The organism is Burkholderia metallica (assembly GCF_001718555.1).
GTDB classification, from domain to species: Bacteria; Pseudomonadota; Gammaproteobacteria; order Burkholderiales; family Burkholderiaceae; genus Burkholderia; species Burkholderia metallica.
Genome location: NZ_CP013401.1, coordinates 855555 through 913225, shown reverse-complemented (window position 1 = coordinate 913225; position 57671 = coordinate 855555). Strand labels below are relative to the sequence as shown.

At 66.8% G+C, this 57671-nt stretch carries 50 protein-coding genes (2 of these 50 cut by a window edge); 15 read left to right on the top strand and 35 right to left on the bottom strand.

Annotation, left to right across the window (positions count from 1 at the left end; genetic code table 11):
- From WJ16_RS04070 to rfbB, 13 genes are all read right to left on the bottom strand, one after another.
- Positions 1 to 3776, bottom strand: the 5' portion of a protein-coding gene (locus tag WJ16_RS04070) for an FkbM family methyltransferase (protein ID WP_069255954.1). Its footprint begins 1159 nt before the window's first position; the window shows 3776 of its 4935 coding nt (coding positions 1–3776); it begins with the start codon at positions 3774 to 3776; its stop codon lies beyond the left edge, outside the window.
- Between the two features lie 6 nt (positions 3777 to 3782).
- A complete protein-coding gene (locus tag WJ16_RS34635) occupies positions 3783 to 3920 on the bottom strand; it encodes a hypothetical protein (RefSeq protein WP_157126715.1) in 138 nt (45 codons plus the stop codon).
- Complete coding sequence (locus WJ16_RS04065; RefSeq protein ID WP_069255953.1) at positions 3917 to 4807, bottom strand: NAD-dependent epimerase/dehydratase family protein; 891 nt, start codon at positions 4805 to 4807, stop codon at positions 3917 to 3919. The genes WJ16_RS34635 and WJ16_RS04065 overlap by 4 nt, the downstream gene beginning before the upstream one ends.
- Before the next feature lie 4 nt (positions 4808 to 4811).
- On the bottom strand, positions 4812 to 5846 hold the full coding sequence (gmd, locus tag WJ16_RS04060; protein WP_027810772.1) for a GDP-mannose 4,6-dehydratase: 1035 nt from the start codon (positions 5844 to 5846) through the stop codon (positions 4812 to 4814).
- A gap of 110 nt (positions 5847 to 5956) precedes the next feature.
- Entirely contained in the window at positions 5957 to 7399 is a 1443-nt protein-coding gene (locus WJ16_RS04055; RefSeq protein WP_069255952.1) for a mannose-1-phosphate guanylyltransferase/mannose-6-phosphate isomerase, read from the bottom strand.
- Positions 7400 to 7497: 98 nt separating this feature from the next.
- Positions 7498 to 9375 carry a glycosyltransferase family 2 protein gene (locus WJ16_RS04050; protein WP_069255951.1) on the bottom strand — a complete coding sequence of 626 codons (1878 nt, stop codon included), beginning with the start codon at positions 9373 to 9375 and terminating at the stop codon, positions 7498 to 7500.
- A gap of 42 nt (positions 9376 to 9417) precedes the next feature.
- A complete protein-coding gene (locus tag WJ16_RS04045) occupies positions 9418 to 10170 on the bottom strand; it encodes an ABC transporter ATP-binding protein (RefSeq protein ID WP_069255950.1) in 753 nt (250 codons plus the stop codon).
- Between the two features lie 10 nt (positions 10171 to 10180).
- A complete protein-coding gene (locus WJ16_RS04040; protein ID WP_069255949.1) occupies positions 10181 to 10963 on the bottom strand; it encodes an ABC transporter permease in 783 nt (260 codons plus the stop codon).
- A gap of 43 nt (positions 10964 to 11006) precedes the next feature.
- Complete coding sequence (locus tag WJ16_RS04035; RefSeq protein ID WP_069255948.1) at positions 11007 to 11867, bottom strand: glycosyltransferase family 2 protein; 861 nt, start codon at positions 11865 to 11867, stop codon at positions 11007 to 11009.
- 40 nt (positions 11868 to 11907) lie between these two features.
- Positions 11908 to 12807, bottom strand: coding sequence for a dTDP-4-dehydrorhamnose reductase (rfbD, locus tag WJ16_RS04030; protein ID WP_069255947.1), 900 nt, complete (start codon positions 12805 to 12807; stop codon positions 11908 to 11910).
- Positions 12800 to 13351 carry a dTDP-4-dehydrorhamnose 3,5-epimerase gene (rfbC, locus tag WJ16_RS04025; protein ID WP_060312845.1) on the bottom strand — a complete coding sequence of 184 codons (552 nt, stop codon included), beginning with the start codon at positions 13349 to 13351 and terminating at the stop codon, positions 12800 to 12802. The genes rfbD and rfbC overlap by 8 nt, the downstream gene beginning before the upstream one ends.
- On the bottom strand, positions 13336 to 14229 hold the full coding sequence (gene rfbA / locus WJ16_RS04020; RefSeq protein WP_069255946.1) for a glucose-1-phosphate thymidylyltransferase RfbA: 894 nt from the start codon (positions 14227 to 14229) through the stop codon (positions 13336 to 13338). Before rfbA ends, rfbC begins: the two co-directional genes overlap by 16 nt.
- Positions 14230 to 14240: 11 nt before the next feature.
- Positions 14241 to 15302, bottom strand: coding sequence for a dTDP-glucose 4,6-dehydratase (gene rfbB, locus WJ16_RS04015; RefSeq protein ID WP_069255945.1), 1062 nt, complete (start codon positions 15300 to 15302; stop codon positions 14241 to 14243).
- 338 nt (positions 15303 to 15640) lie between these two features.
- Here rfbB and WJ16_RS04010 point away from each other — a divergent pair, with 338 nt between their 5' ends.
- Positions 15641 to 16480 carry a symmetrical bis(5'-nucleosyl)-tetraphosphatase gene (locus WJ16_RS04010; protein ID WP_069255944.1) on the top strand — a complete coding sequence of 280 codons (840 nt, stop codon included), beginning with the start codon at positions 15641 to 15643 and terminating at the stop codon, positions 16478 to 16480.
- 32 nt (positions 16481 to 16512) lie between these two features.
- Here the strand turns inward: WJ16_RS04010 and WJ16_RS04005 are convergent, their stop codons facing one another.
- The 8 genes from WJ16_RS04005 to WJ16_RS03970 all read right to left on the bottom strand — a co-directional run bounded on the left by WJ16_RS04005 (position 16513) and on the right by WJ16_RS03970 (position 23103).
- Positions 16513 to 17370, bottom strand: a complete 858-nt coding sequence (locus tag WJ16_RS04005) for a lysophospholipid acyltransferase family protein (RefSeq protein WP_069255943.1) — start codon at positions 17368 to 17370, stop codon at positions 16513 to 16515.
- 19 nt (positions 17371 to 17389) lie between these two features.
- Entirely contained in the window at positions 17390 to 18667 is a 1278-nt protein-coding gene (locus WJ16_RS04000; RefSeq protein WP_069255942.1) for a dihydroorotase, read from the bottom strand.
- Between the two features lie 52 nt (positions 18668 to 18719).
- The gene (locus WJ16_RS03995) at positions 18720 to 19751 is read right to left on the bottom strand and encodes an aspartate carbamoyltransferase catalytic subunit (RefSeq protein WP_006476735.1); all 1032 of its coding nucleotides are present in this window, start codon (positions 19749 to 19751) and stop codon (positions 18720 to 18722) included.
- A gap of 73 nt (positions 19752 to 19824) precedes the next feature.
- On the bottom strand, positions 19825 to 20337 hold the full coding sequence (gene pyrR, locus WJ16_RS03990) for a bifunctional pyr operon transcriptional regulator/uracil phosphoribosyltransferase PyrR (protein ID WP_069255941.1): 513 nt from the start codon (positions 20335 to 20337) through the stop codon (positions 19825 to 19827).
- Positions 20324 to 20773 (bottom strand): Holliday junction resolvase RuvX, encoded by a 450-nt coding sequence (ruvX, locus tag WJ16_RS03985; RefSeq protein WP_069255940.1) that lies wholly within the window; start codon positions 20771 to 20773, stop codon positions 20324 to 20326. Before ruvX ends, pyrR begins: the two co-directional genes overlap by 14 nt.
- Positions 20770 to 21348 (bottom strand): YqgE/AlgH family protein, encoded by a 579-nt coding sequence (locus WJ16_RS03980; RefSeq protein ID WP_011351143.1) that lies wholly within the window; start codon positions 21346 to 21348, stop codon positions 20770 to 20772. The genes ruvX and WJ16_RS03980 overlap by 4 nt, the downstream gene beginning before the upstream one ends.
- A 182-nt stretch (positions 21349 to 21530) precedes the next feature.
- The gene (locus tag WJ16_RS03975) at positions 21531 to 22832 is read right to left on the bottom strand and encodes a hypothetical protein (protein ID WP_069255939.1); all 1302 of its coding nucleotides are present in this window, start codon (positions 22830 to 22832) and stop codon (positions 21531 to 21533) included.
- Between the two features lie 100 nt (positions 22833 to 22932).
- The gene (locus WJ16_RS03970; RefSeq protein WP_004186709.1) at positions 22933 to 23103 is read right to left on the bottom strand and encodes a rubredoxin; all 171 of its coding nucleotides are present in this window, start codon (positions 23101 to 23103) and stop codon (positions 22933 to 22935) included.
- Between the two features lie 253 nt (positions 23104 to 23356).
- On the opposite strand from WJ16_RS03970, the gene WJ16_RS03965 reads away from it, so the two are divergent.
- Positions 23357 to 24223, top strand: coding sequence for a hydroxymethylpyrimidine/phosphomethylpyrimidine kinase (locus tag WJ16_RS03965; RefSeq protein ID WP_069255938.1), 867 nt, complete (start codon positions 23357 to 23359; stop codon positions 24221 to 24223).
- A 186-nt stretch (positions 24224 to 24409) separates the two neighbouring features.
- Here the strand turns inward: WJ16_RS03965 and groL are convergent, their stop codons facing one another.
- The gene (groL, locus tag WJ16_RS03960) at positions 24410 to 26050 is read right to left on the bottom strand and encodes a chaperonin GroEL (protein WP_069255937.1); all 1641 of its coding nucleotides are present in this window, start codon (positions 26048 to 26050) and stop codon (positions 24410 to 24412) included.
- Between the two features lie 44 nt (positions 26051 to 26094).
- Positions 26095 to 26388 carry a co-chaperone GroES gene (gene groES / locus WJ16_RS03955; RefSeq protein ID WP_039361157.1) on the bottom strand — a complete coding sequence of 98 codons (294 nt, stop codon included), beginning with the start codon at positions 26386 to 26388 and terminating at the stop codon, positions 26095 to 26097.
- A gap of 678 nt (positions 26389 to 27066) precedes the next feature.
- Here groES and WJ16_RS03950 point away from each other — a divergent pair.
- From WJ16_RS03950 to WJ16_RS03925, 6 genes are all read left to right on the top strand, one after another.
- A complete protein-coding gene (locus WJ16_RS03950; protein ID WP_069255936.1) occupies positions 27067 to 28533 on the top strand; it encodes a carbohydrate porin in 1467 nt (488 codons plus the stop codon).
- Positions 28534 to 28597: 64 nt separating this feature from the next.
- Complete coding sequence (locus WJ16_RS03945) at positions 28598 to 29731, top strand: NHL repeat-containing protein (protein ID WP_069255935.1); 1134 nt, start codon at positions 28598 to 28600, stop codon at positions 29729 to 29731.
- Positions 29732 to 29742: 11 nt separating this feature from the next.
- On the top strand, positions 29743 to 31050 hold the full coding sequence (gene efeB, locus WJ16_RS03940; protein WP_069255934.1) for an iron uptake transporter deferrochelatase/peroxidase subunit: 1308 nt from the start codon (positions 29743 to 29745) through the stop codon (positions 31048 to 31050).
- Positions 31051 to 31115: 65 nt separating this feature from the next.
- Positions 31116 to 32150, top strand: a complete 1035-nt coding sequence (locus WJ16_RS03935; RefSeq protein WP_069255933.1) for an iron ABC transporter substrate-binding protein — start codon at positions 31116 to 31118, stop codon at positions 32148 to 32150.
- 2 nt (positions 32151 to 32152) lie between these two features.
- Entirely contained in the window at positions 32153 to 33751 is a 1599-nt protein-coding gene (locus tag WJ16_RS03930) for an ABC transporter permease (RefSeq protein WP_069255932.1), read from the top strand.
- A gap of 28 nt (positions 33752 to 33779) precedes the next feature.
- Positions 33780 to 34829, top strand: coding sequence for an ABC transporter ATP-binding protein (locus tag WJ16_RS03925; RefSeq protein WP_069255931.1), 1050 nt, complete (start codon positions 33780 to 33782; stop codon positions 34827 to 34829).
- A gap of 59 nt (positions 34830 to 34888) precedes the next feature.
- Here WJ16_RS03925 and WJ16_RS03920 read toward each other — a convergent pair whose 3' ends face one another.
- The 9 genes from WJ16_RS03920 to WJ16_RS03880 form a co-directional block, all read right to left on the bottom strand.
- Positions 34889 to 35404, bottom strand: a complete 516-nt coding sequence (locus tag WJ16_RS03920) for an SRPBCC family protein (protein WP_069255930.1) — start codon at positions 35402 to 35404, stop codon at positions 34889 to 34891.
- Positions 35405 to 35448: 44 nt separating this feature from the next.
- Positions 35449 to 36081: a LolA family protein gene (locus tag WJ16_RS03915; protein ID WP_069255929.1), complete on the bottom strand. Its 633-nt coding sequence runs from the start codon at positions 36079 to 36081 to the stop codon at positions 35449 to 35451.
- On the bottom strand, positions 36078 to 36509 hold the full coding sequence (locus WJ16_RS03910; RefSeq protein ID WP_236858177.1) for a cupredoxin domain-containing protein: 432 nt from the start codon (positions 36507 to 36509) through the stop codon (positions 36078 to 36080). The genes WJ16_RS03915 and WJ16_RS03910 overlap by 4 nt, the downstream gene beginning before the upstream one ends.
- 28 nt (positions 36510 to 36537) lie before the next feature.
- Positions 36538 to 37320 carry an anti-sigma factor family protein gene (locus WJ16_RS03905; RefSeq protein ID WP_069255928.1) on the bottom strand — a complete coding sequence of 261 codons (783 nt, stop codon included), beginning with the start codon at positions 37318 to 37320 and terminating at the stop codon, positions 36538 to 36540.
- A complete protein-coding gene (locus WJ16_RS03900) occupies positions 37317 to 37832 on the bottom strand; it encodes a sigma-70 family RNA polymerase sigma factor (protein ID WP_069255927.1) in 516 nt (171 codons plus the stop codon). The genes WJ16_RS03905 and WJ16_RS03900 overlap by 4 nt, the downstream gene beginning before the upstream one ends.
- 26 nt (positions 37833 to 37858) lie before the next feature.
- On the bottom strand, positions 37859 to 38218 hold the full coding sequence (locus WJ16_RS03895) for a COG4315 family predicted lipoprotein (RefSeq protein ID WP_069255926.1): 360 nt from the start codon (positions 38216 to 38218) through the stop codon (positions 37859 to 37861).
- A gap of 292 nt (positions 38219 to 38510) precedes the next feature.
- Complete coding sequence (locus tag WJ16_RS03890) at positions 38511 to 41690, bottom strand: beta strand repeat-containing protein (RefSeq protein ID WP_069255925.1); 3180 nt, start codon at positions 41688 to 41690, stop codon at positions 38511 to 38513.
- A 496-nt stretch (positions 41691 to 42186) separates the two neighbouring features.
- On the bottom strand, positions 42187 to 43431 hold the full coding sequence (locus tag WJ16_RS03885) for an NAD(P)/FAD-dependent oxidoreductase (RefSeq protein ID WP_069255924.1): 1245 nt from the start codon (positions 43429 to 43431) through the stop codon (positions 42187 to 42189).
- 67 nt (positions 43432 to 43498) lie between these two features.
- Positions 43499 to 44278, bottom strand: a complete 780-nt coding sequence (locus WJ16_RS03880) for an ABC transporter substrate-binding protein (protein ID WP_069255923.1) — start codon at positions 44276 to 44278, stop codon at positions 43499 to 43501.
- A gap of 380 nt (positions 44279 to 44658) precedes the next feature.
- Here WJ16_RS03880 and WJ16_RS03875 point away from each other — a divergent pair, with 380 nt between their 5' ends.
- From WJ16_RS03875 to WJ16_RS03855, 5 genes are all read left to right on the top strand, one after another.
- Entirely contained in the window at positions 44659 to 45621 is a 963-nt protein-coding gene (locus WJ16_RS03875) for an ornithine cyclodeaminase family protein (RefSeq protein WP_069255922.1), read from the top strand.
- Complete coding sequence (locus tag WJ16_RS03870) at positions 45618 to 46412, top strand: helix-turn-helix transcriptional regulator (RefSeq protein WP_069255921.1); 795 nt, start codon at positions 45618 to 45620, stop codon at positions 46410 to 46412. Before WJ16_RS03875 ends, WJ16_RS03870 begins: the two co-directional genes overlap by 4 nt.
- A gap of 238 nt (positions 46413 to 46650) precedes the next feature.
- Positions 46651 to 47382, top strand: coding sequence for a DsbA family oxidoreductase (locus WJ16_RS03865; protein WP_069255920.1), 732 nt, complete (start codon positions 46651 to 46653; stop codon positions 47380 to 47382).
- Positions 47383 to 47522: 140 nt separating this feature from the next.
- The gene (locus WJ16_RS03860) at positions 47523 to 48962 is read left to right on the top strand and encodes a DHA2 family efflux MFS transporter permease subunit (RefSeq protein ID WP_069255919.1); all 1440 of its coding nucleotides are present in this window, start codon (positions 47523 to 47525) and stop codon (positions 48960 to 48962) included.
- Positions 48963 to 49286: 324 nt separating this feature from the next.
- A complete protein-coding gene (locus tag WJ16_RS03855) occupies positions 49287 to 50075 on the top strand; it encodes a sulfite exporter TauE/SafE family protein (RefSeq protein WP_069257949.1) in 789 nt (262 codons plus the stop codon).
- A 331-nt stretch (positions 50076 to 50406) separates the two neighbouring features.
- Here WJ16_RS03855 and WJ16_RS03850 read toward each other — a convergent pair whose 3' ends face one another.
- From WJ16_RS03850 to WJ16_RS03840, 3 genes are all read right to left on the bottom strand, one after another.
- Positions 50407 to 52242, bottom strand: a complete 1836-nt coding sequence (locus WJ16_RS03850; RefSeq protein ID WP_069255918.1) for a S10 family peptidase — start codon at positions 52240 to 52242, stop codon at positions 50407 to 50409.
- A gap of 613 nt (positions 52243 to 52855) precedes the next feature.
- The gene (locus WJ16_RS03845; RefSeq protein WP_069255917.1) at positions 52856 to 54946 is read right to left on the bottom strand and encodes a D-(-)-3-hydroxybutyrate oligomer hydrolase; all 2091 of its coding nucleotides are present in this window, start codon (positions 54944 to 54946) and stop codon (positions 52856 to 52858) included.
- A gap of 136 nt (positions 54947 to 55082) precedes the next feature.
- On the bottom strand, positions 55083 to 55448 hold the full coding sequence (locus WJ16_RS03840; RefSeq protein WP_069255916.1) for a BON domain-containing protein: 366 nt from the start codon (positions 55446 to 55448) through the stop codon (positions 55083 to 55085).
- Positions 55449 to 55887: 439 nt separating this feature from the next.
- Between WJ16_RS03840 and WJ16_RS03835 the strand changes: the two genes are divergently transcribed.
- Positions 55888 to 57318: a TAXI family TRAP transporter solute-binding subunit gene (locus WJ16_RS03835; protein ID WP_069255915.1), complete on the top strand. Its 1431-nt coding sequence runs from the start codon at positions 55888 to 55890 to the stop codon at positions 57316 to 57318.
- A 94-nt stretch (positions 57319 to 57412) separates the two neighbouring features.
- Positions 57413 to 57671: the start of a 2-hydroxychromene-2-carboxylate isomerase gene (locus tag WJ16_RS03830; RefSeq protein ID WP_069255914.1), read on the top strand. Its footprint extends 380 nt past the window's final position; the window shows 259 of its 639 coding nt (coding positions 1–259); the start codon lies at positions 57413 to 57415; its stop codon lies off the right edge, out of view.

The following is a 57671-nucleotide window of genomic DNA, read 5'->3' as shown; positions in this document are numbered from 1 at the left end:
TCGCACCACGAACGGACGTCGTGCGGCAACGCGGCTTCGTCCGTTCGCAACCATTCGACTAGCGCACGCGCCTCGGCTGCATTACGCAACACCGACGGGAAGCGATCGCGCCAGTCTTCACGGGCGTTGTATGCCGTTCGAATCTGCTCGGCAGGCGACAAGTCGATCGGCCAGGTGTCCGGCACCCCCCACGACTCGTGAACCCGGTATGTTGCGGCAAACCAGGCAGCAAATGCGGCACGTCCGAAAATCGTCAACCCGTCCGGATGGAGTCGTTGCCATGCCGGTGTAAAGCGATAAGCTTCCACGAGCTCACGAGCCGGCGCTTCGGACGCTTGCCAGAAGAGCCACCAGATTTGCTCAAGTTGCAGGTCCGCTTCGACACGCCCATGCTGGATGAACCATTCGAACAGATCTGCTTGCCCGGCTGGCGTCAACCCGTGCGGCATGAGTTCGCGGACATCCTGACGGAACATGAAGATCTGTCGCGCCGGCGCACCAAAATCCTGTTCGAACAATTGGCCGATCGCCGCGACGCCGGCCTCCGTCAGGCCGAGGTCGCGCCCGCCGCCTGTGAGCAGCCATTGTGCAAACGCGCCGTTAGGTCCAGCCGAAAGCGCCTGCGGGAACCGCACGCGAAGATCGGCCCGGCGTCGCAACAGATCCAGACACCAGCGCGCGGCGCTCCAGATATCGGAAATCTTGTGGACCGGCTGCGGGGGCCACACAACTTCGTCTCGCACCAATCCTGCGACTTCCATGCAAATGCCTTCGTCGTCGAGACGAAGCTCCCTCGCCGACAACGGAAGCGAACCGGTTTCTCGAAGCTGTCGATCGAGTTCCGCACGAACGCCGACGCCTCCCTGCAAACGCAGGGCCGGAATGGCGCAATGCCCGTCCAGTTCGGGGTGAAGATACGGATCCTCGTCGATGCCCAAATGACGGATGTCGTCGGCCAGGCGACGGATATCCTCGACCGGATTGCTGTTCCCTCTCGTCGCCCCTTCGTGATGCACGAGACAGGCATATGGCGTATAGGCCGTACGATAGCCGGCACGCCAGATCCGCATGCACAGCGCAACGTCGCTCATCGCGATCAGATACGATTCGTCAAACCCGCCAACCTCTTCGAAGGCGCTCCTGCGCACCATCTGACAGGCGCCCATGATGGCAAGCCAGTTTCGCGGATGATCCGGCGAGCCGAATACATCCCATTCGATGCCGCCGCCGCTCCGGTACATCAATGCGGCGAGATGAATGCCGATCGACACGCCTGCATGCTGCAATTCCAGGGACGGGTAGATCAACTTCGTACCCACGACACCTACGCCCGGACGCATCGCAAATCGGACGAGTTCCTGCAGCCAGTCGCTCTTGATGATCTCGATGTCGTTGTTCAGGAACAGCAGAAACTCGCCACGCGCTCTCACCGCTCCGAAGTTGCATGCGGCCGAATAATTGAACTTGTTCCGGAAATGAACGATTCGAACCTGCGGTTCGGATTTCAGCTGCTCGTAGAAAGCGAGCGTCTCGGGATCATCCGATCCCGTATCGACGATGACGACTTCCTTGTTCGGATAGTCGGTTGCATGCAGCAGGCCTTCCAGGCACATCCGGAGCAGCTCCGGCTTATTCTTGGTGGGAATGACGATCGAAACCAGCGGCGCGCGCTCGATCTGCCAGGTGGCATGCTGGGTGCCGTTCGGTTGGGTTTCAACGGTCACCGCGTTGCTGACGCCGTGACGCTCCCAATATCGCTGAATGACCGCGCGATGATCACCGGCCTCATTCGTGTCGGGTGCAGGCCGCTCTTGGCTCGCCCCCGGCTTGCGATGGCACAGTACCTTTGGAACACGAATGATGTTCTGCGCATGATCGCTGACGCGCAGATTGAGATCCCATTCGACGGCAGTCGCGGCAGTGATGTCCACCCCTCCCGCCTGCGTCACCAACGCGCGGCGAAGCAACGTCAACCGTCCGAAGTAGTTGAACGCGTAGAGAAGATCAGGTGACCAGGATGGTTTGAAATACGGTCGCTCGCGGGTTTGCGACGCCGACTGCACGTCCTCGTCGCCGTAGACGATGTCTGCCCGCGGCGACTTCGCGAGTACGGAAACAATGTCGCTCAGCGCACCAGGCGCCAGAATATCCCCACTATCGAGAACCGCGACGAACTTGCCCTTGGCGCGATCGAAGCCCATGGCAAGGTTCGCCGGCCGCCCTGTTGCCACACCAGACGCGACAACAGCGACCACGCGCGAATCGGCGCTCGTCCACTCCTCGACGAGTTTCAGCATCGCCGCATCGGCGCCAGAGTGAACAACGATGGCTTCCCAGTTTCGATACGATTGCGCGCGAATCGAACCGACCGTTCTCGACACGCTCTCGATCGATTCGACATCGGCAAGCAAAAAGCTCACGAGCGGCCCGTCGACCTTGATCTGGACATCAGGGCTCGACCGCGTTTCGACCGCGCGAATCCAGTCCGCGTACCGACCCGACGACGCTGCACCGGGAACGCCGATGTCTTCCAGCACTTCGACCTGATCGCTCACGGCCTGCTGCTCGCGAAGCAGGGTTGCGCGCCGCTGCCGCAGAAACTCGAGCCGCGCCGGCATCCGCCACGGCGTAACCAGCCACCATGCGGCCTTGGCTACCTGACGTGCGCGCCCCCGCGCAGCGGGAGGCATCATCGCCCCGATCCGGCGTGCCGGAGATGTCGCGCGCCAGAACATCGATTGCGTAACAGCCTGATACTGCTGCTCGACCAATTCGGCACGGTGACTGGCTTGTTGTGCCATCACATCCCGGCCAGAAAGCGCCGAACGCAATTCAGCGATCTGGTTCTCTGCATCCTTGTTGCGACGCTTGTGGTCATACTCCGTCTCCGCCCGCCGACGTTCCATCGCCTCTGCCTGACGCATCAACTCCTTGTTCAGGCGTTCAAGCTCCTGATACTTTGCCTCATGCTCTTCAAGTACTTTTTGTACCTCCGTCCGCCGCACGGACTCTACGGCATCGCGTTCCCGTTGCTCCGCGGCGACCACCTGAGCGGACAAGGTCTCGACCTGCGCAGCCAACTCAGCCGTCCTCGCGGATACGAAATCGTCAAAAACGTTGGGTGGATACTTGAACGCGTCGATGAGCTCGGACCGCTCGCCGGCGACATAGAATCGGTTGAGGCCGTCCGAATAGACATGCACGTAGCCCGCCCCCAGAAGAATGCTCTCCCACTCCTGATGGGATTCCTTCTGCGTCAGCGGCAGCGTTGCTTCCACCACGACGATCCACGGGCGGTTGCGTTTCCAGTCGTTGCCGGCCAGCACCGCGCGCTCGGCCCCTTCGACATCGACTTTCAGAAAATGTACCTCTCGCCCTGCACTGACGTGCTCTCGCCAGATGTTGTCGAGGGTCGTCAGGACGACATCCTGAACGTTCTCGCTCCACCCGGCTGCGACATGTCCGTCGGCGATCTTGCCGTCAAGCGTCGACAAGCCCGTGTCTTGAAACAAATGGATACGGCTCGTGCCCGTGCTTTCACCCACCGCGACCCGAAGATTGATGTCGCGAGGACGCCGGCTTTCAAGCTCGGCAAAATAGACCGGATTGGGTTCGACATTGATACCGCTCCACCCCATCTCACTGAATGCTCGAGTCACCGAATGCTCGTCGGGAGACCATGCGCCGACGTCGATGTAAAAGCCGGCCATCACATGCTGCAGCGCGCGATGCAGCATGACGTCTTCGAGATTTTGCGCGTAGGAAACAAGAGGCATAAATTTTCACTTACCTAGGCTATGAGAATTCGAGTCGGCATCGACGAAAACATCAGCACCGCCCCGATTTCCTGCATTTCTGGCCATGACCGCGCCGTGCATGCCGGCCGCGCCGAACACGCCGTCAACAGTCAGTTCGCTCATGGACGTTCGAGCATCCATGCAAGCGTATTGCGAAGCGGTATCGCGTGAGTCGAACCGATCGCATGTTCAAGCGCCCCACAATTTCCGACGAGTTTGTGGACCTCGTTCGCGCGCACGAACTGCGGGTTCACCGCCACTTCCAGTTCGTGCCCGGATAGTTCCTGCATCGTCGCCAAGACGTCCTGCAGCGAATACCCGACACCTGAGCAGACGTTGAACGTGCGTCCTGCGAAGTCGGCTTCGATCAACTTCCGATACGCGGCGACCACCATGCGCACATCCGAGAAATCCCGCACGACATTCAGATTTCCCAACTCGATACGCGCCGCGCGCGCGCTGAAGTGCCGAACGATCTTTGGCAGCAGGAATCGCTCATCCTGACCGACGCCCGTGTAATTGAACGGCCGCACAATGACGATCGGAAGTTTGTCCTGCCACATGCGCGCGACCATTTCCATCGCCAGCTTGCTGATTGCGTAATCGTTTGCGGGTGCCGGCGCAGTGGATTCGTCGATGATTTCGCGATCGGAATTGCCATAGACGTTCGCACTGCTTGCCAACAACACGGCTCGCGGCTGACACGCGGCGCGGGTCAGCGCATCAAGCAGGTTGCGCGTCCCGACCACGTTAGTCTGATAAATCGCGCCGACATCGCCGTGCTGAACGAACGCAATGGCCGCCAGATGCACGACGGCATCCGGCTTCTCGTCGGCCAGCACGCGAACCAGCGCGTCGGTATCAAGCAGATCGCACACGTGCGTTCGCCACGGTGCAGCGGCAACCGGCTTGTGAACGATCCCGCAAACTTCGTGCCCCGAGCGGATCAACTCCTCCGCCATATAGCGGCCGGTAAATCCGTCCAGGCCCGTAACGAAAACTTTTGCCATGGCCTTAAAACGAGAAGCCCGCTTCGTTGCGACGAATGTCCGCCTCGACCATCATCTGGCAAAGCTGCTCGAGCGTCGTCTTCGGCACCCAACCGAGTTCCTTGCTCGCCTTCTCGGGGTTGCCGATGAGCAGATCGACTTCGGCAGGCCGGTAGAATTTCGGGCTGACCTTGACCACGGCCTTGCCGGTTCGGGTATCAACGCCCGTCTCGTTCTCGCCCGCGCCTTGCCACGCGAGTTCGATGCCTGCCGCCTGGGCTGCCATCGACACGAAATCCCGCACCGTCTCGGTCCGGTTCGTCGCGAGCACGTAGGTATCGGGGCGTTCCGCCTGCAGCATGCGCCACATGCCTTCGACGTATTCCTTCGCATAGCCCCAGTCACGCTTGGCGTCGAGGTTGCCGAGTTCCAGCACGTCGAGCTTGCCGAGACGGATCTTCGCCAGGCTGTCCGTAATCTTCCGCGTCACGAATTCGCGGCCGCGCAGCGGCGATTCGTGGTTGAACAGGATGCCGCTGCAGCCGAAGATGTTGTAGCTCTCGCGATAGTTGATCGTCATCCAGTGCGCGTAAAGCTTTGCAACGCCGTACGGACTGCGCGGATAGAAAGGCGTGCTTTCAACCTGCGGTACGGCCTGTACTTTGCCGAACATTTCCGATGTGCTGGCCTGGTAGAAGCGGATCGCAGGATTGACCGTGCGAATCGCCTCGAGCAGGTTGAGCGCGCCGATGCCGGTAATCTCGGCGGTGGTTGCCGGCTGATCGAACGACACGCCAACAAAACTTTGGGCAGCCAGGTTGTAGACCTCCGTCGCCTGCGTCGTCTGAAGCAGGCGAATGCTTGCGCCAAGATCAGTCAGGTCGTATTCGACGAGGTGAAGATTAGGATGATTGCTGACGCCGAGCTCGTCGATTCGCCAGAAGTTCACCGAGCTGGTGCGTCGATAGGTGCCGTAGACGGTGTAGCCCTTCTCGAGAAGCAACTCCGCAAGATACGCACCGTCTTGCCCGGTAATGCCAGTGATGATTGCAACAGTCATGTTCTTTCCAGTTTGTTCAGCGTGTTGAAACCCCGGCCAAAATCGTCGATCGCGGTCACGCCATGCGAGCGGCCGACGTGACGTAAATCCAGGCCGGATTCCAATCGTGGTTACTTGCCCGTCGATGCGACAACATCCCGCCCATAGTTGTCGTCGAGACGCACGATGTCGTCTTCACCGAGATACGAGCCCGATTGAACCTCGATCAGCTCGAGCGGAATCTTCCCCGGGTTCTGCAAACGATGTGTCACGCCCAGCGGAATATAGGTCGACTGATTCTCGCTTAGCAAAATGACCTGGTCGCCGTTGAAAACCCGCGCGGTACCGCGGACGACGACCCAGTGCTCGGCCCGATGATGGTGCATCTGAAGGCTGAGCGACGAGCCCGGGTTGACGATGATGCGCTTGACCTGAAAGCGTTCACCCTGGTCGATACTCTCGTACGAACCCCACGGCCGGATGACCTTCCGGTGCGTCACCGACTCGTGTCGCCCCGACGCGCTGAGACGCTCGACGATCTTCTTTACGCGCTCGGACTGATCACGATGTGTGACGAGGACCGCGTCCGCCGTTTCCACGATGATCAGGTCCTTGACGCCGATGGCCGTGACCATTCGATGATCGGCCCGGATATAACTATCGGAAACATCGTCAGTCAGGACATCGCCCGACAGCGTATTGCCCGTATCGTCGGTATCCGAAATATCCGCGAGCGCGGCCCACGAGCCGATATCGCTCCAGTTCAGACCGGCGGCCGCGACCATCACCGCGTGGTCGGTTTTCTCCATCACCGCATAGTCGATCGAGATGTTCGGGCATTCCTGGAATGCATCGGCATCAAGTCGGACGAAATCCTCGTCGCGCTTTGCCTGCTTGACCGACAGCGAGACCTGTTCGAGCACGGCTGGCTCGAATCGCTTGAGTTCGTCGAGATACACCGACGCCTTCAGCATGAACATGCCGCTGTTCCAGTAATAACCGCCTTCCGACACGAAGCGCGCCGCCGTTTCCGCATCCGGTTTCTCGACGAATGCATCGACACGGAACGCGTCGTCATGCGACGCCAATACGTTCCCGCTGCGGATGTAGCCGTAGCCGGTGTGCGGCTTGGTCGGCTCGACACCGAACGTGACGAGATGCCCGTCGTTTGCGATAGCGCGCGCCTTGTCCGCCAGCTTCGCGAAGATCGCATCGCTGAGGATCACGTGGTCGGACGGCAACACGAGCAGCAACGCGTCCGGAGACTGTTCCATCGCAAGCAACGCCGCCGCCGCGACCGCGGGCGCCGTATTTCGCCCTACCGGCTCCAGAACGACCGCCGACGCAGCCACGTCGATGCTGCGCAACTGATCGGCCACGATGAAGCGTTGTTCCGCATTCGTGATCATGATCGGCGCTTCGACACCGGGCACGCCCTGCAGACGCAGCACGGTCTGCTGAACCAGCGTGTGTTCTCCGGCCAGCTTGAGGTACTGCTTAGGATAACCGCCCCGAGACAACGGCCAAAGACGGGTGCCGCTACCGCCGCACAGAACTACAGGGAAGATGTTCACGTCAACTCCGTTACGATATACCTTCTATTTTTCCGACCGCCGGATCAGTACCACTCATTAATTCCGGCGGCATCCGGCCTTCATCGCCTGGCACGCGCTCAGACGAGCGCGCCCACCCGCGACGGCCAGGCCAGACCGATATCCTCTTCGTTCAGCGTCAGATTTGGACTGTATGAGGAATCATTCCGCAGCAGTTCTCCCCAGTGCTTTTGCATGTACGCGGCCTCGCCGTCGAATCGAGCCTGTTTGACAGGATCGTCCTCGTAACCACGCGTCGCCGACTCATGGTGATACAGCTCCGCATACGGGGTCCAGACATTGCGATAGCCGGCCTTCAGCAAGCGAAGACAGAAATCGATATCGTTGAACGCGACACCCAGATCCTGTTCGTTCATTCCAGCCACTTCGCGATAGGCAGCCTTGCGCACGATCATGCACGCAGCCGTCACTGCGGAGAAAGCGCCGATCAGGCTAGCGCGACCGAAGTACCCGAACGATCCGCGTGGAATGTGCTTGTGCAAATGTCCGGCCACGCCGCCAAGCCCCAGCACTACGCCGGCATGCTGGACGGTATCGTTCGGATAGAGCAGTTTCGCGCCCACCGCGCCGACGCCGGGTTGCAATGCAATACTGACCATTTCCGTCAACCAATCGGGAGAAATCGCCTCGATATCGTTGTTGACCAGTCCGACGACCTCGCCGCTTGCCACCTCGACGGCCGCATTGCACAACGCCGCGAAATTGAACGGCCGATCGTCGTGCAATACCCGGAAACGTGGGTCGTTCTCGAGCGACGCGAGGTAGTTCAGTGTTTCTGGATCATCCGAGCCATTGTCGACGATGATGACTTCGTACCGTTCGTACGTCGTCTTGCCAACAATGCTCGCGATGCACTGCCGAATCAGGTTCAGCCCGTTTCGCGTCGGGATGATCAGACTGACGAGTGGCACCGGATCCGGCATCGCATAACGCGCACGGTAGCCGTTTCCTGCGTACTCCGCCACACCGCGGACACCCGTTCGCTCGAAGTGGTCGTTGAGCGCCCGCTCGCCGGCCACTACTGCGTAGGGCTTCGCGTCAGTCCCCGACGAAGTGCTTTCCGCATGGACGCGCCAGTGATACAGCACCCGCGGGATGTGATGGATTGCTGCGGCGCCCGCACGGTCGACACAACGAAGGGCCAGATCGTAGTCCTGGGACCCCTCGTACCCCTCGCGGAAACCGCCGACTTCGTCGAGCAGCGCCTTTTGAAATACCCCCAGATGGCTGAACATGTTCTGCGAAAGGAACAGATCGGGGTTCCAGTCACACTTGAAATACGGTTCACGGCGCTTGCCCGAGCCATCGATCTTGTCTTCATCGGAATAGATCATCCGAATCGACGGATCGCGCACGATTACGTCCGCGACACAGTAAAGCGCATGCTCCGGCAACAGGTCGTCGTGATCGAACAGCGCGACCCAAGTGCCCGTCGCGAGTTCGAGCGCAGTATTCGATGCGGCGGAAATATGGCCATTCTTCTGCCGAAACGCGACCTTTATCCGCGGGTCTTGGGAAGCGTAACGTTCGAGCAGCGGGCGGATGGCCGGATTCGTCGACACGTCGTCGGCAATACAGAGCTCCCAATGCGGATAAAGTTGTCCGCGGATGGACTCGATCGCCTCCGCCAGCCAAGCGGAATCGGGATTGTAGACCGGCATCACCACCGAAATCAGCGGAGGATTCGCGAAGCTGGCGATACGCTCGTGAATGGCCGTACGCGTTGCGTCGTCAACCTGATCGTAACGGCGTACCCATTCTGCGTAGAGAACGGGATCGATGACACCCGGCGCGCCCGCGCGCAGCCATGCGATCCGGCTCCTGACGCCGGCGACCCCTTCCCGGCGGAAGATGCCGTAAGCCTTGCGCACGACCAGTCGCAATCCACCGTCACCCGCCACGCGGTTCACGAACGAACGTACTTTGCGCAACTTCATCGGTTCAGCACCCAACCATACCGGCGTTCGACTTCACAACCATCACTCCCCCACCGAAGCCGCATATTGCGACACGACGTCATCGACCTCCCCGAAAGCGCGCACACGCCCGCGCTCCATCCACAGTGCCTTGTTGCATACCTTGCGGATTTCCTTGTTCGAGTGCATCGCGAGCACAACGATCTCGGCACGGTCGTGCAGTTCCTCGAGACGCGCCTCGGCCTTGTGCATAAACGACGCATCGCCCACGCCCATCACTTCATCGAGCAGCAGGATCTCGGCGTCGACCGCCGTCGAAACGGCAAATGCGAGCCGCATCTTCATGCCGCTCGAATAAGTACGGATAGGCAGATCGAGATAGTCGCCCAATTCGCTGAACTCGGCGATATCGTTCTGCTTTTTGCGAATCTCCGCGTCAGTCATGCCGAGTAGCAGGCCGCGTAACCGGATGTTCTGCATTCCGGTCGAGTTCTCGTCCATGCCGAGGCTGATGTCGAGCAGCGGCACGGCCTTGCCTACTCGCGACAGCGAGCCGGCTGTCGGAGGATAAATGCCGGCCATCGCACGCAGCAGCGTCGACTTTCCCGCGCCGTTGTGACCGATCAGCCCCACGCGATCGCCGCGATCGAAGCGGAAACTCAGATCGTCGAGCGCACGTACGACGATGACGCCGTCGTTGCCCTCCGCGATCCGGTTGCGTCGCCCCATGCGAAGGACCTGTTTCTTCAGCGAACGGCCCTGGACGTCGTAGATCGGCAAATCCAGCGTCACGTTCTTCAGTTCGATGTATGCCATGTCGCCTCCTTCAGACCCAGTACGGAAGACGTTTCAGATAACGACCGGTCATGAGCAGTGCAATCGGCCATCCAACGACCACCATGCCGATGGTCACTCCCCACGTCAGCGCGCTCGGCATTTGTCCGATCAGCGGGCCACGAACGACATCGATCAGGTAAGCAAGCGGATTCCATTCGACGATGAACGAAAAACGATTCAGCGCGTCCGGACGAAAGATGATGGGTGTTACATAGAATGCGACTTGAAGCAGCGCCCCAATGATCTGCGGAAGGTCGCGGAATCGTGCCGACAATAGACTCGTCAGCATGGCGATCCACATCGCATTCAGCACATACAGAAGCAGCCCCGGAATGAACATCGGCAGCGTCTCCCAGCTCTTGACGCCGAAGATCATCAGAAGACCGATGACAATCACGAAATTGTGTGCCAGCACGATCAGGTTCCGCCATACGACTTGCAGAATGTAGATTAGCTTCGGTGTGGGCACCTGGCGAATGTAGGCGCCGCTGCTGATATACGCGATGCTTCCCTCCTGGATCGTCTGGGAAAAAAGCCCCCACAGCACGATGCTCGACGCAAGGAACGGTAAATATTCATTCATCTTTTGTCCGAACAACGTACCGTAGACCACGCCGAGCGACGTAATCATCACGCCCATGCTGATCGTGAGCCAGAACGGTCCGACGCTCGAGCGAGCATAGCGCTGCCGGATTTCGAGCCAGCCGAGCAGCGTCCATAGCCGCCACGAGGCAATGCTCTGTTTGAGATCAGCAAGTGAAAGAGTGAGCATGCAAGCTTTCTAGTTGAATGAAATTAAAAAATGGGCCGGTACATCAGAGCGCCCCGGTACGACCGGTCAGTCCATGCCAGATTCCGAGCAACGAGAGCCGAAAGTGCGCCACGCGAGGCTGCATGAACAACGCGTAGATCGCAAGCCGGACCGGCATCTTGACCAGTTCGGTCGACTTCCAGCTCCAGGGTACGTAGGAACGCCGGATCAGCGCGATCGCGTTGCGGAACAGATAGTAATGCCGAACCGCGCTGTGCCCCGGGTAGCTCCGCCCGAACACCTTCACCGGCTCGCCGCCCAGTTCATGCTTCAACCGCAACGCCGGCGCACCGAGCACCGAATACCCCTTCGAGCGCGCGCGGACACACCATTCGAGATCGACGAAGTCGATGAACAGCGAATCGTCCATCGGGCCGATGTCACGCCATACAGCGAGATTCACGCACGATCCCGACGTAATCAGAAAGTCGACCTCGACCGGTTGCACACCGTCCGGCTGAACCCGGCGCAACTTCACGTACCCGAAGCGGACGAACGGCGCGACGCCGCCCAATCGCGCATCCTCGTACGCGGGCCCGACGAGCGCCACGCGACGATTACGCATGCGCTCGGCCGCCATTGTGCGAGGCAGTTCGACCAGCAATTCGTCTGACGGCTCGCTATCCTGATCGAACAGCAATACCGACGTACAGTTCGCCGCGGCCAGCCGTTCGATGCCCTGGTTGAGCGCCGTCGCGATGCCAAGATTGGCGCCGTTCGCGACATAGTCGATACGCGCGTCGAGCCCGAGCGCTTCCGGCGCACTGATGCTCTCCGTGTTGTCCACCACCACGCATGGCCATACTTTGGCGAGCCGGTTCGCACGGGCTACGCAACCGCTATCCGGCCGGTAGAACACGATCACGACACCGGTCTGCTCCCGAACCGCGGAATTCTGATTCAAGTTACTCACTCAGGCACAGCGTCAGCGCATCGGCCCAGTCCGGCAACCGCAACCCGAATGCTTCGGTCAGCTTGTCGTGCGACAGTCGCGAATTGGACGGGCGCTTGGCGGGAACCGGGTAGTCGCTCGCCGGAATCGGCAACACCTTCGGCGCATGCTCGCCCATCACCTGGGCGAAGATTGCCTCGGCAAACCCGTGCCACGACGTGGCGCCCGCGGACGTGAAGTGATAGACGCCGGAATGCTGCGCCCACCAGTCCGCGTCATCGGCCGCCAACGCCTGCGCGACGATGTGCGCGGTCGCGGTGGCGATCGTCTTCGACCATGTCGGCGCGCCAACCTGATCCGCGACGACACGCAGTTCAGGACGCTCGCTCCCGAGCTTCAGCATCGTCAACAGGAAGTTCTTGCCGCGCCGGCCGTAAACCCAGCTCGTTCGCAAGATCAGATGCGCACACCCGGTCGCCGCGATCGCCTGTTCGCCCTCGAGCTTGGTCAGACCATAGACGTTCTGCGGATTGGTCGCATCCGTTTCGACATAAGCGCCCTCTTTGGTGCCGTCGAACACGTAGTCGGTCGAGTAGTGAATCAGCGCCGCGCCGATGCGCGCCGCCTCTTCCGCAAACGCGCGCGGCACGTCCGCATTCAACAGACGCGCGGCGTCAACGTCCGTCTCCGCCTTGTCGACGGCGGTGTAGGCTGCCGGATTCACGATGATCGACGGCTTCAGCTCGCGAACGACACCGCGCACCCGCTCGAGATCGGACAGGTCGAGCATCGAGCGGTCGCATGCCACCACGCGGCCGAGGCCTTGCAGCGAGCGCAGCAGTTCGAACCCGACCTGGCCATTCACACCCGTCACGAGGATCGTCGGTTCAGGAGTCACGCCCACCTCACGCATAAACTTCGGCTTCGCTCAAACGCTTGCCGGCCGCATCCTTCGCCGCCAGCAGCGGCTCGAAATCGATCGGCCACTCGATCCCGATCTCCGGATCGTTCCACACGATGCTGCGCTCGTGTTCGGGGAACCAGTAGTCGGTCGTCTTGTAAAGGAACTGCGCGGCCTCCGACAGCACGACGAAACCGTGTGCGAACCCGGGCGGCACCCACAACTGCCGGTGGTTGTCGTTCGACAGCACCACACCCACCCACTTGCCGAAGTTCGGCGAATCCTTGCGAATGTCGACGGCGACATCGAACACTTCGCCTTCCACCACGCGCACGAGCTTGCCCTGCGCATGCTGAATTTGATAGTGCAGGCCGCGCAGCACACCCTTCGACGAGCGCGAATGGTTGTCCTGCACGAATTCGATCCCGGGTTCGACCTGCTCGGCGAATTCCTTCCCGTTAAAGCTTTCGTAGAAGAACCCGCGCGCGTCGCCGAACACCTTCGGCTCGATGATCTTGACTTCGGGCAGCGCCGTTGCCGTTACTTGGATGGCCATGCGACTTGATCCGTGAGAATGTTCTTGAGGTACTGCCCGTACGCGTTCTTCGCGAGCGGCTGTGCCAGCTTCAGTACTTGCTCGGCATCGATCCAGTTGCGGCGATAGGCGATCTCTTCCGGACATGCGACCACGAGACCTTGCCGCTTCTGCAGCGTCGCAATGAAACTGGCCGCCTCGATCAGCGAATCGTGCGTGCCGGTATCGAGCCACGCATAGCCACGCCCCATGATCTCGACGTTCAGCGCGCCGCTGTCGAGATAGCGCGAGTTGACGTCAGTGATTTCCAGCTCGCCGCGCGGCGACGGCTTGATGTCGGCCGCGATGTCGCATACGCGGTTGTCGTAGAAGTACAGGCCCGTCACCGCGTAGTTCGAACGCGGCTTCGCGGGCTTTTCTTCGATCGACAGCGCACGGAACGACTTGTCGAATTCGACGACGCCGTAACGTTCCGGGTCGTGCACGTGATACGCGAACACCGTCGCGCCCGTTTCCTGCGCGTGCGCCCGTTCGAGCTGCTTCGCCAGGTCGTGCCCATAGAAGATGTTGTCGCCCAGAATCAGCGCCGACGGATCGTTGCCGACGAACTCCTTGCCGATGATGAACGCCTGCGCGAGACCGTCGGGCGACGGCTGCACCGCGTACTGGATGTTCATCCCCCACTGGCTACCGTCGCCGAGCATCGACTCGAAGCGCGGCGTGTCCTGCGGCGTCGAGATGATCAACACGTCGCGGATGCCCGCGACCATCAGCGTCGACAGCGGGTAGTAGATCATCGGCTTGTCGTACACCGGCAGCAGTTGCTTCGAGACGACGTGCGTGATCGGATACAGCCGGGTGCCGGAACCGCCGGCGAGAATGATGCCTTTACGTGCCATCGCTTCTCCCCTCAAGTGCGCTTCGCGTAGTTCGTTTCGACCCACTTGCGGTACTCGCCCGACGCAACCTCGTCGGCCCAGGCCTGGTTATCGAGATACCAGTCCACCGTCTTCGCCAGGCCGGTCTCGAACGTCTCCGCCGGCTTCCAGCCGAGTTCGCGTTCGAGCTTGCGTGCATCGATTGCATAGCGGCGATCATGACCGGGACGATCCGTCACGTACGTGATCTGATCACGGTACGAACCCGCCGCCTTCGGGCGCGCCTTGTCGAGCAGGTCGCACAGCGTATGCACGACCTCGAGGTTCTTCTTCTCGTTCCAGCCGCCGACGTTGTACGTCTCGCCCGGCACGCCGCGCGCGAGCACTTCGCGGATCGCGCTGCAGTGGTCGCCGACGTACAGCCAGTCGCGCACGTTCTGACCGTCGCCGTACACCGGCAGCGGCTTGCCCGCGAGCGCGTTCGCGATCATCAGCGGGATCAGTTTTTCCGGGAACTGGTACGGGCCGTAGTTGTTCGAACAGTTCGTCGTCAGCACCGGCAAACCATACGTATGGTGGTACGCGCGCACCAGATGATCCGAACCCGCCTTCGTCGCGGAATACGGGCTGTTCGGTGCGTACGGCGTCGTCTCGGAGAATTGCGGGTCGGTGGCCGACAGCGACCCGAACACCTCGTCGGTCGACACGTGCAGGAAGCGGAACGCGGCCTTGTCGGCATCGCTCAGGCCGTTCCAGTACTGGCGCGTAGCCTCGAGCAGCGTGAACGTGCCCACGACGTTGGTCTGCACGAAATCTGCCGGACCGTGGATCGAGCGATCGACGTGACTTTCCGCGGCGAAGTGCAGCACCGCGCGGGGCTTGTGCTCGGCCAGGAGTGCGTCGAGCGCGTCACGGTCGCAGATGTCGACGCGCGCAAACACGTGCTTCGGGTTCCCGTCCAGCGACTGCAGCGTGCGAAGATTCCCCGCGTACGTCAGCTTGTCGACGTTGAGCACGGCTTCGTCGGATGCACGCAGCCAGTCGAGTACAAAATTGGCACCGATAAAACCCGCGCCGCCCGTAACCAGGATCATGAGGCTCCCTCAAGTAATGCGCGGCAGGCACCACAAAGTGCCTGCCGCATCAGATTCGTAGCGAATCGATATGACCGCCGTGTCCAACCGGGAATTTTAACCGGTCGACATGGCCTCCAAAGTCATGAAATGCTAATTTTATCGGGGAAGGCGACAATTATAGAGAGCCGAGGGCAGCAAAGGCCATGCTGCTAACAACTTGATACAGCGCTACGGCCCCGGCTCGCGATGAAATTTCACACTACATTCCCGCCACTTAGGGGAATTAAAATTTCACAACCCGAGAGAAGTGCGACTTCCCTTCCCCTCCATCCGAACCTTGTGATATTCGCCCCCTCATGACCCATACCCCCATCGCCATCGGCGACATCCAAGGCTGTCATTCCGCTTTCCAGGCCTTACTCGAGAAGCTTTCCGCCCCCGCCGACACGCCGCTGTGGGTCGCGGGCGACGTCGTCAACCGCGGCCCCGGCTCCCTCGCCGCGCTGCGCACCCTCGTCGACCTTGGCCCACGCGCGACGGTCGTACTCGGCAATCACGATCTCCACCTGCTCGCGGTCTCCGCCGGCCTGCGCACCGAACGCCCGGGCGACACCATCGGCGAAATCCTTGACGCACCCGACGCCGACGCATTGCTCGACTGGGTCCGCCACCGCCCGTTCGCGCACTTCGAACATGGCATGCTGCTCGTCCATGCAGGCGTACTACCGCAATGGGACACCACGCTCGCGCTCGAACTCGCCGACGAACTCCAGCGCGCGCTGCGCGCCCCCGACTGGCGCGACACGCTTCAAGGCCTGTACGGCAACGAACCGAACCAATGGAACCCGAACCTGAAAAAACGCGACCGGATGCGCGTCGCGTTCAACGCGTTCACGCGCGTGCGCTTCTGCACGCCGGACGGCACGATGGAATTCAAGGCGAACGGCGGCCCCGACAGCGCGCCGCCCGGCTATCTGCCGTGGTTCGACGTACCGGGGCGCCGCACGGACGACGTGACCGTCGTGTTCGGGCACTGGGCCGCGCTCGGCCTGATGCTGCGCGAGAACGTCGTCGCGCTCGATTCCGGGTGTGTGTGGGGTAACCAGCTGTCGGCCGTGCGGCTGACGGCCGATCCGGCGCAGCGCACGGTCACGCAAGTGCAGTGCGACGCGTGCCGCGCGCCGGGCGGAGAGTGATTACACGCTGATTCGCGGGGCCGGGAAGCGCATCAACCCTCGCGCCCCGGCACCGGCGCGTCGGCCGTCTCGTTGCCCGCCGGCCCCGTGCCGAGCTCGGTCGCCGGATACGCATGCCTGGCCAGTTCCGCGAGCGACTCGGCCGTCGGCTTGCCGACGTTCGCCTGCAGCGTCGCGAGCGCGGCCGCGATCGCGTCGCGCGCCGCCGCGGACGTCGCCCGCCGGTCGCCACCCGGCGCGATCGGATCGCACACGTACAGATGCACGACGAGCGGGCCGCCGCGCAGCACCATGTCGAGCGACTTGCCGAGCGCCAGATCCCCCGTGTAGGCCGGCGCGACCGACTGCCGCCCCTGCGCGTCCTCGTACATCAGGCAGATTGGCTGCACCGCGCAGCCGGCCGATACGGCGGACTGGAACAGGTTCGCATGGAACGGCAGCAGTTCCTGCCCGTCGGTCGTCGTGCCTTCCGGAAACACGCACATCAGCCCGCCGTTGCGCAGACGCTCGGCCATCTCGTGCATGACCCGCATCGCCTCGGTGCGCTTCTCGCGCTGCAGGAACACGGTGTCGAGCTTTTCGGCGAGCCAGCCGACGACCGGCCACTGCCGCACCTCTGCCTTCGACACGAACGGCGTGGGCCGCCACGCGTTGACCGCGTAGATGTCGAGCCACGACACGTGGTTGCCGACCACGAGCGCGCTCGCGTCGAGCCGCGCACCGTCGTTGTGGACGACGAGACGCATCCCGCAGATCCGCAGCAGCTTGAGCGACCAGCGGCGCGTCAGCTCGGCGCGCCGCGCGGGCGTGACGTGCGAAAAACGCAGCGCGACGATCACCATGCCGCGCAACAGGTGAAAAACGAGACGCAGCTTCCGAATGGCGGTCATGGCGAAGATCCGGCGTGGTTCAGGAGCGCTCGAACGCGATCTGCCCGGCGACGAGCGTCGTGCGCACGCAGGCGGGCAGTTCGTAGCCGAGGAACGGCGAGTTGTGGCCCTGGCTCTTCAGCGCACGCGGCTCGACGCGCCAGTGCGCACGCGGATCGAACACGCACAGGTCGGCCGCGCCGCCTTCGGCGAGGCGCCCCGCCGGCAGTTGCAGCACGTCGGCCGGCGCGGACGTGATGCGGCGCAGCGCCTGCGCAAGCGGCGTACGCGTTTCATCGGCCCACTTCAGCGTCAGCGACAGCAGCAGTTCGAGCCCCGTCGCGCCCGGCGTCGCCTCGCCGAACGGCAGCAGCTTCTCGTCGTCGTCGACCGGCGTGTGGTCGGAGCAGATCGCATCGATCGTGCCGTCGGCGAGCGCCGCGCGAATCGCTTCGCGATCGCGCTCGCTGCGCAGCGGCGGATCGAGCCGGAACTGCGAATCGAAGTAGCCGATGTCGACGTCGATCAGGTGCACGTGGTTCACGCCGACGTCGCAGGTCACGGGCAGCCCTTCGGCCTTCGCCGCGCGCACGAGCGCGAGCCCGGCCGCCGACGACAGCCGCGCGAGGTGCACGCGTGCGCCCGTCACGCGCATCAGTTCGAAAATCGTGTGCAGCGCGATCGTCTCGGCCGCGACCGGCACGCCGGACAGCCCGAGCCGCGATGCGAGCGCGCCGCTCGCGGCGACGCCGCCGCGGCCGATGAACGCGTCTTGCGGCCGCAGCCACGTGGTATAGCCGTAGGTGCTCGCGTACTGCAGCGCACGCAGCAGCACCTGCGTGTCGCGCACCGGCACGTTGGCATGCGTGAAGCCGATGCAGCCGGACTCGGTCAGCGCGACCATCTCGGTGATCACTTCACCCTTGAGGCCGACCGTCAGCGCGCCGAGCGGATGGACGTTCGCCTGGTGCAAATTGCGCGCGCGGTATCGGAGCATCTCGACGAGGCCCGGCTCGTCGAGCACGGGGTCGGTATCCGGCGGGCAGACGAGAGTCGTGACGCCGCCCGCGACGGCCGCGGCCATCTCGGACGCGAGCGTCGCCTTGTGCTCGTAGCCCGGCTCGCGCAGCCGCGCGCACAGGTCGACGAGGCCGGGCGCGACGATCTTGCCCGATGCGTCGATCGTCTTGTCCGCGTTGAAACCGGCCGGCGCCGTGCCGAGCGCGGCGATCTTGCCGTCCGCGACGAAAACGTCGGCCTGCCGCTCGGTGCCGGCGACCGGATCGATCAGCGTGCCGCCTTTGATATGAATCTTCATGCGCTGTCTGTGAATGCGTTGATTGCGTGAATAGGGATGCGCGAAAGCGGGCTCAGTCGCTGTTGCCGGCGACGATGCCCATCACCGCCATCCGCACGGCGATGCCGAACGTGACCTGGTTGAGGATCACCGACTGCGGGCCGTCGGCGACCTGCGAATCGATCTCGACGCCGCGGTTCATCGGGCCCGGGTGCATCACGATCGCGTCGGGCGCGGCGAGCGCGAGGCGCTCGGGCGTCAGGCCCCAGGTCTTGAAGTATTCCTGCGCGGAAGGCAGCAGCGCGCCGCTCATCCGCTCGTTCTGCAGGCGCAGCATGATGATCACGTCGACGCCCTTCAGCCCTTCGTCGAGGTTGTGGAACACCTTCACGCCCATCTGCTCAAGACCGCCCGGCAGCAGCGTGCGCGGGCCGATCGCCCGCACTTCCGGCACGCCGAGCGTGGTGAGCGCGTGGATGTCGGAGCGCGCGACGCGCGAATGCAGGATGTCGCCGACGATCGCCACGCGCAGCTTCGTGAAGTCGCGCTTGTAGTGACGGATCGTGTACATGTCGAGCAGGCCCTGCGTTGGGTGCGCATGGCGGCCGTCGCCGGCATTGATCACGTGCACGTGCGGCGCGCAGTGCTCGGCGATCAGGTACGGCGCGCCGCTCGATGCGTGGCGTACGACGAACAGGTCGGCATGCATCGCCGACAGGTTGTTGATCGTGTCGAGCAGCGACTCGCCCTTGCTCGTCGACGACGCGTTGATGTTCAGGTTCAGCACGTCGGCCGACAGGCGCGTCGCGGCGATCTCAAAGGTCGTGCGCGTGCGGGTCGAGTTCTCGAAGAACAGGTTGAACACGGACTTGCCGCGCAGCAACGGCACCTTCTTCACCTCGCGGTCCGTCACGCTGACGAACTGCTCGGCCGTATCGAGGATGTGGTTGACGATCGAGCGCGGCAGGCCCTCGATCGACAGCAGGTGCTTCAGCTCGCCGTTTTTCGTGAGCTGCGGGTTGCCCTTCAGGAAGCCGTAGCGGAACCGGTCGGGGCTCGCGGCCGCAGCGGGATTGCCGGTGCGGCCAGTGGTGTCGGTGGTCATGATGTGCGTGATTCCAACTATGCAAACGGGCCGCGGAGCAAACCAGCGGCCCGGGATACGGTTCGCGTGTCGTTCAGGCGTCGTGCGCCTCGACGCGCAGCGTGAACTGCGCGTCGTCGCGTGCGAGCACGAGCGTCGCATCGGCCGGCACGTCGAGCGCGCCGCCCGCGAAGCGCGCGGCGACCGGCAGCTCGCGGCCGCCGCGATCGGCGAGCACCGCGAGCTCGACCGCGGCCGGACGGCCGTAGTCGAACAGTTCGTTGAGCGCCGCGCGCACGGTGCGCCCGGTGTACAGCACGTCGTCGACGAGCACGATGCGCGCGCCGTCGACGTCGAACGGCAGCGACGTCGGGCTGGCCTGGCTATGCAGCCCCTTCTTCGCGTAATCGTCGCGGTGCAGCGCGACGTTCACGACGCCGAACGCCGGCGCGCCGAGATCGCGCGCAAGGCGCTCGGCGAGCCATGCGCCGCCGCTGTAAATGCCGGCGAGGCGTGGGCCGCCCGGTTCGGCGAACGCCGTGCCGTACGCGGCGCGGATCTGGTCGAGCAGGACGCGGTAAAGCGCCTCGGCGTCAATGGTGCTCATGGTCGGACAATTGATCGAGATACTGTTGAAGGATCACGCGGGCGGCCTCGGCATCGAGCATCTCGGCCCGGGCGCGGCCGCGCACGTTGCGCTCGCGCAGCCCGGCTTCGGCCTCGACCGACGAGTAGCGCTCGTCGACCCACGTGACGGGCAGCCCGAAGCGGCCGTTCAACTGGTTGCCGAAGCGCTTCGCCTGTAGCGTCATGTCGTGCGGCGTGCCGTCCGGATGCATCGGCAGGCCGACGACGAGCGCGTCCGGCCGCCATTCGGCCAGCAGGTCGCCGACCGCCTTGAAGCGGTGTTCGCGGTTCAGGTTCTGGATCACGACGAGCGCACGGGCCGAGCGCGTCAGCGCATTGCCGACCGCGACGCCGATCCGTTTTTCGCCGTAGTCGAACGCGAGGAGCGTCGCATCGCGCGCGCTCGCGCCACTCATGCGTGCCCTGCTTCGCCGGACAGCATCGACGAGCTGACGCCGAGCAGGCCGAGGGCGGCTTCGAAGCGCTCTTCGGCCGGCGTGTCGAACACGATGCGCGGATCGGCGGCCACCGTCAGCCAGCCGTTGCGGGAAATCTCTTCCTCGAGCTGCCCCGCGCCCCAGCCCGCATGGCCGAGCGTCAGCAGGAAGCGCTTCGGGCCGGTGCCCGTCGCGACCGCCTCGAGCACGTCCTTCGACGTGGTCATCTCCAGCCCGCCCTCGACGGACATCGACGAGTTATAGCTCGCGCCCTCCACCGGCTCGTGCAGCACGAAGCCGCGCTCGGTCTGGACCGGGCCGCCGAAGTACACCGGGATGTGCAGCAGCGGCTCGATGTCGAGCTTCAGGTCGATGCGATTGAACAGCGATTCGAGGTCGATATCGGTAGGACGATTGATGACGAGGCCGAGCGCGCCGCGCTCGCTGTGATCGCAAAGATAGACCACCGTTCCCGAGAACGTCGGATCGGCCATGTTCGGCATGGCGATCAGGAACTGGTTGGTGAGATTGATGCGATCGGAAGGCTTTGACATGGTTTGAATTTTAGCAAAGACGCCGCGGCCTGACCGGGCCGCGATCAACAAGCAACGCCGCGCCGCGCTGGCAACGGCGCACGCGGATCACATGGCACTCTAACACGCGCGCGGGGGCTGTCGGCAGCGTGTTGCGGGCCCGCGCGGCAAGGGCAGGCGCCACGTGTTCGCCCCCTCGTTCGTCAGGCCCGGCCGAGCGCCGCGCCGAGTGCGCCGCACGCCGCGGTGAGGTCCGGCGGCGCGACGCCGGCCGCGATCTTCAGCAGCGCCGCGCGCAGCATGTCGGACGCGTGGCCGTGCGCAGCGAGGCCGCCGTCGGCGAGCGGCACGCCGTGCGCCGCACGCCGCCACGCGAGGCCGAGCGTGTCGGCCAGGAGCGCCGCGTGGCCGAGCCCGAGCGCGCATGCGGCCGTACCGACCCGGTACGCGGCGCCGGACGCATGCCACGCGGCGCCCGCGTCGGCCGCGGCCGGATCGGCCGCGAGGTCGGCCATCGACGCATCGGCCGTCTGCAGGAAATCCTCATAGGCATGCGCATTGACCGTCACGACGCCGAGCGCACGCGTCGGGGCGGCGGCCACCGCATCATGCTCGGCCCGCGCGGCATCGGCCTCCCACAGCGCTTCGGATGCGGGGGTGCCGGCGACGTGCCAGTCGACCGTCAGCCCGTAGTCGTGCAGCACATCGACGAGCGCGACATCCTCGGCCGCGGCGCCGAACAGCGCGAAATCGCGCCACAGCAGCGCCACCGTCTCGCGTACGAATTCGGGCGGCGCACGGCGCCGGCCCTGCGCGTGCTCGCCGAGCAACAGGTTCGTGCGCGCGAGAAAGCGCTTCAGCTCGGGCGCGCCGGTTGCCCGCAGCGCCCCCGTGCATGCGGCCGCGAGCCGCCAGAAATCGTACGGGTCGTCGCCGGCGAGCGCGGCCTGCATCGCATCGAGTTCGTCGAGGGCCGCGTCGGGCGCGCCGGGTTCGGCGCGCAGCACGCCGAGCAGCGCCTGTTCGTAGCGCGCACGAATCCGGGTCGCGATCGCGTCGGGCAGCGCGCGCAGCGTGGCCGGCGGCACCGCGCGGCCGACGAGCGCGAGCGCGTCCAGCGGCGCGGCCGCGCGCAAGTCGGCGGCGCTTTGCGCACGCAATGCACGGAAATGGTCGAAGAGAACCGGCGAGCATGCGAGCTCGCGCAAATTGTGGCGGCTGACGGCCGCCCGGAAATCGTGCAGCGCGGCGCGCCAGCCAGCCGAAGTCGGCTCGACGGCGACGAGCGGCACAGCGGCCGCCAGTTGCCCCGCGAAACGCGCGGCCGGCAGCCACCCGGCTTCCGCCAGCACGGCCGCCGCTGCGGACAGCGGCGCGGCCGCGTCGTCGCGATGCTCGAACGCGTCGGCCGCCGCCGCAAGCCATGCGTCGGCCGCGCGCACGGCCCCGCCACGGGGGTTGGGCAGTGCGTCAGGGTGGGGAACGTTCGCCGGTTCTGGCCTCATGGACACGCGCGCCTGTCATCGTCAAGTCGCTCGCGCCTCGACGCGCGAGCGCCGGGTCGAGGCGAGGCCTGAGCGGGGTGTCCGTGGGCCAACGGTCCGGTCAGATCTGGACCATCTCGAAGTCTTCCTTGCGGGCGCCGCATTCAGGACACGTCCAGTTGATCGGAACGTCTTCCCAGCGCGTGCCCGGGGCAATGCCCTCTTCCGGCAGCCCAGCTTCTTCGTCGTAAATCCAGCCACAAATCAGGCACATCCAGCTCTTGTATTCCATCTTAGCCGCGTCGGGAAAGTCGGTAAATTCGGGAGCCATGATGGTACCGTGTCGGGGCCGGACTGCCTAGCAATCGCGCTGGAGTAGGGTGACTACGTTGCGCTGCGCTAAAAAATCCGTCGTGCGGGCCGGATTCCGCCGCATAATGGCTGAAAAGTGCGGCCTGCCGGGCAACACAGGGCCGACAACGCCCATTTCGCCTCGCCGTCCGCATCTCCGTCGCTTTTCCGTTTTTCTCTTGCCCCATTTTTACATGTCCAGCAACGCCCCTCCGATCGTCCTCACCTTCGGCCTGTCCGATCCCACCGGCGGCTCCGGCCTCCAAGCCGATCTGATGACCCTGGCGAGCATGGGCTGTCACGGCGTGTCCGTCCTGACGGGCTACACCGTGCGCGACTCGGCCGCCTGCGACGAAGTGACCGGCCTCGATCCCGACGTGGTCGCCGCCCAGGCGCGCATGCTGCTCGAAGACATGCCGGTTGCGGCGTTCAAAATCGGCGCGGCGACGCGCGCGGAAGTCGTGAGCGCGATCGCCGAAGTCGTCGCCGACTACGACGGCGTGCCGCTCGTGCTCGCGCCGGACTTCACGCTCGACGACGAACACGTACTCGCCGCCGACGACCTGCGCGAATCGATCGCCGACCTGCTGGCGCCGCAAACCACGCTGCTGGTCGCCGATTACGCGACGCTGATCGCGCTCGCGCAGCCGGACGGCGACGCCGAGGCGCCGAATCTCGACGCGGCCGTGTCGCACCTGCTGTCGCAGGGCTGCGAGTACATCCTGTCGTCCGAGACGGGCTCGCACCGGCTCGTCAACACGCTGTACGGCGAGGAAGGCCAGCTCCGCGAGGACATGTGGGATCGTTCGCCGCACCGGCTGATGGGGATCACCGACACGCTGGGCGCGGCCATCGCGGCGCTGCTCGCGAATGGCCAGGAGCCGCCCGAGGCGGTACGCGAAGCGCAGGAGTATCTGTATCAGGCCGTGCGTGACGCGTTCCGGCCCGGCATGGGTGCATACCTGCCCGACCGGTTCTTCTGGGCGCGCAGCAACGAAGACTCGGACACGCCGCCGGCCGTGAAGGCCGACCCGGCGCCCAGGACGTCGCACCGGCATTGACGCGAACACGGCGGGGCATGCCCCGTCGTCGCCCATGCAACGGCCTCGGGACGCGACATCGTCGGCCACCCTGCGCACGCATCGAAATCCGCGCGCACATAAAAAAAGACCCGCATCGCTGCGGGTCTTTTTCTTTGGCTGGAACGCGCATCGCTGCACGTTCCGGACACCGTCGACCGAAGTCGATTACATGTCCATGCCCATGCCGCCCATGCCGCCCGGCATGCCGCCCGGCATCGGCGCGTCTTCCTTCGGCAGTTCTGCGACAGCTGCGTCCGTCGTCAGCAGCAGGCCTGCAACCGAAGCTGCGTTCTGCAGTGCGGTGCGCGTGACCTTGGTCGGGTCGACGACGCCGGCTTCAACCATGTCGACGTACTCGCCCGTTGCCGCGTTGTAGCCGTAGTTGCCCTTGCCTGCTGCAACTGCCGCCACCACGACGCTCGCTTCTTCGCCGCCGTTCGTGACGATCTGGCGCAGCGGCTCTTCCATTGCGCGCAGCACGATCTTGATGCCGGCGTTCTGGTCGGCGTTCGCGCCGGTCAGGCCTGCGATCGCGGTGCGAGCGCGGATCAGCGCAACGCCGCCACCTGCCACGATGCCTTCTTCCACAGCTGCGCGCGTTGCGTGCAGTGCGTCTTCGACACGTGCCTTCTTTTCCTTCATTTCGACTTCGGTCGCAGCACCGACCTTGATCACTGCAACACCGCCGGCCAGCTTGGCCACGCGCTCTTGCAGCTTTTCACGGTCGTAGTCCGACGTCGCTTCTTCGATTTGCGCGCGCACTTGCTTCACGCGTGCTTCGATGTTCGCGGCTTCGCCTGCGCCGTCGATGATCGTCGTGTTTTCCTTGCCCACTTCGATGCGCTTCGCCTGGCCCAGTTCTGCCAGCGTTGCCTTCTCGAGCGTCAGGCCGGTTTCTTCCGCGATGACTTGACCGCCGGTCAGGATCGCGATGTCTTCCAGCATGGCCTTGCGGCGGTCGCCGAAGCCCGGCGCCTTGACCGCAACGGTCTTCAGGATGCCGCGGATGTTGTTGACGACCAGCGTTGCGAGCGCTTCGCCTTCGACGTCTTCAGCGATGATCAGCAGCGGACGGCCAGCCTTCGCGACTTGCTCGAGCACCGGCAGCAGATCGCGGATGTTCGACACCTTCTTGTCGTGCAGCAGCACGAACGGGTTTTCGAGGACGGCGACTTGCTTGTCCGGGTTGTTGATGAAGTACGGCGACAGGTAGCCGCGGTCGAACTGCATGCCTTCGACGACGTCGAGTTCGTCGGCCAGCGACTTGCCGTCTTCGACGGTGATCACGCCTTCCTTGCCGACCTTGTCCATCGCTTCAGCGATGCGATCGCCGATCGACGAATCGCTGTTCGCCGAGATCGAGCCGACCTGTGCGATTTCCTTGTTCGTCGTGCACGGCTTGCTGATCTTCTTCAGCTCTTCGACAGCCGCTGCGACTGCCTTGTCGATGCCGCGCTTCAGGTCCATCGGGTTCATGCCCGATGCGACGTACTTCATGCCTTCGCGGACGATCGATTGCGCGAGGACGGTTGCCGTCGTCGTGCCGTCGCCTGCGTTGTCGCTGGTCTTGGAAGCGACTTCCTTGACCATTTGCGCGCCCATGTTCTGGAGCTTGTCCTTCAGCTCGATTTCCTTCGCGACCGACACACCGTCCTTGGTGACCGTCGGGCCGCCGAAGCTGCGCTCGAGCACGACGTTGCGGCCCTTCGGACCCAGCGTGACCTTGACTGCGTTGGCGAGAATGTTCACGCCTTCGACCATCTTCGAACGGGCGGAATCGCCGAATACGACGTCTTTAGCTGCCATCTTCTAACTCCTTGAATTCTTGGGAATATGTACCGACGGGACGCTTACTTCGCGTTGACCACGGCCATGATGTCTTCTTCGCGCATGACCAGCAGTTCGCTGCCGTCGACCTTCACGGTCTGGCCTGCGTACTTGCCGAACAGGACGCGATCGCCGACCTTCACGTCGAGCGCGATCGGGGCGCCCTTGTCGTCACGCTTGCCCGGGCCGACGGCCAGAACTTCACCCTGGTCCGGCTTTTCAGCAGCGGCGTCGGGGATCACGATGCCCGAGGCGGTCTTGGTTTCCTGATCCAGGCGCTTGACGATCACGCGATCGTGCAAAGGACGAAGGTTCATATTCACTCCTCTCTTGACTGAGATTGAAGAACGCTTAGGGAATCTGCCCGGCTGGTTGCCCGGCAGAGAATTGTTAGCACTCTCGTGCAGCGAGTGCTAATTATATGGACGGGTTTTGACAAATTCAAGAAGGAAATCCGGAGGAATTTTCGGCGCGGGTGCGCGGCGGGAAAAGCCTGGCAGAACAACAAAAACCCTTTTAAAACAATAATTTGTCAAACATCACCTGGCCGACCGGCGGGCCCGCGCCGCTCGGGCACGACGCCCGGCCCCGTTTGCCCACCGGGAAAGCACGGAGTTCGTGCCGCCGGCGACATTCCATAATGAATCGGTAGCGACGTCGATTCCGTCCGCTGGAATGCGTCACCTGGCGCACGCCGGACGTCTCTTGCGTCGCCCTTCGCTGATCCAGCGATCCGCGTCGAAGCATTCTGTTTTATTACACCGATATTTACGGTTTACCTCGGTACTAAACACGCGAGGAGCCCCATTCGTAAGCCCGTGCATTACATTCAGTAATTTAGATGCGAATCATTCTCGTTTACATTGACTTTCCCATTTGACACTCCTACGATGCGCCGCGTTGCGTTCATCTTCATGCTCCGGCCAACCCGTGCCGAGCGTCCGGACAGCGACCGACAAGCAGGACTCCACACTAATTAGAAGCAGGGATCTGATATGAAGTTTGCGCCGTTCCAGGGAGACGGCATCCGCGCGCGGATGCGCCCCGCCGCGTGCGCGGCCGTCCTCGCATGCGCGTCGTTCGCGAGCGGCGCCGCTTTCGCCGACGTGCCGGTCGACGCACAGCCCGAAGCCCCCGAAGCCGACCTGGCGATCCAGGCGAAGCCGACCAACATGTGGACCGGCATCTGGACCCGCCAGAACCTGCTCGGCGACATGGGCGGCATCCGCCCGTGGCTCGGCAAGTACGGCGCGACGCTGCAGATCACCGAAACCAGCGAATACCTCGCGAACCTGCGCGGCGGCCTGAACCGCGGCGGCGCCTACGACGGGCTGACGACGGCGACCCTGACGGTCGACACTCAGAAAGCGATCGGTCTGCCGGGCGGCACGTTCAACGTCAGCGCGCTGCAGATTCACGGCACCAACCTGAGTGCGCGCAATCTCGGCACGCTCAACACCGCGAGCGGCATCGAGGCGCAGGGCACGACCCGCCTGTGGGAGCTGTGGTACCAGCAGTCGTTCCTCGACAAGCGCGTCGACGTGAAGATCGGCCAGCAGAGTCTCGACCAGGAATTCATGGTCAGCACGTACGCGAACACGTTCGTCAACACGATGTTCGGCTGGCCCGCGCTGCCGTCGTACGACCTGCCCAACGGCGGCCCCGCGTATCCGCTCGCGGGACTCGGCGTGCGCGTGCGCGCGCAGATCACGCCGAAGCTCACCGCGCTCGCGGGCGTGTTCGACGGCGATCCGCTCGGCAACAACCCGAACAACCTGAGCGGCACCAATTTCAACCTGCACAACGGCGCGCTCTACATCGGCGAGCTGCAGTACGCGCTGAACCAGCCGTCCGACGGCGAAATGGATACCGGCCACTCGAACGGGCTGCCGGGTACCTACAAGATCGGCGTCTGGTATCACAACGGCCGATTCGCGGACCAGAACGTGGGCACCGACGGGCTGTCGCTGTCGGATCCCGCGTCGAACGGCAACGCGCAGCAGCGTCACGGCAACTACAGCTTCTACGCGGTGGCCGACCAGATGATCTGGCGCCCCGACCCGAGCGGCGCGAAGAGCCTCGGCGTATTCGCACGCGTGATGGGCGCGCCGGGCGACCGCAACCTGGTGAGCCTGTCGGCCAACGCGGGGATCGTGCTGAAGGCACCGTTCGAAGGCCGCGACAACGACAGCGTCGGCCTCGGCGTCACGTACATCCAGGTCGGCAGCCACGTGACCGACCTCGACCAGACCGCCCGGATGTTCGCGAGCGGCCCGTACGGCGTGCGCACGCGGGAAACGACGCTCGAAGCGACCTATCAGTACCAGGTCAACCCGTGGTGGATCGTGCAGGCCGACGCGCAGTACACGTTCAATGCCGGCGCCGGCCAGAACCCGAGCGACGCGACCCAGCCGCTGCGCAACACGTTCGTGCTCGGCGCGCGAACCACGATCACGTTCTGAGCGACGCACCCACGCTGCCCTTTTTCGCGCGCCGCCCGGACGGCGCGCTCCCCAGGAGACTCACATGATTCAATCCGCCCCGCTTCGCCGCTTCGCGACGGGTGCGCTGGCCGCCGCCGCGCTGACGGCCGCCGCCGGCGCATTCGCCGAGCCGCAAGGTTTCCTCGAAACGCTGCATCGCCACGTCACGCTCGTCAACACGGTGCCGGACAACGGCGACCAGAACCCGTACGCGATCGCGATCGCGCCGGTATCGGCCGGCACGATCCAGGCGGGCGACGTGCTCGTCGACAACTTCAACAACTCGGCGAACCTGCAAGGAACCGGCAGCACGATCGTCGACTACCGCCCGTCGACGAAGCAGCTGAGCCTGTTCGCGGCGATCCCGCGCGACCTGAAGGCGTGCCCGGGCGGCGTCGGCCTGTCGACGGCGATGACGATGCTGAAGTCGGGCTGGGTGATCGTCGGCAGCACGCCGAGCAACGACGGCACGACCAACACCAAAGGCGCCGGCTGCCTGATCGTGCTCGATCCGCAGGGCAAGGTCGCGTCGACGTGGTCGACGCCGAACATCAACGACCCGTGGGGCAACATGGCCGTGGTCGACCGCGGCGACAGCGCGACGCTGTTCGTGAGCATGGCCGGCTTCGGCGTCGGCGGCGCGGACGGCAATCCGCCCGTCTACAAGCAGGCGACCGTGCTGCGTCTCGACCTCGACGTGCCGGCGGGCAAGCCGCCCGTCATCAAGCAGGAAACGGTCGTCGCGAGCGGCCTCGGCGCGCAGGCCGACAAGGGCGTGTTCCTGGTCGGCCCGACCGGCCTCGCGCTGTCGGGCGACCAGAAGAAGCTGTACGTGTCGGACGCGATCGGCAACCGCATCGTCGAAATCGACGACCCGCTCACGCGCGACACCAGCGCGGGCGTCGGCCGCCAGGTCACCGCCGACGGCTTCCTGCGCCGCCCGCTCGCGCTCGCGACCGCGCCGAACGGCCACCTGCTCGCCACCAACGCGCAAAACGGCCAGGTCGTCGAGATCGACCCGGTTGCCGGCAAGCAGATCTACGCGCGCTGGATCAATACCGACAAGGCGCAGACGCCCCCCGGCAACGGCAACCTGTTCGGCATCGCCATGACGCCCGAAGGCGACGGTTTTTACTACGTCGCGGACGACGTCAACACGCTGTTGCTTGCGAAGTAAGGGAGCCCATCATGGCAGACGATTCCAACCAGCCACCACGCCCCGCGCGGCGCGGCTTCCTGAAGGCGGGCGGCGCCGCGGTGGCCGCCGGCCTCGCGGCGGCGTCGATCCCGGCCGCGAAGGCCGCGGATGCGCCCGCCGCCGCACCCGCCGCTCCCGCGCCCGCGCACGACGGCGTCGAGCCGTTCTACGGCCAGCACCAGGCCGGCATCGCGACGCCGCAGCAGCGCCACGCGTATTTCGCGGCGCTCGACCTGACGACGGCCCAGCGCGCGGACGTCATCGCGCTGCTGAAGACCTGGACCGACGCCGCCGCGCGGATGACGCGCGGCGACACCGCGCTGCCGCTCGCCGCGACGGGCGGCGACGAAGCTCCGCCGGCCGACGGCGGCGACGCGCTCGGCCTCGGCCCCGCGCGCCTGACGATCACGTTCGGCTTCGGTCCCGGCCTGTTCGCGCTCGCGGGCAAGGACCGCTACGGCCTCGCGAAGCATCGCCCCGCCGCGCTCGTCGACCTGCCGCGGTTCAACGGCGACCAGTTGCTGCCGGAGAAGACCGGCGGCGACCTGTTCATCCAGGCGTGCGCGGACGACGCGCAGGTCGCGTTCCACGCGGTGCGCCAGCTCGTGCGCCTCGGCGCGAAGGCGACGCAGATGCGCTGGGGCCAGGCCGGTTTCACGTCGGGCAAGCCCGGCGAAACGCCGCGCAACCTGATGGGCTTCAAGGACGGCACGATGAATCCGCCGATGTCCGATCCGGCCGCGATGAACGAATTCGTGTGGGCCGGCAGCGAAGGCCCGGCATGGATGAACGGCGGCACCTACACGGTCGTGCGCCGCATCCGCATCACGCTCGAGCACTGGGACAACACGGAACTCGGCTTCCAGGAACAGGTGGTCGGCCGTCACAAGTACAGCGGCGCGCCGCTCGGCCAGAAGAACGAGTTCGAGGCGCTCGATCTCGACGCGGCCGACAAGGACGGCAACCCGGTGATCCCCGAGAACTCGCACGCGCGCCTCGCGTCGCCGCAGTTGAACAACGGCGCGCAGATCCTGCGCCGCGCGTACTCGTACAACGACAGCACGAACTTCTACATCGAGCGCTGGCCGCCGTGGCGCCAGCAGACCGAGTACGACGCGGGGCTGATGTTCGTCGCGCACCAGCGCGACCCGCGCAAGGGCTTCATTCCGATCAACGAGAAGCTCTCGAAAATGGACATCATGAACCAGTTCACCACGCACGTCGGCAGCGCGATCTTCGCGTGCCCGCCGGGCGCGCAACCGGGTTCGTATATCGGCGCCGCGCTGTTCGACGCATGACGACGCACCGCGCGAGCCAACGCACACCTTCCCGGTCCGGCCGGGTGCAACCTGCTAATAACCACATGAATACTTCACCTGTTGGCCGCCCGCTGCGGCACCTGATTTCCGCGGCGGCCGCCGCGTTGATGCTGACCGGCGCGCTGCACGCCGCGCGCGCGCATGCCGCGACGCTCACGCTGTACAACGCGCAGCACGAGCAGGTCGTGAACCAGCTCGTCAAGGACTTCGAAGCGCAGAGCGGCATCACCGTGAAGGTGCGCTCGGGCGAAGGCCCGGCACTCGCCGCGCAGCTCGTCGCGGAAGGCGACCGCACGCCGGCCGACGTGTACTTCACCGAGAACTCGCCGGAACTCGTGTTGCTCGACCGCAAGGGGCTGTTCGCGAAGACCGACGGCGCCACGCTGCAGTCGGTGCCCGCGCGCTTCAACCCGGCGGACGGCAACTGGGTCGGCGTGCTCGCGCGCGAGAACGTGCTCGTTTACAACACAGCGAAAATCCAGCCGCAGCAATTGCCCGCATCGCTGCTCGATCTCGCGAAGCCGGAATGGAAGGGCAAGGTCGGCGTCGCGCCGAGCGATGCGGACTTCCTGCCGCTCGTGAGCGCGGTGCTCGCGCTGCACGGCGAAGCCGCGACGCTGCAATGGCTGAAGGGCCTGAAGGCGAACGCGCAGATCTTCGACGACGACGAAGGCGTGACGGCGGCCGTCAACCGCGGCGGCGTGCTGACCGGCATCATCAACAACTACTACTGGGACCGCCTGCACGCCGAGCTCGGCGACAAGTCGACCCGCAGCGCAATCTATCACTTCGGCAAAGGCGACGTCGGCGGTGCCGTCAACGTGTCGGGCGCCGCGGTGCTGAAGGCGTCGAAGCACCAGGCGGAAGCGCAGAAGTTCGTCGCGTATCTCGTCAGCGAGCGCGCGCAGAAACTGATGGCGAATGGCCACATCAGCTTCGAATATCCGCTGCACCCAGGCGTCGCGCCCGATCCGATCCTGAAACCGTTCAACGAACTGAACCCGCCGGCGCTGACGTTCGAACAGCTCGGCGACGACAGCCAGGCCGGCAAGCTGCTGCGCCAGGCAGGCCTGCTCTGACCATGAGCGACGCCGTGTCCCGCACGGCGAGCACCGCGCGCGACGGCGAGCGCACCGCGACACGGCGGCGCCCGTCGCGCGCGCTCGTTGCCGCAGCCGCGTGCGGGCCGCTCGCGATCCTGCTGCCGCTCGGCTTCACGCTGTACCGCGCGGCCACCTTCGGCGTCGACGATGCGATCGAGCTGCTGTGGCGCCCGCTCGTCGGCGAACTGCTGGTCAACACGCTGTCGATCACGCTCGCCGCGACCCTCGCGTGCGCGCTGCTCGGCACGGCGCTCGCGTGGTTCATCGAGCGCACCGACCTGCCGGCCCGGCCGCTGTGGACCGCGCTCGCGGCGGCCCCGCTCGCGGTGCCGCCGTTCATCACGAGCTACGCGTGGGTATCGCTGAGCCTCGACCTGCAGGATTTCCTCGGCGCGCTGATCGTGCTGACATCTGCGTACTTCCCGCTCGTCTACCTGCCGGTGGCCGCCGCGCTGCGCGAGCTCGATCCCGCACTCGAAGAAAGCGCGCGCACGCTCGGCTGCTCGCCGTGGCATACCTTCTTTCGCGTCGTGCTGCCGCAGTTGCGCCCCGCGCTGTGCGGCGGGATGCTGCTCGTCGCGCTCGGCGTGCTGTCCGAATTCGGCGCATTCCAGCTGCTGCGCTTTCGCACGTTCACGACCGAGATCTATGCGGAATATCGCACCGCGTTCGACGGCGGCGGCGCATCGCTGCTCGGCTGCGTGCTGATCGCGCTGTGTCTGCTGTGCCTCGCGATCGAGGCACGCGCACGCGGCCATGCGCGCTACGGTCATACGCACCGCGCCGCGCGCCGCGTCGCGATGCGTTATCCGCTCGGCCATCTGCGCGGCCCCGTCACCGTCGCGTTCGCCGCGGTTGCAGCGGCGACGCTCGGCGTGCCGCTCGCGATGATCGGCTACTGGCTCACGCAGCAGGGCGCGGCCGCCGTCACGCCGGCCGACGTGTCGCCCGAGCTGCTGTGGCAGGCCACGCTCGCGTCGTCCGGCTACGGGCTGACGGCGGCAGCCGTCACGACGCTGCTCGCGCTGCCGCTCGCGTTCCTGCTGGTCCGTTATCCGGGCCGCGTCGCGACGCTGCTCGAGCGCACGGCGATGACCGTGCAGGGCGTGCCGGGCATCGTCGTCGCGCTGGCGATCGTGTCGATCACGGTGCGGCTGCTGCAGCCGCTCTACCAGAGCGCACCGGCGCTCGTCGCCGCGTACGCGATCCTGTTCCTTCCGCTCGCGGTCGTCAGCGTGCGTGCCGCGCTGTCGCACGTGCAGGTCCGGCTCGAGGAAACCGCACGCTCGCTCGGTCTCGGCTGGCGTGCGACGCTTGCGCGCGTGGTGCTGCCGCTCGCGGCGCCCGGCCTCGGCGCGGCCGCGACGATGGTGTTCATCTCGGTCGTCACGGAACTCAACGCGACGCTGCTGCTGTCGCCGATCGGCACGCGCACGCTCGCGACGCAGGTGTGGAGCGATACGGCGACGCTCGCGTTCGCCGCCGCGGCGCCCTATGCGGCGCTGCTCGTCGCGCTGTCGCTCGGCGCATCGGGTCTGCTGTTCCTGCTGCTCGGCCGCGCATCGGTGCGCGACTGAGCGCCGCCCTTTTTCTCCCGGAACGCCCATGAGCGAACTACGCATCCACGGCCTGTCCAAATCGTTCGGATCGCATACGGTCCTGCACGACATCGATCTCACGGTGCGGCGCGGCTCGCGGCTCGCGCTGCTCGGCCCGTCCGGCAGCGGCAAGACGACACTGCTGCGCGTGCTGTGCGGCTTCGAGCGCGCCGAGCGCGGCATCGTCGAAATCGACGGGCGCCGCGTGGCCGCGCCCGACGTGCACCTGCCGCCCGAACAGCGCCGGATCGGCTACGTGCCGCAGGAAGGCGCGCTGTTTCCGCACTTGTCGGTGGCCGACAACATCGCGTTCGGGCTGCCGCGCGCGGCGCGGCGGCGCCATCATCGCGTCGACGCTCTGCTCGAGATGGTCGGGCTGCCCGCGTCGTATGCGAGCCGTGCGCCGCAGCAACTGTCCGGCGGGCAGCAGCAGCGCGTCGCGCTCGCACGCGCGCTCGCGCCCGAGCCGTCGCTCGTGATCCTCGACGAACCGTTCTCCGCGCTCGATACGTCGCTGCGCCACGAGACGCGCAGCGCGGTGGCCGATGCGCTCGCCGCGGCGGGCGCGACGTCGGTGCTCGTCACGCACGACCAGCCCGAGGCGATGACGCTCGGCGACGAAGTGGCGGTGATGTGGCACGGCCGGCTCGTGCAGACGGCCGCGCCGCAGACGCTGTACCGGCAGCCCGTCACGCGCGACGTCGCATCGTTCGTCGGGCAGGCGGTGCTGCTCGCCGGCCGCGTGCGCGGGATGCGCATCGACTGCGCGCTCGGCGAACTGCCGCTCGTCGCGCCGCTGCCCGACGGGCCGGCCGACGCGATGCTGCGTCCCGAACAGATCGGCATCGTGCCGCTCGCGCAGGCCGGCACGGCAGGCGGCCATACGGCCCGCGTCGAAGCCGCGCAGTTCGCGGGCCAGGACGCCGACGTGCTCGTGCGCCTCGATACCGATCGCGACGTGCAGGTGCGCGTGCGCGTGCCGGGGCACCGGTGCCCGGCCGTCGGCGAGCGCGTCGCGCTGGTGGTGGACGGTGCGGTGATGGCGTACGCACGCTGAGCGGCGCGGCGCGCGGCGCTTCCGCACGCTGGCACACGCTGTCGCGCGCTCATCCGCATTCAGGCATCGGCGCAGCCCGCATCCGACAACGGCCGGAACGTGCGGCCGTCCGTCTCGACGGATGCGCCCAGCAGGCGTGCGAGCCCCTTCGCGCCTTCGCGCATCACGACGTCGTGATTCCATCGGAACAGCGGGCGGCCGAGCGGCTCCAGCCAGTTCATCCAGCGCGCATGCGTGTGGATGTGCCAGTCGTAGCGCACGATCGTGCGTGCGCCGTCGGCGACGAACGACCAGCATCCGTCGCCTTCGATCGCGCCGCTCGCGCGGCCTTCGAGCACATGCGGCGGCTCGACGCGCCGCACGCGCATGTCGAAGGTCAGCCGGTAGGGCAGCGCCCCCTTCCACGTGTACCGGTGCAGCGCACCGACGCCGCGCGCGTCGCCCGGCTCGATCTCGACGGTGCTCACCGCGCCCTTCCACCAGTCGGGCCAGCGGTCGACCTGGTAGATCGCGTCCCACACCGCCACGAGCGGCGCGTTCACGCGCCAGGTCGTCGAGAACCGGTATTCCGCCATGCGGCCTCCATCACGCGTGTCTACGGCCTGCGTCAGCGCACCGTTCAGGGTGCGAAAAAGCGATCGGGAAACGCGACGTCGATTTCGACGTCGTCGAGCGTCACGGTTTCGAGCGGCACGTCGCCATCGTCCGCGAAGCTGACGACCTTCAGCGGAAAGCCGTCCTCGGTATCCAGCCACAGCCGGTAGCGATGCACGCCGTCGACCACATGCGCGGGCGCACCGGTGACCGACACGCGCAGCGCGGTCCGGCCGCCGACGGCCTCCTCGCCTTCGGTCACCGTCGCACCGCCCTCCTGCAGCGCATGGACGTTGCGCAGCAGTTCGCCGACGTCCGACCGGTCGACCCGGTGGCCGCTGCGGTCGCGCACGAGCGGATTGGACGGCGACAGCGTGAGCGCGGGCGGCGCATGTTCGCCGAACGGGCGCAGCCGCACCTTGCCGTCGCCGGGATCGTACGCGAGCACCGCGCCGCGATGCGGAGACACGAAATCCATCCGCACGAAACCCGGTTTCAGGTACGCATAGCGGAATTCGGTGTGTTCGCCGCCGCGCGCCGACGAACGGATCGTCGCGCGATACGAGCGGACGTGGTCGAAATGCGCCTGCGCGACGGTCACGGGATCGGCGGTCATGCTCGCTCCTATCAGGCTCGCGGCCAGCAACGCGGCGATCACGGCGCCGCCTCGACTTCGAGCACGCCTTCCATCCCGCGCTCGCGATGGCTCCTGAAAAACAGCAGCCGATGCGTGCAATAGTAGGCGAACCGGCCCGGCTGCGCTGGCGTGAAGCGAAACGTCCTCGGCGTCGTGCCGAGCTCGGTGTGCACCGCGATGCCGGCCTGCGGCGCAGAGATTTCGAAGCTGTGCGGCACCACGCCGGGTTCGGCCGAGACGGTCAGCTCGACCGGCACGCGCGCCCGCACGATCACGTGGTTCGGCCGGAAGAAATAGCTGCCGCCGACGATCGCCACCCGCTGCACGCCGTCGGCGTCGACGGGTACGCGCACCGGCGTGTCACCGTCCGCCCGAGCAAGCACGGTGCCCGCGGCGAGCAACGCCGGCACCAGCATCGGCACGAGCCGCTTCGTCATCGTCATCTTCATCGCCTGCTCCGTGCCGGCGCCGGGCGCGTCAGCCCTTCCACGCGTCGGTCGGGCCGCCGAGCGCACCGCACGCGTCGATCGCGAGTTCGCGCAGGCGCCGTTCGTCGCCCTGCCCGGACAATGCGTAACCCATTCCGCGATCCGACCAGAAATACGTGTAGCGGCCGGCGGCCGACATCGCCTGCGGCGCGAGCCGACGGGCGTCGTACGCCGTCATGTACAGCGTCACGCGCGCGCCGTCCGCGCGCTGGTACATCAGTTGCGCGGCCGGCCCCGCGTCGCCGGGGAGCAGCCGGCCGCCGAGCAGCGCGTAGCCGTATTCGTCGAGCGACGGCGCGCGCACGGGCCGCCCGAGACGCGCGGACAGCCACGCGACGAGACGTTCCGGATCGCCCGCATCGACTTCGACCGGATGCTGGCGGTCGGCCACGTACGTCGCATACGCGACATCCGCGCGCGCGGCGAACGCCGGTTCCCTGCCGAACGTCATCCAGCCTGCATGCAGCGCGATGCCGATCAGCAGCCCCGCCGCGAGCCCGGCGAGCGCATGGGCGAGCCCGCGCCGGCGCGGCGCGCGGCGCTGCACGAACAGCGCGGGCGCAGCGGCCGGCAGCGGGAACAGCGCCTGCAGCGCGTCGCGCTGCGCGCGGTAATGCGCGAATCGTTCGGCTTCCTGCGGATCGGCCTGCAGGCGCTCGAGCACCTCGCGACGCTCGGCGGCCGACAGTTCGCCGTCCAGCAGCGCGGACAGCAGTTGCGCCGACGCATCGGCATCCTGCTCGTTCGAAGGCTTGTGCGGTTCGTCCATCATGTCTTCCCGATCACGCGTAACGCGGCCGTGCCGTGCGCCGACGGCTCGTCCGACAACAGCGAACGCATCTGCGCGCGCGCCCGCGCGAGCCGCGACATCACCGTTCCCACCGGTACGCCGAGCACCTGTGCGGCATCGCGATAGCTCAACTCCTCGAGCGCGACCAGCAGCAGCACCTCGCGCTGTTCGACCGGCAGCCGGTACAGCGCGCGCTGCACGTCGCGCAGCACGAGCCCGCCGATCTCGCCGGCCGGTGCGGCCATCGTCTGCCACGGTGCGGTGGCGTCGTCGACCGCGATCTCGTGCCGCGCGCGCAACTGGTCGATGAAGCGGTGCCGCAACAGCGTCAGCAGCCATGCGCGCAGGTTGCCGCCATCGCGCGGCGGGCGGTTCAACGCGCGCTCGAGCGTGTCCTGCACGAGATCGTCGGCCCACGCGCGGTCGCCCGTCAGCGCACGCGCATAACGCGTGAGATGCGGCAACCACACCAGCAGATCCGATTCGTAGCTCATCAGGGGTCTCGCGCGCCGCCGCCCGGTCACGGACGCGCGACGTGCCACATGCCGCCGATCCCGTCGCCGCCCGCATCGCCGGGCTTGCGATCCTGCTTCCACCGATACAGCGGGCGCCCGCGGTATGCCCATTGCTTGCTGCCGTCGTCGCGCGCGACGAGACCGAGCGCGCCCGTTGCCTTGTCGTACGCGTCGGCGAGCGCGGGCGGCCAGTTGGCCGCGCATGCGCTGTCGCACGCGCTCTTGCCGGGCGCATCGCGATCGAAGACGTACAGCGTCATGCGATCTTCGTCGACCAGTTTCCCGTCGCCGGCCCGGGGCGGTTCCGCGGCGGCCGGCCGCACGATGGCCGCCGTCAGCGCGGCGGCGACGAATATCCGTTTCATGTCCTGTCTCCTTGGCACGTTATCGCGACATGGCGGCGCCGGCCGGGACGATCGGCTTCGTCGCGATCATTATCCCGCCGGCCGGTTCTGCCGGGATGCGGTATGTAAACGGATGGAGACGGCCGGTTATTCCACGCCGCTCGCCGGTCGACGCGCGTCGGCAGCGGCCGTTCATGCGACGAAAGAAAGCGGGACACCCAAAGACAACGCGGCATGACATCCCTGTCATGCCGCGTTGCGCGACCGGTTGCGCACGGCGGCCGATCCTGCGCCGCCGTGCTCGCCCGGCCCGTTACTTCGGCAGTGCGCCCGTCAGCGACTGGAGCAGCGACGACACCGGTGCGAGCGGGTTGCCCGGCGTGCCGTTGCCCGAGTGCGGCGTGACCGACAGGCCCGGCGCGGAGCCCAGTGCCGTGCCCACCGTCGTGCCGACGGCGTTGACGACCGTCGCCGTCGCGTTGGCGCCCGTCGTCAGCAGCGAGCCGACCGCACCCGCCGTGCCGCCGGCCGCGTTCGCGCCCGAGCCGAGCAGGCTGCCGCCCGCCGCCGCCGTCGAGCCGGCCGCGCCGGACAGCGCGCCGGCCGCTTGACCGAGCGCCACCGGACCGTTCGCGAGCGCACCCGTCACCGAACCGAGCGCACCGGTCAGCGCGCCTGCCGGGTTGCTGCCGCCGGTCAGGCCGCTCACGAGGTTCGTGATCGGGGCGATCGGGTTGCTGCCTGCCGCGCCCGACAACGTGCCGACGACCTGGTTCACGACGCCTTGCACCGGCGCCAGCGGGTTCGAGCCGCCGAGGTTGCCGAGTGCGCCGACGACGGAGCCGACCGCGTTACCCAGTGCGTTCGTGGCCGTGCCGACCGCATTGTTGTTGCTGAGCGTGCCGACGACCTGGTTCACGACGCCCTGCACCGGCGCCAGCGGGTTCGAGCCACCGAGGTTGCCGAGTGCGCCCGTCACCGAGCCGAGTGCGCCGGTCAGCGCGCCTGCCGCGTTGCCGCCCGTCGGCAACGCGTTCTGCAGGCCGCTGACGAGGTTCGTGATCGGCGTGATCGGGCTGCCGCCGCCGACGCCGGACAGCGTGCCGACGACCTGGTTCACGACGCCTTGTACCGGCGCCAGCGGATTCGCGTCGCCGAGCGTGCCCGCGAGCTGCGTGACGACGCCTTGCACCGGCGCGAGCGGGCTACCCGCACCACCGACGTTGCCGAGCGTGCCGGTGATCGTGTTGACCGCGCTGCTCAGCGCGCCGGCCGGGTTACCGCTGCCGAGCATGCCGGTGACCTGGTCGACGACGCTCTGGATCGGTGCCAGCGGATTCGAGCCGCCGCCGATACCGCCCAGAGCACCCGTTACCGTGCCGAGCGCGCCGGTCAGGGCGCCAGCCGGGTTGCCGCTGCCGAGCGTGCCCGTGACTTGATTCACCACGCCTTGCACCGGCGCCAACGGGTTCGAGCCGCCGCCGATGCCGCCCAGAGCGCCCGTGATCGTGCCGAGTGCGCCGGTCAGTGCGCCGGCCGGGTTGCCGCTGCCCAGCGTGCCCGTGACTTGGTTCACTACGCCTTGTACCGGCGCCAACGGGTTCGAGCCGCCGCCGATGCCGCCCAGAGCACCCGTTACCGTGCCGAGTGCGCCTGTCAATGCGCCTGCCGGGTTGCTGCCGAGTGCGCCCGTGACTTGATTCACTACACCCTGCACCGGTGCCAGCGGGTTCGAGCCGCCGCCGATGCCGCCCAAAGCGCCTGTTACCGTGCCGAGTGCGCCGGTCAATGCGCCTGCCGGGTTGCCGCCACCAAGGGCACCCGTGACTTGATTCACCACGCCTTGCACCGGCGCCAGCGGATTCGAGCCACCACCGACGCCACCCAATGCGCCCGTTACCGTACCGAGAGCGCCAGTCAGTGCGCCTGCCGGGTTGCCGCCACCAAGGGCACCCGTGACTTGATTCACCACGCCTTGCACCGGCGCCAGCGGACTCGAGCCACCACCGACACCGCCCAATGCGCCCGTCACCGTGCCAAGTGCGCCGGTCAGTGCACCTGCCGGATTGCCGCCGCCCAGCGCGCCCGTCACTTGGTTCACTACGCCTTGCACCGGTGCCAGCGGGCTCGTACCGCCGCCGATGCCGCCCAGAGCGCCCGTCACCGTGCCGAGTGCGCCGGTCAGTGCGCCTGCCGGGTTGCCGCTGCCCAGCGCGCCCGTGACTTGATTCACCACGCCTTGCACCGGCGCCAGCGGATTCGAGCCGCCACCGATGCCGCCCAATGCGCCCGTTGCGGTACCGAGTGCGTTGCTCAATGCCCCGGTCGCCGTGTTGAGCGCGCCCGTCAGCGCACCAGCCGGGTTGCCGCCACCCAGCGCGCCCGTCACCTGATTCACGACACCCTGAACGGGTGCCAACGGGTCCGCGCCGCCACCGATGGCGCCCAGTGCGCCCAACGCCCCCGTCACGTTGCCGATCGCACCAGTCAACGTACCTGCCGGATTGCCAGCGCCTAGCTCGCCCGCGACCGTACCGAGTGCCCCCGTCAACGCACCTGCCGGGTTGCCGCTACCGAGTGCGCCCGTGACTTGATTGACGACGCCTTGAACCGCCCCCAGCGGGTACGATCCACCGCCGACATTACCCAGCGCCCCGGTCACCGTGCCAAGCGCACCCGTCAACGCACCCGCCGGATTGCCGCCACCGAGCGCACCCGTGACTTGATTCACCACGCCTTGAACCGGTGCCAGCGGATTCGCACCGCCGCCGACGCTACCCAGCGCGCCGGTCACCGTACCAAGCGCACCCGTCAACGCACCCGCCGGGTTGCCGCCACCGAGCGCACCCGTCACTTGATTCACCACGCCCTGAACCGGCGCCAGCGGATTCGCACCGCCGCCGACGCTACCCAGCGCGCCGGTCACCGTACCAAGCGCACCCGTCAACGCACCGGCCGGATTGCCGCCACCGAGCGCACCCGTCACTTGATTCACCACGCCTTGAACCGGTGCCAGCGGATTCGCGCCACCGCCGACGCCACCCAATGCGCCCGTGACCGTGCCAACCGCGTTGCTGAGGGTCCCCGTCGCCGTATTCAGCGCACCGGTCAGCGCACCCGCCGGGTTGCCGCCGCTCAGCGCACCCGTGACCTGGTTCAATACGCCCTGGACCGGCGCGAGCGGCTGCACCGTGCCGCCGCCACCGCCGAGTGCGCCCGTCACCGCCCCCACGGCGCCGGACAGCACCTGACCGGGATCGCCCAGCGACGTCTGGATCGCGCCTGCCCCGCCGGCCGCCACGGTGACCGAGCCCAGCGGCGACGTACCCGTCGCGACCAACCCGACCGACACGCTGTGCGTCGGCGGGTTGACGATCACTTGCGGGATCGGAAGCGCATCCAGCCCCCCCGCCAGCGCGGAACCCGAAGCCAGCACCCCGAACACCGCCGCGACCGACAGCGCCACACCCGTCAATTTGAAATTGTGTCCCATCTTTATTTTCCCCATCTCGGTTGGCACAACGTTGATAAAGCATGGGGACGGACTGCACGAAGTGTGCCAATTCCAAAAACGGGCTGATTTCGTCTGCTTATTGACGCTCAATAGCGATTTTTAATCGAATTCAGCCGAAATACACGGCCGCGGCACGGCAATCGTCAGATGAAAAAGATCGACGGAACACGGATGTAACGTAACGTTTGCGAGCCGCGCGGTAACGTGTTCCGGTACATACCGCGTAACACCGGAACACGTCGCGTGACGATGCGCCACACCGACCGGGCCGGCTGCCCATTACGCATTTCAGCAATATGAAAATGCATTGATAAATCGCCGATTTTCTAATTTTCGTTATTTGGCGATTATCTTTCTTGCCGATTACGCAGATCATTTCCGATTGCGTGATTTCCGTTAATTCGGATAGCAAACTGAAACATTGTAAAGACCGCGTCGCAGCCGGCCCGCATGCGGGGCCGCGCGCGCCGCCGGATCAGCCGAAGCGTGCGGGCCGGTACGGATGGGGATCGATATAGGTCGGCGCGCCCGTCATCATTTCCGCGAGCAGGCGCCCGGTCGCGGGGCCGAGCGTGAGCCCGTGGTGGCAATGCCCGAATGCGAACCAGAGATGGCGATGGCGCGGCGCGGGCCCGATCACCGGGCGCATGTCGGGCGTGCACGGCCGCATGCCGAGCCACGGTTCGGGATCGAGCCGCTCGCCGATGCCGAACGCGTCGCGCGCGAGCGGCTCCGCCCGTGCGAGCTGCACGCCGGTCGGCGGTGCGCCGCGCGGCGCGATCTCGACGCCGGTCGTGAGCCGCAGGCGGCCGCCCTCCATCGGCGCGACGACGAAACCTTCCTCGGTATCGCACACCGGCACGTTCAGCGGCGTACGCGTCGGCCGGTAATGCATGTGGTAGCCGCGCTTCGCCCGCAGCGGAATCCGGTAGCCGAGCGGCTCAAACACGTGATCGGACCACGGCCCGAGCGCGACCACGGCCGAGCGCGCCGAGATCGGCCCGTGTTCGGTGCCGACCCGCCAGCCGTCGTCCACCTGCACGAGTGTCCGTGCATCGCCGAGTACGAACGTGCCGCCGTCGCGCTCGAACAGCCGTGCATACGCCTTGGTCAGCCCGCCGGGGCTCGACACGGTCTTCGGGTCCTGCCAGTGGAATGCGCCGCAGAACGCGTCGCCGATACCGGGTTCGCGTGCGCGCAACGCACGGGCATCGAGCACCGTCATCCGCAGCCCGTGCGCGTCGGCCACGCGCTGCTGCGCGCGCGCCTCCGCATCGAACAGCGCGGGCGAACGGAATGCCTCGATCCACCCGCCGTCGTGCACGAGCGGCTGCGCATCGGTACGCGCGAGCAGCGCATCGTGCTCGACCACGCTCGCCGCGACGAGCGGCAGCAGGTCGCGCACGGCGGCGGCGAGCCGCTGCGGCGACGATTCGCGCCAGAAGCGCGCGAGCCAGCCCGCATACGCGGGCAGCGCCCGGTAGTCCCAGTACAGATCGACCGAGCGGTTGCGTGCATAGCGCAGCAGCGTGCCGAGCCGGCGCGGAAACGCATACGGCACGACCGACGAGCGCTCGATCAGCCCCGCATTGCCGTGGCTCGTTTCCTCGCCCGGCGCGCGCCGGTCGACGAGCGCGACACGCAGCCCGCGATCCTGGAGATGCAGCGCCGACGACACGCCGACGATGCCGGCCCCCAGAACGATGACGTCGAAATCCATGGTTCCCCGTACTGCGTCGAAAGTCGATGCGACACGCGCCGGCGCGACGGCCGGCGCGCGGCGGTGGTTACTTCGCGACGATGTCGCGCTTGAAATACTTCTGCGACAGCGCGCTGAGCGTGCCGTCCTTCTTCAGCGCGTCGAGCGCGCCGACGATCTTCGCCTGCAGCGCCTTGTCGCCCTTGCGCATCCCGAAGCCCGTGCCTTCGCCGAGGGTCGCCGGATCCTTCAGCGGCTCGCCGACGATCTGGTAATCGCGGCCGGCCGGCTTGTCGAGGAAACCGTCCTGCGCGGTCTGCGCTTCCTGCACGGCCGCGTCGAGGCGACCCGCGACGAGATCGGCGTAGATCTGGTCCTGATCCTGGTACGACACGACGGCCACGCCCGCGTCGGCCCAGTGCGCCTTCAGGAAATCCTCCTGCGACGAGCCCTGCAGCACGCCGACGTGCTTGCCGCGCAGGCTCGCGACGTCGGGCCGCAGCGGCGAGCCGCGCTTCGCGATCATCACGATCGGCACCACGTAGATCGCCGGCGTGAAGTCGATGCTCTGCCGGCGCTTCGCGGTGATGTTCATCGCCGAGTTGATCGCGTCGAACTTGCGCGCCTGCAGCGCCGGGATCAGGCCGTCGAACGCATTCTCGACCCATACGCATTTCATGTTCAGCTTCGCGCACACCGCATTGCCGATGTCGACGTCGAAACCCTGCAGCTGGCCGGCCGGCGTCTTGCTCTCGAACGGCGGATAGGCGGCTTCGATCCCGAAGCGCAACGTGGTCTGTTCCGCATGGGCCGTGACGGCCGCGCAGGCAAGCGCCGCAACGGCGCAAAGGGAGAGCTTCCAGTTCATGACGGTCCTTCCGTTCCGGATTGAGGCGATGAAGATCGGTACACGACGGCGCCGGCCAGGCGCCGGATCGACATTCGAAAAGCGGCGGCCCGCACGCGGCGACGCATCGTGTCCTGCACGCGAAATATAGACTCAAAGTCTACTATGGACTATAGGGGATACGCGAATCGCGCCCCGAGGAGCGACGTCGGAACGTCGCCAGTCGCGCGGAATTCCGTTGATTCTTCTACGTTTTTCCGTGATCCATCGACAACTCGAAGTCTCAAAAAGAAAAATTATCCAGATTTCGTTTGTCTATATTAGACTTTTCGTCCATCACGAACACCGCCGGACAGCGTCGAATGAGACGGACCTGTCCGGCCCCGACCGGAGATGTCCCCATGACGCAAACCGCCCCGAATCTGCCGCTGACCGTCGACGAAGCCGCGGTGCGCGCCGCGCTGCCGTCGCTCGACGTGCTCGGCACGCTGCGCCGCATGTTCGCGTCGCTCGCCGCGGCGCGCGCGGTGCAGCCGCCGCAAACGCTCACGCTGTTTCCCGACCAGGCCGGCGACTTCATCACGTATCTCGGCGCGCTCGCCGACGCGCAGGTGTTCGGCGCGAAGCTGTCGCCTTATGTCGTGACGGGCGGCAAGCCCATCGTGACCGCCTGGACCGCGCTGATGTCGATGCGCACGGGCCAGCCGCTGATGTGGTGCGACGCAGGCCTGCTGACCGTCGAGCGCACGGCCGGCACGACCGCGCTCGCGGTCGACTGCCTCGCGCCGCGCGGCGCGCGCCATCTCGCGATCGTCGGCGCGGGCGCGGTCGGCCTCGCGCACCTGCGGCACACGGCGGGATTGCGCGACTGGGAGACGATCCGCGTGTACTCGCCCGCGCTGGCCGGCGACACCGCACAGCAGGCGACGCTCGCGCAACGCGATCCGCGCGCCCGCGCCGCCGCGAGCGTCGAAGCCTGCGTGCGCGACGCGGACGTCGTGATGCTGTGCACGTCGGCGGGCACGCCGGTGCTCGGCGACGGAATGCTCACGCGCCCCGCGCTCGTCACGTCGATCAGCACGAACGTCGCGCGCGCGCACGAGATCCCGCCCGCGTGGCTGCCCGACATGGACGTGTACTGCGACTACCGGCACACGACGCCCGCGAGCGCCGGCGAGATGCAGATCGCGGCGGCCGAGCACGGCTGGGACCCCGCGCGAATCGTCGGCGACCTGCCCGCGCTCGTCGCCGGCGCCTGTCCGGCGCCGTCGTACGCACGTCATGCGTTCTTCCGCTCGATCGGCCTCGGGCTCGAGGACATCGCGATCGCGCACGCGCTGTACACGCATCTCACGCGCGCATGAGCGGCACGCGCACGCGGGGCCGATACAATGGCGCAACCGCCGCCGCGGCCGCGCGCGGGCGCACGGGCATGCCGGCCAACGGCGCGCCGCCACGTCTGCCCGATGCGCCGCCCGGCCCCCGTCCACCCGAGATGGCGACACCGATGCGCAAGAAGAAATCCCCCGTCAAAGACCTGCTGCTCACCCGCTATGCGCCGATCGCCGACGGTATCGCCGCGCTGTTCTTCCCGTACGCGGAAGTCGTGATCCACGACCTGCACGACCAGACCGTGCTGTATCTCGCGAACAACCTGTCGAAGCGCGAGGTCGGCGACGATTCCGCGCTCGAGGAAATCGATCATTCCGCGCGCGAGCGCGTGATCGGCCCGTACGAGAAGCTGAACTGGGACGGCCGGCGGATGCGCTGCGTGAGCAACGTGCTGTTCGACGACGAAGGCCGCCCGGCCGGGATGATGTGCATCAACTTCAACATCGCGGTGTTCGACGAGGTGCGCGCGACGCTCGACCTGTTCATCAAGGGCGCGGGCGTCGTCGCGCAGCCGGACGAGCTGTTCCGCGACGACTGGCAGGAGCGCATCAACACGTTCCTGCACGGCTGGCTGCGCGAGCGGCAGGTCGGGCTGAACGGGCTCACGCGCGAGCATCGGCGCGAGCTCGTCGAAGCGCTCTACGCGGAAGGCGCGTTCCGTGGCAAGAGCGCGGCGAACTACGTCGCGAACGTGCTCGGGATGGGGCGCGCGACGGTCTACAAGCACCTCAAGCACCTGAAGGAAACGCAGGGCGACGCGTAGACGAAACGCGTCGCCGTGGTTCGGTAGCCAGCGCTCGACGCAGGCCGGGATCGGCAGCCGCTATCGGGACGCCGCTTCCGTGTCTATGCTTCGGGAAACGCCCCGCGCCCGTTTCGCGTAGCCGCATGACCGCCCGACCACGCCGAAGCACCGAAGCACCGAAGCACCGAAGCACCGAAGCACCGAAGCACAAAATGATATAGTCCCGGTTACATTTTTTTGCTGCCCGGAATCGCCCATGACGACCGCTCCCGCCCCGACTGCCCGCCCGACCCTGACCGTCGAGATCTGGTCCGACCTGATCTGCCCGTGGTGCTGGATCGGCAAGCGCCGTTTCGACGAGGCGCTCGCCGCGTTCGCGCATGCGGAGCGTGTCGACGTCGCGCTGCGCGCGTACCGGCTGATGCCGGGCCAGCCCGTCGAGCCGGTCGAGGCGATGCTGGCCGGCAAGTACCGGATGTCGCCCGCGCAGGTCGACCAGATGCTGCGCCAGGTGACCGATGCGGCCGCGAGCGTCGGGCTGCGCTACGACCTGCCCGGCACGCTCGTCGGCGACACGCTCGACGGCCACCGGCTCGTGAAGCTCGCGGAAGCGACGGGCCGCGCGCACGCGCTGACCGAGCGGCTGTACCGCGCGTATTTCTGCGAGCACGGCTCGCTGTTCGATCACGCCGAGCTGACCGAATTCGCGGTCGAAGCCGGGCTCGAGCAGTCGGCCGTCGAAGCCGTGCTGCGCAGCGACGCGTACCGCGACGACGTCGAAGCCGACGCCGCGCGCGCCGCGCAGATCGGCGGACGCGGCGTGCCGCTGTTCGTGTTCGGCGGCCGCTATGCGGTGTCGGGCGCGCAACCGGCCGACGCGTTCGCGCAGGCGCTCGACCAGGCGTGGCGCGACGGCATCGTCGAACTCGACGGCGGCGACGCGGACGCGTGCGGCCCCGACGGCTGCGAACTGCCGGCGCGCGCGTAACGTCCGCCGCATTCGTCGCGCGCTTGCCCTCCTGCCGCGCGACTACGCTTCGCTGCTGCCACAAACCGGCAGGAAGCACGCGCCGATGACGTCTACAATGCCTCCTTTCAAATAACTGTCAGAAAGAAGGCTGAGCGCCCATGACCCACGGTATCCACGGCGAGAAGCGCTGGTACGCGTTGATCGTCCTCTGCCTCGGCGTGCTGATGATCGTGCTCGACAGCACGATCGTGAACGTTGCGCTGCCGTCGATCAGCACCGATCTCCATTTCACCGAGACGGCCCTCGTGTGGGTCGTGAACGCGTATCTGCTGACGTTCGGCGGCTGCCTGCTGCTCGGCGGCCGGCTCGGCGACCTGTACGGCCAGCGGCGCATGTTCCTCGCGGGCCTCGTCGTCTTCACGCTCGCATCGCTCGCATGCGGCCTCGCGCACTCGCAGACGATGCTGATCGCCGCGCGCGCCGTGCAGGGGATCGGCGGCGCGGTGGTATCGGCCGTCGCGCTGTCGCTGATCATGAACCTCTTCACCGAGCCCGGCGAACGCGCGCGCGCAATGGGCGTGTACGGCTTCGTGTGCGCGGGCGGCGGCAGCATCGGCGTGCTGCTCGGCGGCCTGTTGACGAACGCGCTGTCGTGGCACTGGATCTTCCTCGTCAACCTGCCGATCGGGGTCGCCGTCTATGCGATGAGCGCCGCGCTGCTGCCGCGCCTGCGCGCGCCGGCCGGCACCGCGCGGCTCGACGTCGCGGGCGCGATCACCGTGACGGCATCGCTGATGCTGGCCGTGTACGGGATCGTCGGCGGCAACGAGGCCGGCTGGCTGTCGACGCAGACCGTCGCGCTGATCGGCGCGGCCGTCGTGCTGCTCGCGCTGTTCGTCGCGATCGAATCGCGCGCCGCGCATCCGCTGATGCCGCTGTCGCTGTTCGCCGCGCGCAACGTCGCGCTCGCAAACGTGATCGCCGTGCTGTGGGCGGCCGCGATGTTCGCGTGGTTCTTCCTGTCCGCGTTGTACATGCAGCGCGTGCTCGGCTACGGGCCGCTGCAGGTCGGTCTCGCGTTCCTGCCGGCGAACCTGATCATGGCCGCGTTCTCGCTCGGGCTGTCGGCGCGGATCGTGATGCGCTTCGGAATCCGCGGCCCGATCGCGGCCGGCCTGCTGATCGCGGCCTGCGGCCTCGCGCTGTTCTCGCGCGCGCCGGTGGACGGCGGGTTCGTGTGGCACGTGCTGCCCGGCATGACGCTGCTCGGCATCGGCGCGGGCGTCGCGTTCAACCCGATGCTGCTCGCCGCGATGAGCGACGTCGATCCGGCCGATTCGGGGCTCGCATCGGGGATCGTTAACACCGCGTTCATGATGGGCGGCGCGCTCGGGCTCGCCGTGCTCGCGAGCCTCGCGGGCGCCCGCACCGATGCGCTCGCGGCAGCGAACGCCGCGCCGCTCGACGCGCTGAACGGCGGCTACCACGCGGCCTTCGCGTTCGGCGCGGCGTTCGCCGCGCTCGCGGCGCTGATCGGGCTCGCGCTGCGCATCCGCCGGCAGCAAGCCGTCGACGGCGCCGGCCCCGCGATGCACTGACGAGCAGCGGCCGGCGACGCCACCGATCCGGGGGGCGCGCACATCGTCGCGCCCTTTTTCGCGTGCCGGACCCGGCATGCGCGCCCGATTCGCCGGGCCGGCCCCGGGCCCGTCGTCGCGGCAAGGACCGGCCACCAAGCCCCCCGCTCCGCCCGAACGCCTGTCCGACCGCCGCCCAGCAGCCCGCCGCACGGGCTTTTCCACCCGATTTTTAACGCAGTCGTACATCAACCCGCCACATTTGCGACAATGGCGGACTTTGACGCGCGCGCAGCGGCCGCGCGCCGCCGCCGCCGCCGAACGCCGCATAACCGCCTGCTTCCGATGTCGCTTCCCCATATCGATCTGCTGTACTCGTTGTCCGGCCTGTTCGTCGGCATTCTCGTCGGCCTGACGGGGGTCGGCGGCGGTTCGTTGATGACGCCGATCCTCGTGCTGCTGTTCGGCGTCCACCCTGCGACGGCGGTCGGCACCGACCTGCTGTACGCGGCCGCGACCAAGGCCACCGGCACGCTCGTGCACGGGCTGAAGGGCTCGATCGACTGGCGCATCACGGGCCGGCTCGCGGCGGGCAGCGTGCCGGCCGCGGCCGTCACGCTGTGGTGGCTGCATACGCACGGGATGAATACGCCGGGCACCGCGCGGATGATCCAGCTCGTGCTGGGCATCGCGCTGCTGCTCACGTCGCTCGCGCTGATTTTCCGGCCGCAGCTGACCGCGTTCGCCGCGCGCAACCCGCTCGCGCCGAACCCCGCGCGCACGCTGTGGTCGACGATGCTGACGGGCGCCGTGCTCGGCGTGCTCGTGTCGATGACGTCGGTCGGCGCCGGCGCCATCGGCGTGACGGTGCTCCTGCTGCTGTACCCGGCGCTCGCGACGACCCGCATCGTCGGCTCCGACATCGCGCACGCGGTGCCGCTCACGCTCGTCGCAGGCATGGGTCACTGGCTGCTCGGCTCGGTCGACTGGTCGATGCTGCTGTCGCTGCTGCTCGGCTCGCTGCCCGGTATCGTGCTCGGCAGCCTGCTGTCGGCGCGCGCGCCCGAGCGGCTGCTGCGCAACCTGCTCGCCGCGACGCTCGTCGCGGTCGGCGTGCGGCTCGTGCTCGCGTAAGCGCGGCGGCGGCCACGCCGCGCGTCGGCATCTTCCCTCTTCCCGGCGAATCACGCCGCCACGTCACCCGGCCGCCGCTTCATGAGGATTTTGTCTGGCGAATCCTCGATAGAAAGCCGTTCATCCCCGTTCTGAGGATGCGCAACACCGTCTCGTGAGGTCTCCGCGGCGACACGCCCGCCCCCCAACAAAACGATGCCCCGTCAGTCCGTGACCGACGGGGCACCTTGGGGAACGACGGCACTGCGATGGGCCCGCGCTACGAAACGAACCGCAGCACGTCACCCGGCAGTCCGGCATCACGTCGGGCGGCGCACGCCGCCCGCGTCACTTACTGCCCCTGCTGCTGCAGCTTCTGCTGCTTGAGCTGCTGCGTGCGCGCCTGCAGCTTCAGCACGCGCTGCAGTGCGGTGCGGTTCGCGAGGATGCCGTCGTAGAAGTTGGCGAGATCGCCCTTCAGCGCGGTCCGCGACGCGTCGTTCAGGTAGATCATGTGGCCCGACGGGTAGTTCTTGATCGTCAGGTTCTGCGCCTTGAGCGTCGGGTCGAGCGGCATCTGCGCGAGCGTCAGCTCCGTCTGGTGGAACGGCGTGACGGCGTCGAAATAGCCGTTCGCCGACAGCACCTTCAGGTCCGGGTTCACGCTCATCGTCGACGCGAGGTCGCCGGCCGTGTACAGCGTATTGCCGCCACCCTTGTTCGCGCCGGTCGGGTCGATGTGACTGAAGTCCCAGTTGTTGAAGACCTGGTCGTTCAGGTCCACGAACGACGACGTCGACGTGTACTTGAGGTCGGTGTTGATGTAGCTGTTCCACAGCACCGTGTACGCGCCGCCGACGTTCGTGATCGACGGATCGTTGCTGCCCGAGTTCGGCAGGATGTACGGCGCGATGCCCTTGCCCGTGAAGTTCGCGCGCCCGTCGTACTGGCCGATCTGCGTGCCCGGCACGAGCGTCAGGAAGAACGTGTACGGCGGATTGTCGTCCGACGACGGCACGTTGCCGAGCGCGGCCGGGTTGCCGAACGTCTGGATCAGCGACGTCGGGTCCGTGCCGATGTACGAGCCCATCTGCTGCGCGGTCTGCAGGTTCAGGTTCAGCCGCACGTTCTCGAAGCCGCCGTCCTGCGGGTTCGGCTTCTGCGCGAGCGGCGCGAGCGTGTTGTCCGCGTAGTTGCGCGCCTGGATCATGTACGCGTCGAGATCGGTCGGCGTCGGGTTGAGCGTCGTCTTCTTCCAGTAGAACGCATCGGCCGCGAGCGTCGGGAACGTGCCCGGCGCGGACAGCGCGTTCGCGTAGTCGAGGATCGACGACTGCAGCGTGATCCCGTTCAGGTCGATGCCGTCCTCATGCAGCACCCACGATACGACCGCGCTGCGCGCGGTGCCGTACGACTCGCCGTACAGGAACTTCGGCGAATTCCAGCGCGAGTACTTGGTCAGGTAGCGCTGGATGAAGCGGTCGATCGAGCGCGCGTCCTGGTCGGTGCCCCAGAAATCCTTGTTCTTCGCCGGGGCGATCGCCGCCGAGTAACCGGTGCCGACCGGGTTGATGAACACGAGGTCGGTGCGGTCGAGCAGGCTGTCCGGGTTGTCGAGCAGCTTGTACGGCGCGGGCGGCGTGAAGTTCGGGAACGACGACTGCAGGCGCTTCGGCCCGTACGAGCCGAGCAGCAGGTAGACCGACGACGAGCCGGGGCCGCCGTTGTAGAAGAACGTGACCGGGCGCGGCTTCGACGGGTCCGGATTGTCCTGCGTGTACGCGACGTAGAACATCTTCGCGTTCGGCGCCGACGTGACCGGATCGATCGTCGTCAGGTGGCCGGTGGTGGCCGTGTACTTGATCGTCTTGCCGCCGATCGTGACCTGGCGGTGCACGATGGCCGCGCCTTCCGTCGCATCCGTGACCGCGTCGTTCGGCCCGGTGCCGTACACGTCGGTGTCGACGTACGGCTGATCGGCCGCGGCGGCGGCCGTTGCGGTGGTGTTGGCCGACGTGCTGCCGCTGGACGTCGCGGCGGCGGCGGCGGCCGAAGCGGCCGGGCTCGGCCCGTCGTCGCCGCCGCACCCCGTGACGAGCAGCGCCGCGGCCGCTGCCGCGGCGAGCGGTACGCTCAGTGTCGTTCCGAATAGCGCGAAACCGTCTTTCAAGGACTTCCGTGTCGTCATTATTGCCTCTCGAACAGAACGATAAATACCGCCGGTCGCAAAGGATCATTTGCGCCGGCGCTCCGCACCGGGAATGCATTCGTTATGCGACGCACTCCGAGTTTTTTACCGGTTCGGCGAATACCGACCGGCATGATTTACCCCCACCTGCATTTCCGCAACCGCACAATGGAATCCATTCCATTGCAAACGACAATTCAATAATCCGCAGCAGTAACGATTCGATCTGCGAATTTGCACATGCACAAAATCGACGGCAAAAGCATGCCCTGCGAGGCGCGCCCAGCAAGGCGTCTCGTTTCGAACAAACGAACAATCCCCCTCGGCGAAATGCCGATTAATCGCAACGCAGCGATCAATCGCAGTTCGAGCCGATTTAATAAAATCGAAAGGATCGATTAACTAAACGGAAAGGAATATCTCGTATCTGTAATTTATTAAATTAAGTGAAAATACCGGCGCATATTAGGTTCCCTATTTACCGCCGTAAAGTAATAATTTGTTACGGCGCTCGCCATTCGGATAAAAGGCGGTACGGGACCGATTCCACGCCCGCAAAAAGAAAAAGCCGGACGGCGGTCCGGCTTCGTGACGGCGGCGCGGCGGGGCGCCGTCAGAGCGGCACGTCGATCGCGCCGGCGCCGACGGTGATCGCGTTCGCGCCCGGCGCGGCAGAGATCGGCGGCAGGTTCGCGCTCGTCAGCGCGGGCGCGGCGCCCGGCGTGCCGCCGCGCGGCACCGTGCGGATCACCTGCGACGGCGGCAGCGGCGCGCCGTTCTTCAGGTGCTTCCACATCAGGTTCAGCGCCTGCAGGTTGTAGTAGTGGACCGGCACGAAGCGCGTGTCGAAGCCCGCCACCGGCAGGAACGCGTCGAAGTGCTGGCCGTTCGTCACCTCGTAGAACACGAGCCGGCTGCGCCCGCCTTCGCTGATGCCGTTCTGCGCGACGTACGCGCGCGATGCGTGGTTCACCGGCACGAGCGCGTCGCTGCGGCCCTGCACGATGATCGCCGGCTTGCCCTGCAGGTTCGCGTTCACGCGCACCGCGTCGACGTTCGCGGGCATCCCGAGCATCCCGTTCGTCCACAGCTGGCGCAGGCACAGCGCACCCGCGAAGCTCGCGTCGGGCGTCGCGAGCCGGTGGTCGACACCGGCGCCGTTGTTGAACACGAGGTCGATGCCGGCCGTCGGCGGCACGCCGTTGCCGACGCCGAACACGGCCGGCATCGGCGACGTGGCGGGCGCGGCGACGGCGCCCGTCGCCGGGTTCGTCGTCGCGAAGCTGAAGTTGCACAGGTTGTCGGTGACGCGCGAGCGCGTGTAGGCGTTCGCATAGGTGACCGCGATCGCCGGAATCGCCTGCGAATCCCACATCGGTGCCTGGAGCAGGTCGGAATCGGCGAGATAGCCGGCCGCATGGAGTTGCGCGAGCGCGTCGGCGGCCTGGCTTTGCGTATCGGCGCCCGACACGAGCCCGGCCGCGGCGAGCGTCGCGCAGCGCTGCGTGCGGATCGACTGCGTGGTCGCCGCCGGCAGCGCGCTCAGGTACGGCGCGCCGGCGAGCGAGGCCGACGCGGCCGCGCACGGCTGCAGCAGGTTCGCGAGCGTCGCGTAGTCGGCCAGCGGCCGGCCGAACGACGGTACCGGCTGGCCGCCCGTGCGCACGACCGCGTTCGGCGCCATCCGCACGTTGATCTGCGGCTCGCCGACCACGACCGCGGTGATCCAGCCGCGGTTGTCCTGCTCGGCCGCCGCGAGCGACGCGCCGCCGCCGTTGCTGACCGACGCGGCGATCGTCGTGATGTCGCCGGCGCGATAGCGCACCCCGTGCTGCGAGCCGTCGATCAGCGGTCCGAACTGCTCGTTGAGCGCCCAGTACGCGAACTCGACCGACTGCAGCGTCACGCGCCCCCAGTCCTGCTCGGGATTCTGCTGCGAATGCGCGTGCTTGAACGCATAGCGGTTCGGGAAGCGGGCATTGAAAGCCGCGAGATCGCCGCTGGTGACGTTCGCGGTAAACAGGCTCGCGGTGCCGGCCAGCACCGCGTTGGCGAGCGTGCCGTCGATCAGCGTGACGGTATCCGACATCAGCTCGTGCGCGCCGTTGCCGCCGCCCTTGTCGTTGTAGGCGACCGCGCAGCCGCGCTTGAGCGCCCATTCGCCGGCCGCGGAAATCGCGCCGTACACGCCGCGCGAGCCGGACGACGTCGCGGTGACGATGCACGGCTGCGCGGGATCGAAGCTGGCGGGCACCTGCACGAGCAGCGTGACGTTCTTGCTGCCGCTGCCGTCGTCGGCGTACGCGAGGTATTCGGTGCCGGGGATCTTGCCTTCGCCGAGCGTGTCGTTGCCGTCGAGGTCGACGTTCGGCCCCCAGAAGCGGCCGTAGCCGCCGTTCGCGCTCATGTCGACGAGCGCGCGGTAGTTCGACCAGATCGCGAGACGGCGCAGCTCGACAGCCGTCGGCCGGGCGGCATTCGCGAAGCCGGGGGCGACAGCCGAGCCGAGGCCCGTCTTGCCGAGGCCGGCCGTCAGCAGGTCGTCGCTCGTGCCGTCGTAGGCCGTCGTGCGCACGCTGCCGGACACGAAGCCGGGCAACCGGTTGCGCTCGGCCGAATCGTCGCCGTTGCAGGCGCCGAGCATCGCGACCGCGGCCAGCGCCGCGCCCCCTACCATCCGCCTGCCCCACCCGAGCCTCGTCATCACCGCCCTCTCGATATCGTTGTCGGTCCGCCGCCGCTTCGTGCGGCTTGCGGCCTCTCAAGCGCAAACGGGCCCCGGCATGCCGGGGCCCGCCTGAAAACGGGCACGTGCGGCGCTCGCGCGCCGCCGCCCGGCATCACTGCTGCTGAACCGTCAGCTTGTTCGTGACCGACGTCACGCCCTTCACGCCCTTGGCCGCTTCTTCCGCCTTGTCGATCTGGTCCTGGGCCGGCATCGTGCCTTCCAGCGTGATCGCGCCGCCCTTCGAGCGCACGACGAGGTTCGACACGTTCACGCCCGATTCCTTCGAAATGGCCTTGCGCACCGTGTAACCCAGCTTGCGGTTCGCCTTCTTCGCGGTTTTCGCAGCGGCCTTCGGCGCGCTGGTCGCGGCCGCCGGCGCTTCCGTTGCCGCCGCATCGCTCGACTGCGCATACACGCTGCCCGACAGACAGGCCGCCACGGCGGCGACGCCCAACGCTCTCAACACGATCGACTTCATGCTATCTCCTTATCACTCCGGAACGGCCGTGCACAGTACGGCCGGATACCCCCAAAAGCAGCCGGCCCGCGCGCGAACGGGCGGGACAGCCGGTGTTTTCCACGGCGATACGAGAGAGGCGACACGGGCCGGCGGCCGGCGCACGCGAAAAGCGGGCCGGCCGGGCCGGGCAGCCGCCGGCCGGACGCGCCCGGTCTCATTGCGTGCCGGGTCGCGCGCGAATCGGGCGCGGCTGCGTCGCACAATGTAATCCAGCGACAGCGGAAGCGCAAAGTTTTTGACGCGGCGGCGCCCGCCGCTGTCGCCGGCGCGCCGCGCGGGGCCGCCCGACTCCCGCACACCCGGCGAAACCGGGTACCATCGCCGCGAGAATCCGCATCGTCCGTGACAACCGCCCGACCGTCACCGATACGACACGCCAGCGTCATCCGCCGTCCCCATGAAGCCAGCCCGCCCTCGCCCGCCCCGCCGCATCCTCACCCGCTTCGTCGCGGTGTCGTGGCGCGACCTCGCGCTGTCGATCGGCCCCACCGTGCTGCTCGCCGGCGCGGCCGTCTGGCTCGCGGTCAAGCTGATCCAGCCGGCGCCGCCGTCCACGCTCGTGATCTCGTCCGGGCCGCCCGGCAGCACGTACTGGAACGCCGCGCAGAAGTACAAGACGATCCTCGCGAAGAACGGCGTCACGCTCGACGTCCAGTCGTCCGAAGGGTCCGCGCAGAATCTCGCGCGGCTGTCGAACCCGAACGCGCCGGTCGACGTCGGCTTCGTGCAGAGCGGCATCGGCCCGAAGGAGCGCGACGAGCATCTCGTGTCGCTCGGCAGCATCGGCTACGTGCCGCTCGCGATCATGTACCGCGGCCCGGTCGTCGCGCGGCTGTCCGACTTCAAGGGCAAGCGGCTCGCGCTCGGCGCGGAAGGCAGCGGCGCGCGCGAACTGAGCCTCGCGCTGCTGAAGATGAACGGCATCGTGCCGGGCGGCTCGACCGAGCTGCTGCCGACCGCCGGCGAGGATGCGGCCACGGCGCTGCTCGACGGCAAGATCGACGCGGCGTTCCTGTCCGGCGACTCGACGCAGATCCCGGTGATGGCGAAGCTGTTCCGCGCGCCGGGCGTGCACGTGTACTCGTTCACGCAGGCCGAAGCGTACGCGCGGCGCTTTCCGTACCTGACCGCGATCACGCTGCCGATGGGCGTCTACGATCTCGGCCGCAACCTGCCGCCCGCCGACATCCACACGGTTGCACCAACCATCGAGCTGGTCGCGCGCGACTCGCTGCACCCCGCGCTGTCCGACCTGCTGATCGAGGCCGCCCGCGAGGTGCACGGCCACGCGACGATCCTGCAGCACGCGGGCGAATTCCCGTCGGCCGTCACGCGCGGCTTCCCGCTGTCCGACGACGCCGCGCGCTACTACAAGTCGGGCAAGACCTTCCTGTACCGACGGCTGCCGTTCTGGGTCGCGAGCCTCGTCGACCGGCTGCTGGTGGTGGTCGTGCCGCTGATCGTCGTGCTGATCCCGGGGCTGCGGCTCGTGCCGTCGCTGTACGGCTGGCGCGTGCGCTCGCGCATCTACCGCTGGTACGGCGCGCTGATCGCGCTCGAGCGCCGCGCGCTCGGCGAGCACACGGCCGAGGAGCGTGTGCAGTTGCTCGACGAGCTCGACGACATCGAGGAAGCGGTGAACCGGATGAAGATGCCGCTCGCCTATGCCGGACAGTTCTACGTGCTGCGCGAGCACATCGGCTTCGTGCGCGAACGGCTCACCGCGCACGACCACGACGCGCCGGGCACCGGCGCGCACCCGCCGCACACCGGAGCCGAGCCGCCGCCGTCCGGCGATCCCCCTCGGGCGACTCCCGGTTCCGCGTAGGCGGACGATCCGCGATCATTGCCGCATGCGCGCGGCGCCGCGTAACATGGAGGCCGCCGCCAGACGCCGCACGCCCCACCCACTGGAGATCGACATGACAACCGGCCTCGATACCGCCCAGCCCGCCTGGTTCTTCGACTTCATGTCGCCGTTCTCCTATCTGCTCCTCGAACAGCACGACAAATGGCCGGACGTGCCGTTCGAACCGGTCGCCGTATCGCTGCCCGACCTCCAGCGTCACTGGGGCCAGCGCTCCAGCGCCGACGTGCCGGCCAAGCGCGTGTTCACGTACCGCCACGCGCTGTTCCGCGCCGAGCAGCTCGGCATCCGTTTCAAGATGCCGCCCGCGCACC

Excerpts from the sequence above, each read along its gene's own strand:
- WJ16_RS04045 (WP_069255950.1), bottom strand. The coding sequence starts at position 10,170 with ATGGCATACATCGAACTGAAGAACGTGACGCTGGATTTGCCGATCTAC.
- rfbC (WP_060312845.1), bottom strand. The coding sequence starts at position 13,351 with ATGGCCATCCAAGTAACGGCAACGGCGCTGCCCGAAGTCAAGATCATC.
- WJ16_RS03925 (WP_069255931.1), top strand. The coding sequence starts at position 33,780 with ATGAGCGAACTACGCATCCACGGCCTGTCCAAATCGTTCGGATCGCAT.
- WJ16_RS03920 (WP_069255930.1), bottom strand. The coding sequence starts at position 35,404 with ATGGCGGAATACCGGTTCTCGACGACCTGGCGCGTGAACGCGCCGCTC.
- groL (WP_069255937.1), bottom strand. The coding sequence starts at position 26,050 with ATGGCAGCTAAAGACGTCGTATTCGGCGATTCCGCCCGTTCGAAGATG.
- WJ16_RS03975 (WP_069255939.1), bottom strand. The coding sequence starts at position 22,832 with ATGAGGCCAGAACCGGCGAACGTTCCCCACCCTGACGCACTGCCCAAC.
- WJ16_RS03910 (WP_236858177.1), bottom strand. The coding sequence starts at position 36,509 with ATGAAGATGACGATGACGAAGCGGCTCGTGCCGATGCTGGTGCCGGCG.
- WJ16_RS03905 (WP_069255928.1), bottom strand. The coding sequence starts at position 37,320 with ATGATGGACGAACCGCACAAGCCTTCGAACGAGCAGGATGCCGATGCG.
- WJ16_RS03845 (WP_069255917.1), bottom strand. The coding sequence starts at position 54,946 with ATGACGAGGCTCGGGTGGGGCAGGCGGATGGTAGGGGGCGCGGCGCTG.
- efeB (WP_069255934.1), top strand. The coding sequence starts at position 29,743 with ATGGCAGACGATTCCAACCAGCCACCACGCCCCGCGCGGCGCGGCTTC.
- ruvX (WP_069255940.1), bottom strand. The coding sequence starts at position 20,773 with ATGAGTGGCGCGAGCGCGCGCGATGCGACGCTCCTCGCGTTCGACTAC.
- WJ16_RS03895 (WP_069255926.1), bottom strand. The coding sequence starts at position 38,218 with ATGAAACGGATATTCGTCGCCGCCGCGCTGACGGCGGCCATCGTGCGG.
- WJ16_RS03945 (WP_069255935.1), top strand. The coding sequence starts at position 28,598 with ATGATTCAATCCGCCCCGCTTCGCCGCTTCGCGACGGGTGCGCTGGCC.
- WJ16_RS04065 (WP_069255953.1), bottom strand. The coding sequence starts at position 4,807 with ATGGCAAAAGTTTTCGTTACGGGCCTGGACGGATTTACCGGCCGCTAT.
- WJ16_RS03835 (WP_069255915.1), top strand. The coding sequence starts at position 55,888 with ATGAAGCCAGCCCGCCCTCGCCCGCCCCGCCGCATCCTCACCCGCTTC.
- WJ16_RS03840 (WP_069255916.1), bottom strand. The coding sequence starts at position 55,448 with ATGAAGTCGATCGTGTTGAGAGCGTTGGGCGTCGCCGCCGTGGCGGCC.
- WJ16_RS03965 (WP_069255938.1), top strand. The coding sequence starts at position 23,357 with ATGTCCAGCAACGCCCCTCCGATCGTCCTCACCTTCGGCCTGTCCGAT.
- WJ16_RS04010 (WP_069255944.1), top strand. The coding sequence starts at position 15,641 with ATGACCCATACCCCCATCGCCATCGGCGACATCCAAGGCTGTCATTCC.
- WJ16_RS03995 (WP_006476735.1), bottom strand. The coding sequence starts at position 19,751 with ATGACCACCGACACCACTGGCCGCACCGGCAATCCCGCTGCGGCCGCG.
- WJ16_RS03855 (WP_069257949.1), top strand. The coding sequence starts at position 49,287 with ATGTCGCTTCCCCATATCGATCTGCTGTACTCGTTGTCCGGCCTGTTC.
- WJ16_RS03870 (WP_069255921.1), top strand. The coding sequence starts at position 45,618 with ATGAGCGGCACGCGCACGCGGGGCCGATACAATGGCGCAACCGCCGCC.
- WJ16_RS04040 (WP_069255949.1), bottom strand. The coding sequence starts at position 10,963 with ATGCTCACTCTTTCACTTGCTGATCTCAAACAGAGCATTGCCTCGTGG.
- pyrR (WP_069255941.1), bottom strand. The coding sequence starts at position 20,337 with ATGAGCACCATTGACGCCGAGGCGCTTTACCGCGTCCTGCTCGACCAG.
- WJ16_RS03880 (WP_069255923.1), bottom strand. The coding sequence starts at position 44,278 with ATGAACTGGAAGCTCTCCCTTTGCGCCGTTGCGGCGCTTGCCTGCGCG.
- WJ16_RS03900 (WP_069255927.1), bottom strand. The coding sequence starts at position 37,832 with ATGAGCTACGAATCGGATCTGCTGGTGTGGTTGCCGCATCTCACGCGT.
- WJ16_RS03865 (WP_069255920.1), top strand. The coding sequence starts at position 46,651 with ATGACGACCGCTCCCGCCCCGACTGCCCGCCCGACCCTGACCGTCGAG.
- WJ16_RS03950 (WP_069255936.1), top strand. The coding sequence starts at position 27,067 with ATGAAGTTTGCGCCGTTCCAGGGAGACGGCATCCGCGCGCGGATGCGC.
- WJ16_RS03980 (WP_011351143.1), bottom strand. The coding sequence starts at position 21,348 with ATGTCAAAGCCTTCCGATCGCATCAATCTCACCAACCAGTTCCTGATC.
- rfbD (WP_069255947.1), bottom strand. The coding sequence starts at position 12,807 with ATGCGTGAGGTGGGCGTGACTCCTGAACCGACGATCCTCGTGACGGGT.
- WJ16_RS03970 (WP_004186709.1), bottom strand. The coding sequence starts at position 23,103 with ATGGAATACAAGAGCTGGATGTGCCTGATTTGTGGCTGGATTTACGAC.
- WJ16_RS03935 (WP_069255933.1), top strand. The coding sequence starts at position 31,116 with ATGAATACTTCACCTGTTGGCCGCCCGCTGCGGCACCTGATTTCCGCG.
- WJ16_RS03930 (WP_069255932.1), top strand. The coding sequence starts at position 32,153 with ATGAGCGACGCCGTGTCCCGCACGGCGAGCACCGCGCGCGACGGCGAG.
- gmd (WP_027810772.1), bottom strand. The coding sequence starts at position 5,846 with ATGACTGTTGCAATCATCACTGGCATTACCGGGCAAGACGGTGCGTAT.
- WJ16_RS04050 (WP_069255951.1), bottom strand. The coding sequence starts at position 9,375 with ATGAAGTTGCGCAAAGTACGTTCGTTCGTGAACCGCGTGGCGGGTGAC.
- WJ16_RS03885 (WP_069255924.1), bottom strand. The coding sequence starts at position 43,431 with ATGGATTTCGACGTCATCGTTCTGGGGGCCGGCATCGTCGGCGTGTCG.
- WJ16_RS04005 (WP_069255943.1), bottom strand. The coding sequence starts at position 17,370 with ATGACCGCCATTCGGAAGCTGCGTCTCGTTTTTCACCTGTTGCGCGGC.
- groES (WP_039361157.1), bottom strand. The coding sequence starts at position 26,388 with ATGAACCTTCGTCCTTTGCACGATCGCGTGATCGTCAAGCGCCTGGAT.
- WJ16_RS03850 (WP_069255918.1), bottom strand. The coding sequence starts at position 52,242 with ATGACGACACGGAAGTCCTTGAAAGACGGTTTCGCGCTATTCGGAACG.
- WJ16_RS04000 (WP_069255942.1), bottom strand. The coding sequence starts at position 18,667 with ATGAAGATTCATATCAAAGGCGGCACGCTGATCGATCCGGTCGCCGGC.
- WJ16_RS03890 (WP_069255925.1), bottom strand. The coding sequence starts at position 41,690 with ATGGGACACAATTTCAAATTGACGGGTGTGGCGCTGTCGGTCGCGGCG.
- WJ16_RS03860 (WP_069255919.1), top strand. The coding sequence starts at position 47,523 with ATGACCCACGGTATCCACGGCGAGAAGCGCTGGTACGCGTTGATCGTC.
- rfbA (WP_069255946.1), bottom strand. The coding sequence starts at position 14,229 with ATGGCACGTAAAGGCATCATTCTCGCCGGCGGTTCCGGCACCCGGCTG.
- rfbB (WP_069255945.1), bottom strand. The coding sequence starts at position 15,302 with ATGATCCTGGTTACGGGCGGCGCGGGTTTTATCGGTGCCAATTTTGTA.
- WJ16_RS03875 (WP_069255922.1), top strand. The coding sequence starts at position 44,659 with ATGACGCAAACCGCCCCGAATCTGCCGCTGACCGTCGACGAAGCCGCG.
- WJ16_RS34635 (WP_157126715.1), bottom strand. The coding sequence starts at position 3,920 with ATGAGCGAACTGACTGTTGACGGCGTGTTCGGCGCGGCCGGCATGCAC.